At 63.4% G+C, this 56,453-nt stretch carries 54 protein-coding genes; 33 read left to right on the top strand and 21 right to left on the bottom strand.

The genetic code is table 11. The features are described from left to right. Nucleotides 1-302 precede the first annotated feature (302 nt). Both EN885_RS22615 and EN885_RS22610 read right to left on the bottom strand, forming a co-directional pair. Nucleotides 303-1,652 carry an FAD/NAD(P)-binding protein gene (locus EN885_RS22615; protein ID WP_126104243.1) on the bottom strand — a complete coding sequence of 450 codons (1,350 nt, stop codon included), beginning with the start codon at nt 1,650-1,652 and terminating at the stop codon, nt 303-305. Nucleotides 1,653-1,713: 61 nt separating this feature from the next. After that, nucleotides 1,714-2,166 (bottom strand): Rrf2 family transcriptional regulator, encoded by a 453-nt coding sequence (locus EN885_RS22610; RefSeq protein ID WP_128242768.1) that lies wholly within the window; start codon nt 2,164-2,166, stop codon nt 1,714-1,716. 635 nt (nt 2,167-2,801) lie between these two features. Here EN885_RS22610 and tauA point away from each other — a divergent pair. The 4 genes from tauA to EN885_RS22590 all read left to right on the top strand — a co-directional run bounded on the left by tauA (nt 2,802) and on the right by EN885_RS22590 (nt 5,795). Then, nucleotides 2,802-3,815 carry a taurine ABC transporter substrate-binding protein gene (gene tauA, locus EN885_RS22605; protein ID WP_128242767.1) on the top strand — a complete coding sequence of 338 codons (1,014 nt, stop codon included), beginning with the start codon at nt 2,802-2,804 and terminating at the stop codon, nt 3,813-3,815. Nucleotides 3,816-3,952: 137 nt separating this feature from the next. Further along, a complete protein-coding gene (locus EN885_RS22600) occupies nt 3,953-4,720 on the top strand; it encodes a taurine ABC transporter ATP-binding protein (RefSeq protein WP_128242766.1) in 768 nt (255 codons plus the stop codon). Continuing rightward, nucleotides 4,717-5,589: an ABC transporter permease subunit gene (locus EN885_RS22595; RefSeq protein WP_128242765.1), complete on the top strand. Its 873-nt coding sequence runs from the start codon at nt 4,717-4,719 to the stop codon at nt 5,587-5,589. Before EN885_RS22600 ends, EN885_RS22595 begins: the two co-directional genes overlap by 4 nt. Nucleotides 5,590-5,606: 17 nt before the next feature. Continuing rightward, nucleotides 5,607-5,795 carry a hypothetical protein gene (locus tag EN885_RS22590; protein ID WP_128242764.1) on the top strand — a complete coding sequence of 63 codons (189 nt, stop codon included), beginning with the start codon at nt 5,607-5,609 and terminating at the stop codon, nt 5,793-5,795. 95 nt (nt 5,796-5,890) lie between these two features. Here the strand turns inward: EN885_RS22590 and EN885_RS22585 are convergent, their stop codons facing one another. After that, nucleotides 5,891-6,928, bottom strand: coding sequence for a helix-turn-helix domain-containing protein (locus EN885_RS22585; protein ID WP_164897897.1), 1,038 nt, complete (start codon nt 6,926-6,928; stop codon nt 5,891-5,893). Between the two features lie 370 nt (nt 6,929-7,298). Between EN885_RS22585 and EN885_RS22580 the strand changes: the two genes are divergently transcribed. From EN885_RS22580 to EN885_RS22565, 5 genes are all read left to right on the top strand, one after another. Beyond that, nucleotides 7,299-7,769 (top strand): DUF202 domain-containing protein, encoded by a 471-nt coding sequence (locus EN885_RS22580; protein WP_245493126.1) that lies wholly within the window; start codon nt 7,299-7,301, stop codon nt 7,767-7,769. A 68-nt stretch (nt 7,770-7,837) separates the two neighbouring features. Next, the gene (locus tag EN885_RS22575; protein ID WP_128242762.1) at nt 7,838-9,367 is read left to right on the top strand and encodes an arylsulfatase; all 1,530 of its coding nucleotides are present in this window, start codon (nt 7,838-7,840) and stop codon (nt 9,365-9,367) included. Nucleotides 9,368-9,539: 172 nt separating this feature from the next. Beyond that, entirely contained in the window at nt 9,540-10,454 is a 915-nt protein-coding gene (locus EN885_RS22570; protein WP_128242761.1) for an HAD family hydrolase, read from the top strand. A gap of 87 nt (nt 10,455-10,541) precedes the next feature. Further along, nucleotides 10,542-10,691 (top strand): hypothetical protein, encoded by a 150-nt coding sequence (locus tag EN885_RS33660; RefSeq protein WP_164897896.1) that lies wholly within the window; start codon nt 10,542-10,544, stop codon nt 10,689-10,691. A 15-nt stretch (nt 10,692-10,706) separates the two neighbouring features. After that, the gene (locus tag EN885_RS22565; protein WP_128242760.1) at nt 10,707-11,663 is read left to right on the top strand and encodes a transporter; all 957 of its coding nucleotides are present in this window, start codon (nt 10,707-10,709) and stop codon (nt 11,661-11,663) included. A gap of 172 nt (nt 11,664-11,835) precedes the next feature. Here EN885_RS22565 and EN885_RS22555 read toward each other — a convergent pair whose 3' ends face one another. Beyond that, on the bottom strand, nt 11,836-12,021 hold the full coding sequence (locus EN885_RS22555; protein ID WP_128242758.1) for a hypothetical protein: 186 nt from the start codon (nt 12,019-12,021) through the stop codon (nt 11,836-11,838). Nucleotides 12,022-12,325: 304 nt separating this feature from the next. On the opposite strand from EN885_RS22555, the gene EN885_RS22550 reads away from it, so the two are divergent. From EN885_RS22550 to EN885_RS22540, 3 genes are all read left to right on the top strand, one after another. Beyond that, nucleotides 12,326-12,685, top strand: coding sequence for a septal ring lytic transglycosylase RlpA family protein (locus EN885_RS22550; protein WP_126104247.1), 360 nt, complete (start codon nt 12,326-12,328; stop codon nt 12,683-12,685). A 272-nt stretch (nt 12,686-12,957) separates the two neighbouring features. Further along, nucleotides 12,958-14,235, top strand: a complete 1,278-nt coding sequence (locus tag EN885_RS22545; RefSeq protein ID WP_128242757.1) for a polyhydroxyalkanoate depolymerase — start codon at nt 12,958-12,960, stop codon at nt 14,233-14,235. Nucleotides 14,236-14,406: 171 nt separating this feature from the next. Then, nucleotides 14,407-15,024 carry a transglutaminase-like cysteine peptidase gene (locus EN885_RS22540; protein WP_128242756.1) on the top strand — a complete coding sequence of 206 codons (618 nt, stop codon included), beginning with the start codon at nt 14,407-14,409 and terminating at the stop codon, nt 15,022-15,024. Between the two features lie 7 nt (nt 15,025-15,031). Here EN885_RS22540 and EN885_RS22535 read toward each other — a convergent pair whose 3' ends face one another. From EN885_RS22535 to EN885_RS22520, 4 genes are read right to left on the bottom strand one after another with little or no spacing between them, the layout of a single operon-like run. Further along, complete coding sequence (locus EN885_RS22535) at nt 15,032-15,400, bottom strand: helix-turn-helix transcriptional regulator (RefSeq protein ID WP_095485104.1); 369 nt, start codon at nt 15,398-15,400, stop codon at nt 15,032-15,034. 10 nt (nt 15,401-15,410) lie between these two features. Then, nucleotides 15,411-15,944, bottom strand: a complete 534-nt coding sequence (locus EN885_RS22530; protein WP_128242755.1) for a Smr/MutS family protein — start codon at nt 15,942-15,944, stop codon at nt 15,411-15,413. Then, nucleotides 15,941-17,092 (bottom strand): murein transglycosylase A, encoded by a 1,152-nt coding sequence (locus tag EN885_RS22525; RefSeq protein ID WP_128242754.1) that lies wholly within the window; start codon nt 17,090-17,092, stop codon nt 15,941-15,943. Before EN885_RS22525 ends, EN885_RS22530 begins: the two co-directional genes overlap by 4 nt. Before the next feature lie 24 nt (nt 17,093-17,116). Beyond that, nucleotides 17,117-17,821 carry a Tim44/TimA family putative adaptor protein gene (locus EN885_RS22520; RefSeq protein ID WP_126104251.1) on the bottom strand — a complete coding sequence of 235 codons (705 nt, stop codon included), beginning with the start codon at nt 17,819-17,821 and terminating at the stop codon, nt 17,117-17,119. A gap of 199 nt (nt 17,822-18,020) precedes the next feature. Here EN885_RS22520 and EN885_RS22515 point away from each other — a divergent pair, with 199 nt between their 5' ends. Continuing rightward, nucleotides 18,021-18,521 carry an FxsA family protein gene (locus tag EN885_RS22515; protein WP_095485105.1) on the top strand — a complete coding sequence of 167 codons (501 nt, stop codon included), beginning with the start codon at nt 18,021-18,023 and terminating at the stop codon, nt 18,519-18,521. A 139-nt stretch (nt 18,522-18,660) separates the two neighbouring features. Continuing rightward, nucleotides 18,661-19,161, top strand: coding sequence for a protein-export chaperone SecB (gene secB, locus EN885_RS22510; RefSeq protein WP_095484776.1), 501 nt, complete (start codon nt 18,661-18,663; stop codon nt 19,159-19,161). A 258-nt stretch (nt 19,162-19,419) separates the two neighbouring features. Here the strand turns inward: secB and EN885_RS22505 are convergent, their stop codons facing one another. The 6 genes from EN885_RS22505 to EN885_RS22475 all read right to left on the bottom strand — a co-directional run bounded on the left by EN885_RS22505 (nt 19,420) and on the right by EN885_RS22475 (nt 23,834). Next, the gene (locus EN885_RS22505; RefSeq protein ID WP_128242753.1) at nt 19,420-19,707 is read right to left on the bottom strand and encodes a GIY-YIG nuclease family protein; all 288 of its coding nucleotides are present in this window, start codon (nt 19,705-19,707) and stop codon (nt 19,420-19,422) included. A 231-nt stretch (nt 19,708-19,938) separates the two neighbouring features. Beyond that, nucleotides 19,939-20,658 carry a DNA polymerase III subunit epsilon gene (gene dnaQ, locus EN885_RS22500; protein WP_128242752.1) on the bottom strand — a complete coding sequence of 240 codons (720 nt, stop codon included), beginning with the start codon at nt 20,656-20,658 and terminating at the stop codon, nt 19,939-19,941. Nucleotides 20,659-20,744: 86 nt separating this feature from the next. After that, a complete protein-coding gene (gene coaE / locus EN885_RS22495; RefSeq protein ID WP_128242791.1) occupies nt 20,745-21,347 on the bottom strand; it encodes a dephospho-CoA kinase in 603 nt (200 codons plus the stop codon). Between the two features lie 32 nt (nt 21,348-21,379). Continuing rightward, on the bottom strand, nt 21,380-22,222 hold the full coding sequence (locus EN885_RS22490; protein ID WP_128242751.1) for a shikimate dehydrogenase: 843 nt from the start codon (nt 22,220-22,222) through the stop codon (nt 21,380-21,382). Further along, nucleotides 22,215-22,814: a Maf-like protein gene (locus EN885_RS22485; RefSeq protein WP_128242750.1), complete on the bottom strand. Its 600-nt coding sequence runs from the start codon at nt 22,812-22,814 to the stop codon at nt 22,215-22,217. The genes EN885_RS22490 and EN885_RS22485 overlap by 8 nt, the downstream gene beginning before the upstream one ends. Nucleotides 22,815-23,012: 198 nt before the next feature. Beyond that, complete coding sequence (locus EN885_RS22475) at nt 23,013-23,834, bottom strand: pyruvate, water dikinase regulatory protein (RefSeq protein ID WP_126104257.1); 822 nt, start codon at nt 23,832-23,834, stop codon at nt 23,013-23,015. A gap of 512 nt (nt 23,835-24,346) precedes the next feature. On the opposite strand from EN885_RS22475, the gene hemE reads away from it, so the two are divergent. The 3 genes from hemE (at nt 24,347) to rho (ending at nt 27,349) form a co-directional block, all read left to right on the top strand. Continuing rightward, complete coding sequence (hemE, locus tag EN885_RS22470; protein WP_128242748.1) at nt 24,347-25,375, top strand: uroporphyrinogen decarboxylase; 1,029 nt, start codon at nt 24,347-24,349, stop codon at nt 25,373-25,375. Further along, complete coding sequence (gene hemJ, locus EN885_RS22465; RefSeq protein WP_128242747.1) at nt 25,372-25,914, top strand: protoporphyrinogen oxidase HemJ; 543 nt, start codon at nt 25,372-25,374, stop codon at nt 25,912-25,914. The genes hemE and hemJ overlap by 4 nt, the downstream gene beginning before the upstream one ends. A 169-nt stretch (nt 25,915-26,083) precedes the next feature. Beyond that, nucleotides 26,084-27,349, top strand: a complete 1,266-nt coding sequence (rho, locus tag EN885_RS22460; protein ID WP_127293968.1) for a transcription termination factor Rho — start codon at nt 26,084-26,086, stop codon at nt 27,347-27,349. Nucleotides 27,350-27,555: 206 nt separating this feature from the next. Here rho and EN885_RS22455 read toward each other — a convergent pair whose 3' ends face one another. Then, on the bottom strand, nt 27,556-29,589 hold the full coding sequence (locus tag EN885_RS22455; protein WP_245493125.1) for a thioredoxin domain-containing protein: 2,034 nt from the start codon (nt 29,587-29,589) through the stop codon (nt 27,556-27,558). A 62-nt stretch (nt 29,590-29,651) separates the two neighbouring features. Here EN885_RS22455 and mnmE point away from each other — a divergent pair, with 62 nt between their 5' ends. From mnmE to EN885_RS22425, 5 genes are all read left to right on the top strand, one after another. Beyond that, nucleotides 29,652-30,974 (top strand): tRNA uridine-5-carboxymethylaminomethyl(34) synthesis GTPase MnmE, encoded by a 1,323-nt coding sequence (gene mnmE / locus EN885_RS22450; RefSeq protein WP_128242746.1) that lies wholly within the window; start codon nt 29,652-29,654, stop codon nt 30,972-30,974. A 441-nt stretch (nt 30,975-31,415) separates the two neighbouring features. Continuing rightward, complete coding sequence (mnmG, locus tag EN885_RS22440; RefSeq protein ID WP_128243816.1) at nt 31,416-33,290, top strand: tRNA uridine-5-carboxymethylaminomethyl(34) synthesis enzyme MnmG; 1,875 nt, start codon at nt 31,416-31,418, stop codon at nt 33,288-33,290. Beyond that, nucleotides 33,287-33,922 (top strand): 16S rRNA (guanine(527)-N(7))-methyltransferase RsmG, encoded by a 636-nt coding sequence (gene rsmG, locus EN885_RS22435; RefSeq protein ID WP_128243815.1) that lies wholly within the window; start codon nt 33,287-33,289, stop codon nt 33,920-33,922. The genes mnmG and rsmG overlap by 4 nt, the downstream gene beginning before the upstream one ends. A 36-nt stretch (nt 33,923-33,958) precedes the next feature. Then, entirely contained in the window at nt 33,959-34,759 is an 801-nt protein-coding gene (locus tag EN885_RS22430; RefSeq protein ID WP_095484788.1) for a ParA family protein, read from the top strand. A 58-nt stretch (nt 34,760-34,817) separates the two neighbouring features. Next, a complete protein-coding gene (locus EN885_RS22425; RefSeq protein WP_128243814.1) occupies nt 34,818-35,702 on the top strand; it encodes a ParB/RepB/Spo0J family partition protein in 885 nt (294 codons plus the stop codon). A 308-nt stretch (nt 35,703-36,010) separates the two neighbouring features. On the opposite strand, the gene holA is transcribed toward EN885_RS22425, so the two are convergent. Further along, complete coding sequence (gene holA / locus EN885_RS22420; RefSeq protein ID WP_095484790.1) at nt 36,011-37,057, bottom strand: DNA polymerase III subunit delta; 1,047 nt, start codon at nt 37,055-37,057, stop codon at nt 36,011-36,013. A 434-nt stretch (nt 37,058-37,491) separates the two neighbouring features. Here holA and EN885_RS22415 point away from each other — a divergent pair, with 434 nt between their 5' ends. The 4 genes from EN885_RS22415 (at nt 37,492) to lpdA (ending at nt 43,019) form a co-directional block, all read left to right on the top strand. Further along, entirely contained in the window at nt 37,492-38,724 is a 1,233-nt protein-coding gene (locus EN885_RS22415; RefSeq protein ID WP_128243813.1) for a 3-methyl-2-oxobutanoate dehydrogenase (2-methylpropanoyl-transferring) subunit alpha, read from the top strand. A 2-nt stretch (nt 38,725-38,726) separates the two neighbouring features. Then, nucleotides 38,727-39,740 (top strand): alpha-ketoacid dehydrogenase subunit beta, encoded by a 1,014-nt coding sequence (locus EN885_RS22410; protein WP_095484793.1) that lies wholly within the window; start codon nt 38,727-38,729, stop codon nt 39,738-39,740. A 229-nt stretch (nt 39,741-39,969) separates the two neighbouring features. Continuing rightward, nucleotides 39,970-41,376, top strand: coding sequence for a dihydrolipoamide acetyltransferase family protein (locus EN885_RS22405; protein WP_128243812.1), 1,407 nt, complete (start codon nt 39,970-39,972; stop codon nt 41,374-41,376). Nucleotides 41,377-41,621: 245 nt separating this feature from the next. Next, the gene (gene lpdA / locus EN885_RS22395) at nt 41,622-43,019 is read left to right on the top strand and encodes a dihydrolipoyl dehydrogenase (protein ID WP_128243819.1); all 1,398 of its coding nucleotides are present in this window, start codon (nt 41,622-41,624) and stop codon (nt 43,017-43,019) included. Nucleotides 43,020-43,204: 185 nt separating this feature from the next. Here lpdA and EN885_RS22390 read toward each other — a convergent pair whose 3' ends face one another. Then, the gene (locus EN885_RS22390; protein WP_128243811.1) at nt 43,205-44,308 is read right to left on the bottom strand and encodes a saccharopine dehydrogenase family protein; all 1,104 of its coding nucleotides are present in this window, start codon (nt 44,306-44,308) and stop codon (nt 43,205-43,207) included. Between the two features lie 125 nt (nt 44,309-44,433). Between EN885_RS22390 and EN885_RS22385 the strand changes: the two genes are divergently transcribed. Continuing rightward, nucleotides 44,434-44,862 carry an Lrp/AsnC family transcriptional regulator gene (locus tag EN885_RS22385; RefSeq protein WP_027153643.1) on the top strand — a complete coding sequence of 143 codons (429 nt, stop codon included), beginning with the start codon at nt 44,434-44,436 and terminating at the stop codon, nt 44,860-44,862. Nucleotides 44,863-45,109: 247 nt separating this feature from the next. Here EN885_RS22385 and EN885_RS22380 read toward each other — a convergent pair whose 3' ends face one another. Then, the gene (locus EN885_RS22380) at nt 45,110-45,595 is read right to left on the bottom strand and encodes a hypothetical protein (RefSeq protein ID WP_128243810.1); all 486 of its coding nucleotides are present in this window, start codon (nt 45,593-45,595) and stop codon (nt 45,110-45,112) included. A gap of 55 nt (nt 45,596-45,650) precedes the next feature. Beyond that, nucleotides 45,651-46,409 (bottom strand): SDR family oxidoreductase, encoded by a 759-nt coding sequence (locus tag EN885_RS22375; protein WP_128243809.1) that lies wholly within the window; start codon nt 46,407-46,409, stop codon nt 45,651-45,653. Between the two features lie 253 nt (nt 46,410-46,662). Here EN885_RS22375 and EN885_RS22370 point away from each other — a divergent pair, with 253 nt between their 5' ends. Further along, complete coding sequence (locus EN885_RS22370; protein WP_128243808.1) at nt 46,663-47,028, top strand: RidA family protein; 366 nt, start codon at nt 46,663-46,665, stop codon at nt 47,026-47,028. A 114-nt stretch (nt 47,029-47,142) separates the two neighbouring features. Next, on the top strand, nt 47,143-48,372 hold the full coding sequence (locus EN885_RS22365; protein WP_128243807.1) for an amidohydrolase/deacetylase family metallohydrolase: 1,230 nt from the start codon (nt 47,143-47,145) through the stop codon (nt 48,370-48,372). A gap of 147 nt (nt 48,373-48,519) precedes the next feature. Here the strand turns inward: EN885_RS22365 and EN885_RS22360 are convergent, their stop codons facing one another. Further along, nucleotides 48,520-50,307 (bottom strand): NAD(P)/FAD-dependent oxidoreductase, encoded by a 1,788-nt coding sequence (locus EN885_RS22360; protein WP_128243806.1) that lies wholly within the window; start codon nt 50,305-50,307, stop codon nt 48,520-48,522. Between the two features lie 196 nt (nt 50,308-50,503). Next, nucleotides 50,504-51,448: a MurR/RpiR family transcriptional regulator gene (locus EN885_RS22350; RefSeq protein WP_128244377.1), complete on the bottom strand. Its 945-nt coding sequence runs from the start codon at nt 51,446-51,448 to the stop codon at nt 50,504-50,506. Between the two features lie 274 nt (nt 51,449-51,722). Here EN885_RS22350 and EN885_RS22345 point away from each other — a divergent pair, with 274 nt between their 5' ends. The 4 genes from EN885_RS22345 (at nt 51,723) to EN885_RS22325 (ending at nt 56,049) form a co-directional block, all read left to right on the top strand. Then, complete coding sequence (locus EN885_RS22345; protein ID WP_126104280.1) at nt 51,723-52,550, top strand: ABC transporter ATP-binding protein; 828 nt, start codon at nt 51,723-51,725, stop codon at nt 52,548-52,550. Then, nucleotides 52,547-53,395 carry an ABC transporter permease gene (locus EN885_RS22340; protein WP_128244378.1) on the top strand — a complete coding sequence of 283 codons (849 nt, stop codon included), beginning with the start codon at nt 52,547-52,549 and terminating at the stop codon, nt 53,393-53,395. Before EN885_RS22345 ends, EN885_RS22340 begins: the two co-directional genes overlap by 4 nt. Before the next feature lie 68 nt (nt 53,396-53,463). After that, nucleotides 53,464-54,630 carry an ABC transporter substrate-binding protein gene (locus EN885_RS22335; RefSeq protein WP_128244379.1) on the top strand — a complete coding sequence of 389 codons (1,167 nt, stop codon included), beginning with the start codon at nt 53,464-53,466 and terminating at the stop codon, nt 54,628-54,630. Nucleotides 54,631-54,957: 327 nt separating this feature from the next. Then, nucleotides 54,958-56,049: a Gfo/Idh/MocA family oxidoreductase gene (locus EN885_RS22325; protein ID WP_128244380.1), complete on the top strand. Its 1,092-nt coding sequence runs from the start codon at nt 54,958-54,960 to the stop codon at nt 56,047-56,049. The last annotated feature ends 404 nt before the right edge of the window (nt 56,050-56,453 follow it).

Genomic DNA, 56,453 nt, shown 5'->3' with positions numbered 1-56,453 from the left:
CTATCCTCTTTTCCAGCCGTTTGCAGTCTGAAAGAAGATAGATCGTGCCAATCCATTGGCCAGACGAGGAATGGGATTCCACGGCTGGAGGTGTGGGCCGCTCGCAAAAGGCTCCAGGACAGCGCCCCCCTCTGGCCTGCCGGCCATCTCCCCCACGAGGGGGAGATTGGATGTCGCAATGGGTTTCGCCAATCTCAAACGTTGAAAGAATGGCGCGGTCGGCGAAGCTGCCGATCTCCCTCCTTGTGGGGGAGATGTCCGGCAGGCCAGAGGGGGGCGCCGTAGAGCGCCGACCCACAGCCCTAACCCAGCAACCGCTTCCCCAGCCGCGCGCATTGGACGCGAATATCTGGAATGGCGTCGATCTCGAAGAAGGTGCCGCGTGTCAGTGGCCCGACCGCCAGTATCTTGGCCGATACAGTGCCGTCGCCGGCGATGACCTCGCAATTGTCTGATACGTCGAGGCCAAGGCGCAGCGGATCCGGCCGGGCCAGCCCGCGGTCGACCAGCGACCGCACCACGCTGTTCGAGGTGGTCGAGATGTCCCTGGCGATGCCGCTGCAATCGTAGATGCGGGCGATTTCGAACGTTTCGAGACGCTGCGTGTGGCGGGACTGGACCTGCACTGTGAATTCGTCGCCCGCCGTGATGTCGACGACGCGCCCGGCGACAAGCCGGATGCGTCCCTTTTGAACCGCCTCGGTGACACGGCCGTAGACTTCCGGCGCCATGCGATGGCGGTGGATGTCCCACCATGCCTTGGTGTGCTCGACAAAGCGGCGCTTGGCCGAGGACGGCCAGTTCTGCCAGATTTTCTGGTTGAAGGGCCTCAGACCATCGACGACATCGCGCCAGTCGATGCCGGCTTTCTGGTTTTCCCGGATCAGGTCGCGGAACCACCCGACGAAATAGGAGAGCTGGGTGCCGAGCGGAATATCGGCAACGTCGAGCTTGATCGGGTTGCCCTTGCGGTGCGGCGAAGGCAGCAGGCCGCGCCGTGACACCGCGACGATATCGCCGCGATGGCCGCGCTGTTCGAGCGACAGGAACGCATCGACCATGCTCAAGCCAGTGCCCAGCACCAGGACTCGGGCCTCGGGGTCCAGCGCGGTGTCGGCTTCCGATCCCATCCTGATCGCGTGGCCCTGGCCGGCGCCCGGCTCCTCGTCATGTCCGGTCGCCAGCACGGCAAGGTGGGCGACGACGCTGGTGCCGTTGGCCAGCGCCACCTCGACCCCGGATGCGGTCGGCGAGATCGACAGGCTCTCCTCGCGGATCAGGCGAAGGCGCCCCGTCTCGCGGGCCTCAAGCTCGTCCAGCAGCTCCTTCAGATAGCGGGCATAGACACTGCGCGGCGCGTAGACCGGCGCCTGCTCCGGGGTTGCCAGGCCGCGTTCGAGCAGCCAGCGCCAGAAATTGCCGGGGTCGTCGGCATAGGCGCTCATGCCGGCCGCGCTGACATTCAGCACATGCGCCGACAGCAGCGTGGAATAGGCGATGCCCTGGCCGAAATGCGGGCGCTTTTCGATCAGCGTGACGCGGAGATCGGGATTGGGCGACTTCAACAGATGCGCGGCAAGGACGACGCCGCTGGCGCCGCCACCGACGATAATGATCGAATTTGGGACGATCGAATTTGCGCGACTGGTCATGCGCGCACCAATTGCCTCAGGAGCCAATGGTTCCAGCGTTGCTGGTTCAGGCTTTGTTGGCTCAGGCCTGGATTTCCAACACAACCGAAAGGTCTTCGTCGCTGGCGATATCGCGCATCTCGGCGAGGCTGCGCTGATCCAGCACCTCGGCGATCGCTTGCCGGACCTCCAGCATCAGGTGTCGGACTTGGCATGTCGCCTCGTTACAGTCTTCACAGCGCTGATACCGGGTGCGGCTGGCGCAGGGAATGGGGGCCAGCGGCCCGTCGAGCACGCGCACGACATGGCCGATCTTGATTTCATCCGCCGGCCGCGCCAAGCGATAGCCACCCTCCTTGCCCTTGCGGCTCTGGACGAAACCGGCATTGCGCAATTCGCCGAGGATGGCGTCGAGAAACTTCTTCGGAATGTTGTTTCCGGTGGCGATATCGCCAACGAAGGCGAGCTGTCCAACCGGCAGCCGCGCAAGATGCACGAGCGCCTTGAGGCCGTACTTGCCCTTTTTTGTGAGCATAGACCGAACGTTTCTCTGTCGTGCGATGGCGCAGGGCCACCGGTTGTGAAACGCCTGGCGTAGGTCCCCACCGCGGCCAAGCTTGTATGACACATAATTTCTAGTGACATGATATACAAGCCAGTTGCTGTTGATTTTGCTTGGTTTTCAAGCCGTGGCAGCGATTTTGGGCCAGGCTTGTGACGCCGAGGACACAGAAACACGGCTCGCATGCATCGGAGCATGTGGGCCGATGCCACGAGCGATCGCCGGAGCACGGTGGGTATGGTCGCTCATCTCGTCAACTCCCTAAGTCGATAAGAATACTATAGTTATACGCGAAGACAGGGAATGAGGTTCCAATTTATCGCTTGTTTGAAGTATGGATTTACCGGACTGGCGCTGGATCGGGAATCGAAGTTCACCCGATTACGGCCGGTCGCAACCAGCAGCGTAATGTCTTCGACCAAGCTCCAAGGTTTTAGTGCCACCTGTAGCAACCGGCCCGCCGCAGCCGCTCTATCCGCTCGCCAGCCCGTCGCCGACAGCTTTTTTCCATCAAAACCGCCGCCGTTGGAAGGATTTTACTCTACAAGAACGATAGAATTAGATGACTATGCAGGGCAGTCCGGTTTTCTCTTTTCAAGGAGCCTTTCATGTCCACCATTTCACGGCGCATCGTTCTCCTGACGTCGGCAGCCCTTGCGGGCGCCGCCTTCCTCGGCCCTGCCCAGGCGCAAGACCTCAAGATCACCATCGGCTACCAGACGGTGGTCGAACCCTCGAAGGTGCCGCAGGCAGACGGCGTCTATGAGAGCACGACCAAGGCGGCCATAGACTGGCGGAAATTCGACTCCGGCGCCGATGTGATCGCCGCTGTCGCCTCCGGTTCGCTCGACATCGGCTATGTCGGGTCGAGCCCGCTGGCGGCGGCCGCCAGCCGCGAGCTTCCGATCCAGACCATTTTCATCGTCGGCCTGATCGGTGAATCCGAAGCCCTTGTCGCCCGCAACGGCGCCGGTATCGAAAAGGTCGCCGACCTCGCCGGCAAGAAAGTGGCCGTGCCCTTCGTCTCGACGACGCATTACAGCCTGCTTGCCGCGCTGAAGCATGAGGGCGTCGATCCGAAGTCGGTCGAAATCCTCAATCTCAGGCCGCCGGAGATCGCGGCGGCCTGGGCGCGCGGCGACATCGACGCGGCCTATGTCTGGGATCCGGCGCTCGGCCAGATCAAGACGTCCGGCAAGGTCGTGGTGGACTCCTCACAGGTCGCCGCCTGGGGCGCGCCGACCTTCGACGCCTGGATCGTGCGCACCGATTTCGCCGAGAAGAATCCGGAAGCGGTGCGCGACTTCGTCAAGGTGACGGGTGCGGCCTATGCCGAGTTCCTGGCCAAGCCGGATGCCTGGTCGGTGTCGTCGCCACAAGCGGCAAAGATTGCCAAGCTCACCGGCGCCAAGCTGGACGACGTGCCGCTGCTGCTCAAGGGCTATGTCTTCCCGACGCTCGGAGAGCAGGCCTCGGACAAGTTCCTCGGCGGCGGCACGGTCAAGGCTGTGGAGGCGACATCGGCCTTTCTCAAGGAGCAGGGCAAGGTCGACGCCGTGCTGCCGGATTACTCGAAATACGTATCGTCGAAATACGTCAGCGAGGCGCTGGCTTCGAATTGACGCATGACCCCGGAACCGTTGGTTCCGGAAAAGAACGCGCGCGGTTCTCCTCCCTGACGCCGCGTGCTGCCTGCCTCGGAGCCACTTAAAGCAGCTCCGGGGCAGGCGGATTCTCTTCAAAGGTTCAGCGAGGCCACATGACGCATCTCGTGCTCGACAAAGTCTCGGTCCACTATGACGGCCAGCCGGCCGTCGAACGCGTGTCGATCGATGTCGCCAAGCACGACTTCGTCGTTCTGGTCGGCCGCTCCGGCTGCGGCAAGACCTCGCTGCTCAACGTCGCCGCCGGCCTGGTCGAGCCGGTGCGCGGCAGCGCCACGATCGGCGGCAGGCCGATCACCGCGCCCGGCTCGGACCGGGCCGTGGTGTTCCAGAACGATGCGCTGTTTCCGTGGCTGAGCGCACGGGAAAATGTCGCCTTTGCTCTCAGGCTGCGCGGCGCACTGCCAGCTGAGCGGGCGCGGCGCGCCGACGAGCTGCTCAGGCTGGTGAAGCTCGACGGCGCCGGCGACAAGCATATCTGGGAGCTTTCCGGCGGCATGCGCCAGCGCGTCGGGCTGGCCCGCGCTCTCGCCGCCGAACCGCAATTCCTGCTGCTCGACGAGCCGCTCGGCGCGCTCGACGCGCTGACGCGCGAGCGCATGCAGACGACGCTGCTCGATCTGTGGACCGCAAGCCATGTCGGCGTGCTGATGGTCACGCATGGCATAGAGGAAGCGCTGGTGCTCGCCACCCGCATCGTGGTGCTGGCGCCCGGGCCGGGCCGGGTGGTGCGGACGTTCGAAACCGGCTTCAGCCGGCGCTATGCGGCCGGCGAGCCCATCCGCGCCATCAAGGCCGATCCGGCCTTCGCGGCGTCCCGCGGCGAGCTGACCGACGCCATCTTCGAGGGAGAGGCGGCATGACCGTCTCCTCCTACACGGAACGGCCAATTGCCAATACCGGCGCCAAGGCCGACGAGACCGACGCCTTGTCGGTGCCGTGGTCGCGGCCGCGGCCAAAACGAGCCCGGGTTTCGGCGCGCGTGGTCAGCACTGTCACCATTCTGGCCGTGCTGGCGGCATGGGCGCTGTCGGCTCGCCTGCAACTTGTGTCGCCGGTCTTTCTTCCGTCGCCTGCCGCTGTCTGGACCAAGTTCATTGCCGTCGCCCGCGACGGTTTTGTGGACGCGACGCTCGTCCAGCATATCGTCGCCAGCCTGGGCCGCGTGTTCGCGGCGCTGGTCGCGGCCGTCATCGTCGGCGTCCCCGTCGGGTTGGCCATCGGCACCAGCGTGATAGGTCGCGGTATCTTCGATCCGCTGCTGGAATTCCTGCGGCCGATCCCGCCGCTCGCCTATCTGCCGCTGGTCATCATCTGGTTCGGCATCGGCGAGCCGTCGAAGATCCTGGTGATCGCCATCGCCATGCTGGCGCCGGTCGCGCTGTCGACGGCCTCGGGCGTTCGCGGCGTCTCGCAGGAACGCGTCAACGCGGCCCGTTCGCTTGGCGCGACGCAGGCGCAGGTCATACGGCATGTGATCCTGCCCAGCGCCCTGCCCTCGATCCTGACCGGCCTGCGCATCGCGCTTGGCGCCGGCTGGTCGACCTTGGTCGCCGCCGAGCTGGTGGCGGCAACGCGCGGGCTTGGCTTCATGATCCAGTCGGCCGCCCAGTTCCTCGTCACCGACGTGGTGGTGATGGGCATCCTGGTGATCGCTGCCATCGCCTTCGTGCTCGAATTCATCATTCGAAGGCTCGAGCGCGCGCTCGTTCCATGGGCAGGACGGGAGTGAACAAAGGAGAGACAGTGATGGACCATTCCACCGCAACGCTGTTTGCCTTTCTTGGCAGCCGGCTTCGCCTGATCCAGGCCAGGGACAGTCAGGCGGCCGAGGAAGAGCCCAGATCGCCAGTCCCCGTCCAATTGGACGCCAGGCGCAGCCGCCTGCCGCCGCGCGACGAAGGCTTCTACTGGGCCTGGCAGTATTGGTCACAGTGAGTGGCGCCAGGCGTGCTTCGTTCGGCCGAGCCCAGCCGGCATATCATGGCGATCGCGACTTGCGACCGAGCCGGGCGCCGGCCAAGCGTATCTCTTCAGCCGCCCCATCGCTGAAATTTCTGGGTCTGCGACGGCACCTCTCCGTACAGCCTGCGGTAATAGGCGGCAAAACGGCCAAGGTCCGAGAATCCGGCTTCGAGCGCGGCCTGTGAAACGTTGACCGTGCCGGACCGCGCGGACGTCAGCCGTCGCCGCACCTGGGCCAGACGCGCGAGCCGCAAATATTCAACAGGACCCAACCCGAGTGTCTCACGAAATGCACGATGCAGCGTTCGCCTCGACACATTGAGAGCAAGGCACAGTTCCGAAATATGGATAGGGTCGAGCCGGTCCAGACCTTCGATGTAATCCTCGACTGCCCGGACAAGCCTGGAACCGGAGCGCTGCCGATCCTCATTTTCCGTGGCCTGTTGGTCCAGGACGCTTACAATGAAGGCCTCGACAAGCGAGCGCCTTAGATAGGCGATTGCAGCCGGGGTTTCCGGCACCAGGCCTCGACGGAGTTGCGCGACCTTGTTCGCGATCTCCCACCGTATGAATTCGCGAACGAGGGGAGACGCCCGGAAACGATAGATCCTGGTCCAGAAGTCGGGCTCGCTGATGGCGCCTTCTCCGGCCGAATGCAGGGCCAAATCCTCTTCGCTCAACGTGAGCGTTACATAGCGCGAGCGCCCGGTAAACCTGCCCTCCTGCTCGACGCCCCCTGGAAACACCACGACATCGCCGGGGACTATATCGTAGTCCCACTGCTTCACTTCGCCATTGCTCCCGACCATCATGCCGATGGTCACGAGATTGGGATTCATCACGCCGCGTGCCCGTATGTCCGGCTCGAAATCTCCGGCGCTGAGACCGAGCGTGCCAATTTGCGCGTGGGTCAACTGTCCTTCAAACGGCCCTGGCGCAAGTTGCACTATCCTGAGGTCAGCGCCTTGCACCGCCTCGCGCAGGTCGTCGGCATTGGCCAGCCTGATCGTGTTGACTGCGAATAGCCCGGAAGTCCTGGAACTCTCGCGGTCTGGTTTGTTTTCAGAACACTCCTCCTGCTCTGCGGAGCGATGATTTCCCTCCATCAGATGATCCTCCCGATCATCCCTCGGCCCGGCTCGATTATAGCAAACCATGGCACAGATCGCATAGCACGAAATGCTCAATCGGTTAATCTGAGCTACGATGCGGCAATTCTGTGGCTGTTTGCTGGCGGAGCAAGCAGTGCTTTGAGTATTGCTCGGCGAAAGGTAGGTAGGCCGGCCATGCGTTTGTTTTTAGGCATTATTGTTTTTCCCGATGCCGCGATGTTCTTTAAACGCGTTGGGTCCGCCAACTATTTTAAATCAATAAAACCTGAAGGGGATGGAGGAGACGCAGCGGTTGTATCGCCGCGAGCCTTCCCGAACAAGGTTGTCGGGCTCCCGCAAATCCCCATGTGATCTGGAGCCCCCAATGGAACATGTCGATTCAAAATCGGGTTCCGACCAGATCTCGGTTGAACTGTCCGCGCGGCGAACGGGCATGTCGTTCCAGCGAACGCGCATGAGCGCCGACCGCACGCTGATGTCGGTTATCCGCACCGCGCTGTCGCTCATCAGCTTCGGCTTCACCATCTTCCAGGTGTTCCAGAAGTTGCGGGACGCCGGGACGCTGGCCCACGCCGCCGCACCGCGCAATTTCGGCATCACGCTGGTTCTGCTTGGCATCCTGATGCTGATCGTCGGCATCATCTACCACGTGCTTTTCATGGCCGGCCTACGCCAGGAGCGGAACGCCATGCGCCAAGCCGACCTCGTCCACGCCGAGAGCGGCTATCCGGTTTCCTTCACGCTTATCACTGCCGTGATCCTGCTTTTGATCGGCCTCGTGGCGATCAGCAGCATGGTTTTCAACGTTGGCCCGTTCACCGATCCCGGAGGGTAAGCCAACGGGCACGTTCGAATCCTTTTGTCGCACGAATATTGATCTCAAAAAAACCGAGGAGTGACAGGATGGCCAAGGCACCAAGTTCGGGCAAACCCAATGTCCTGCTGATATTTGCGGACGACATCGGCTGGTTCGATGTCGGAGCTTACAATCGTGGCATCATGGGAGCACCAACACCGAACATCGATCGCATCGCGAAGGAGGGTGCGCTCCTTACCGACTTCTACGGCCAGGCAAGTTGCACGGCCGGCCGCGCGGCGTTCATAACGGGGCAGATTCCGTTGCGCACTGGCCTCACAACCGTCGGCATGCCAGGCGCCCCGCAGGGGCTGCAACCCGAAGATCCCACCATCGCCGACTTGCTCAAGCCGCTTGGATACATGACGGCGCAGACCGGCAAGAACCACCTCGGCGACCGTAACGAATTCCTGCCGACCGTGCATGGCTTCGACGAGTTCTACGGCAATCTCTATCACCTCAATGCCGAAGAAGAGCCGGAGCAAGCGGATTACCCGAAGGACAACGCGCTTTTCGAGAAGCTCTTCAAGCCGCGCGGCGTGCTCGAATGCAAGGCGACCAATACCGACGATGCTACTGTTGATGAGCGTTTCGGACGTGTCGGCAAGCAGACGATCAAGGACCACGGGCCCCTGAACACCAAACTCATGCAGACGATCGAGGATGATCTTCTGGCCCGATCTTTGAATTTCATCGACCGGGCCAACGATGCCGGCAAGCCGTTCCTGCTGTGGCACAATACGACCCGCATGCACGTCTGGACGCATTTGTCCGAACGCTGGGAAGGCAAGACCAAGCTCGGACGGTACGCTGATGGCATGCAGGAGCTGGACTGGGTGGTTGGCCAACTTCTGAAGAAGCTGGATGATCTCGGCATCGCCGATAACACCATCATTGTCTTCTCGACCGACAACGGAGCTGAAAAATTCACTTGGCCGGATGGCGGCACGTCCCCTTTCCGCGGCGAGAAAGGTCTCGGCTGGGAGGGTGGTTTTCGTGTGCCATTCCTTATCCGTTGGCCAGGTGGTGGCATAACGGGAAACCAGGTTTTGAATGGCATCGGTTCCCTTGAGGATGTGCTGCCGACCGTTCTTGCTGCGGCTGGAGTTCCTGACGTGAAGGAGAAGCTGCTCAACGGCTACGATGCCGGCAGCAAGCACTTCAAAGTGCATCTCGACGGCTACAATCTGCTGCCGTACCTCAAGGGCGAAGTCGATGAGTCACCGAGGCACGAATTTATGTACTTCGGGGAGCGCAATCTGTTTGCCATTCGCTACAACAATTGGAAGGTCCATTTCGAAACGAAAGACGATTGGTTCGGCGGAGCAATGCTGAAGACGACGGTGCCAAGACCCGTTAATCTCCGAAACGATCCGTTCGAGCAGCATATGGAGGCGCCGTTCTATCCCAACTATGCGGTCGCGAAACTTTGGACCGTTCTGCCGATAGCAGCGATCGTTCAAAAGAAAATGGCTACATTCAAGGATTTCCCGGCACGGCAGGCTCCGCCTGACGTGGATATGGATCAGTTCACGCGAGCGGTGCTGAAAGCCGCAGCGGAAGGAATCGGCAATTAGGTCATTCCGGTTGGTGCGGGGCGGCATCTGATGTCGCCCCGCAGCTATTAGGTGTCCGCTTGCAATGCAGAAATCCACGCCTGATGACGATTGCACAACTCATCCCCATGGCGATCAACCTCAGCATATGGCGCTCGCGGCTGCACAACCCCACGCCGGGAAGGGCAGCCTGATGTCGACCGTACTGCCTTCCTGGAACGATGGCACCGCCAAGCGGGTGATCATCGATTTCGTCGATCGCGTGACCGAGAATGGCGGCAACGATTTTGTGCCGCCGGAAGACCGCATCGCGACCTTCGACAATGACGGCACGCTGTGGTGCGAACAGCCGATGCCGGTGCAGCTTTTCTTTGCCTTCGAGCGCCTGGCCGAACTGGCGAAGACCGACCCGTCGATGAGGGAGCGCCAGCCGTTCAAGGCATTCCTGGATCGCGATATGAAAGCCATCGCGGCGTTGGGCAAGGAAGGCGCATTCACTTTCGGGATGGCCACCCATGCCGGCACGACCGCCGACGAATTCGATGCGATCGCGAAGTCGTGGCTGGCCAAGGCGAAGCATCCCACGCTCGGACGGCTGTTCAAGGACAATGTCTATCAGCCGCAAGTGGAATTGCTCGACTACCTCCGTGCCAACGGTTTCCGCACTTTCATCGTCTCAGGCGGCGGTATCGACCTGATCCGCGCATTCGCAGAGGAAAAATACGGCATCTCGCGTGACCAGATTGTCGGTTCGAGCTTGAAGTCGCGTTTCGAAATGAAGGGGGGCCGGGCCGAGATCGTCAAGCTGGCCGAGATCGACAGCTTCGATGACCGGGAGGTCAAGCCCGCAAACATCTATCTGCATGTCGGGCGCCGTCCGATCTTGGCCTTCGGCAATTCCGACGGTGATCTCGCGATGATGCGTTATGCCCGCACGGGCAGCGGGCCAAGCCTGGCGCTGCTTCTCCACCATGACGACACCGAGCGCGAGTTCGCCTACGACCGCGAGTTCCGGCTCAGCCCGTTGGCTGAAGCCCTGGACAGGGCAGATGAGTACGGCTTCACGGTCGTGAGCATGAAGCAGGACTGGTCGAGAATCTTCAGTTGAAATCCGTTGCAGGCTTCGAGGGGGAAACGGTGGTGGCTGACGTCCGATCTCACCGTAAGCCACGATTTCGAGGCGGATGCGACGCCGATGTCGTGGGAGATCCAGTTGGGATGGAATATGGCGCGGCTAAAGAACGGGGCCGCGGTCAATGCCTATGTGAGGCCGGGCGTCGGGATCGGCCCGGACCGGCCTTATGACGCAAACATCGAGGTCGGCATCTCGCTGGTGAATTTTTAAGCAGGAGGACAAGGGATGATCTCTGCAGCAATGCCGCGCTGGTTGGTCATAATGGCCGCAGCCGCCACAGCCATGGCCTGGGCCGACGACGCGGGCGCCACCGAAGCCGTGGCGGGCCGCTACATACCTGGCCTTTACGCCGCACCCGGAGCCGGCATCGTGCCGCCCGTGCCCGGCGTCTATTGGGGCATCTCCAACGTCTATTATCATGGCAAGGCAGGCACCGAAGTGCCGATCGGCGACAACGCCGTCGCCTTCGGGCTGGAAGCCGACATGTGGACAACCGCCTTGGCGGCGGTCTACGTGCCCGAGCTGCATCTTCCCGGCAACTGGACCTATGCGGTTCAGGCCGTGGTGCCGATCGGTTGGACTAGGGCGCAGGCGACGCTCGGTTCGCTCGGGACCGAGCAGGACGTCACGGGTCTCGGCGACGTCGCGATCTCGCCCCTCGTGTTCGGCTGGCACAACGATGCGCTGAACACCTTTTTCTCCGCCTCGCTGACGGTTACCGCGCCAACCGGCGAATGGAAGAATGGCGACATCGCTTTCATAGGCCTCAATTATTGGACGTTCACGCCGGCTATCGGCTTCACCCGGCTGGTGCCTGAATATGGGCTGGACCTCTCGGCCAAGTTCGGCATCGACATCAACACCAAGAATGAAGATACCGACTATTACAGCGGCGCCATGGCTCATCTGGACCTGGCGGTGACCAAAAGCCTGACCGAGAATTTCTCGGTCGGCGGTCTCGCCGGCTTTCTCTACCAGATCGAAGACGACCGCGGCACCTTCGCGGACACCCATGACGGGTTCAGGGGTCGTTCCATCGCGATCGGACCCTTCGTGAAATACAAGGCCAAGTTCGGCAAGGCGACCGAGATCGATTTCGACCTGCGCTGGGCGCATGAGGTCGAGGTCGAGAACCGGATGAAGGGCAACGCCGTCTTCTTCGACATCAGCGGCAAGTTCTAGCCGAACTCGACGTGCGATCTCCTCATCGAGGTCTACGAAGCACTGATGCAAGACGTGACGCAACCCAGGCATGTTGCCAGCTCGGCGGCGTGCCTCGCGAGTATCTGGCGTTCCGCAACCCGGACACCGACCGGCAGATCTGGATCAAGGAGGGCCCTGAGCCTGTGGAGCGTCAAATTCGCGAACGGTTCGCCCACACCAGCCCGGCCAGGCCGACCAGCATGGCGACGATGCCGATATAGAGCCATTGCGACTGGCCGGTCATGAAGCTGCCGCCGACGAGGCCGATGCCTTGCAGCGACCAGAGCGCACCAATGGCGAGCACCAACAACGCCAGCAGGTTCTTGATCAATCTCATCGCCGGAATTTCCTTCTCAAGTCGATCGTCAATTCAGCCATGGCCGCGAATGACAAAGCGAAAGGAAGCGATCCAATGGCGCTCACCCTACCTTGCATCTTAACGTCTGATCTTGCTGAAGACATCTCGAAGATCAGCGCGAAGATCATCGAAGACTCGCAACCAGCCAGCAGAAAACTCTGACAGACTGTTTCGCGCCGACTCCAAACGTGTGCCGCGGCCACGGAACTGCCGGACCTTTGCCGCATTTCCTGCCTTATTCGCCTCCAACGACTTGGGTCTGTCAACGGAGACATTCCCAAACATGAAGAAAAGCAACCAGACCGCGCTTGTCGCGGCGACGATCGCGGCTGGCCTGATGGTCGGCGCATCCACCTCCCCTGCCGCCGCTCAATGCGGCCGCGCCTCCTGGTACGCGCTGCACTCGAAGACCGCTTCCGGCGAGCGGATGAACCCGTCGGCACTGACCGCCGCGCACCGCACTTTGCCATTCGGTACGAAGCTGAAGGTCACCAACCGCAACAACGGCCGCAGCGTCGTCGTGCGCATCAATGACCGCGGCCCGTTCATCAAGGGGCGCGTGATCGACCTGTCGAAGGGCGCCGCCAGCCGGCTCGGCTTCATCAGCTCGGGCCATACCTCCGTGTGCACGGCCCGCGTGTGACGCCGCGCGTCTGAGATATGCTGTCCGGCCTCAAGGCCGGATGGCCACAAACCTGAAGCGATTGCCCATGCTCTCCCCGGCGGCTTTCGCAGTCGCACAATAAGCCGGCTCTCGCCGTTCAAAGCCGATTTTCAAGGCCTTGGACGAAAGGATGAGCATAAATCAGGCCACTTGACGTATTGCATCGCAGCAATTTGTTGCTAACGTCCGCGCGAGACATCTAAGGCTCGGCGCTGCCCGTCGTCCCTTTGGTCGCAGCAGCGGGGTTCTCGATGTTCTACCAGTTCTACGAATTGAACCACGCCGCCCTGCAGCCGGCCCGCCTCTATGCCGATGCGGTGCGGATGCTCTACACCAATCCGCTCAATCCATTAACGCACACGTCCTGGGGCCGCTCCGTCGCGGCAACGGCCGAATTGTTCGAGCGCACGACGCGCCGCTACAGCAAGCCGCAATTCGGCCTGACCAAGACCGTGGTCGACTGGAAAAGCGTCGACGTCACCGAAAAGACGGTGTGGTCGCGGCCGTTCTGCAATCTGCTCCGTTTCGAGCGGGCGGTTCCCGCCGGCCGCCGGCCTGATCCGAAGCTGCTGATCGTGGCGCCGATGTCGGGCCATTATGCGACGCTGCTGCGCGGCACGGTCGAGGCGATGCTGCCCCATGCCGACGTGCACATCACCGACTGGGTGGACGCCCGCATGGTGCCGCTCAGCGACGGCAGCTTCGACCTCGACGACTATATCGACTACATCGTCGACATGCTGCATGCGCTGGGGCCCGACACCCATGTCATGGCGGTCTGCCAGCCGTCGGTGCCGGTGCTGGCGGCGGTGGCGCTGATGGAAACGCGCGGCGATCCGTTCGTTCCCTCGACGATGACGCTGATGGGCGGGCCGATCGACACCCGCCGCAATCCGACCGCGGTCAATCTTCTGGCCGAGGAAAAGGGCATCGACTGGTTCCGCGACAACGTCGTCATGCAGGCGCCGTGGCCGGTGCCGGGCTTCGGCCGTGAGGTCTATCCCGGCTTCCTGCAGCTTTCGGGCTTCATGAGCATGAACCTCGACCGCCACATCATCGCCCACAAGGACTTCTTCATGCATCTGGTGAAGCATGACGGCGACAATGCCGAGAAGCACCGCGACTTCTACGACGAATATATGGCGGTGATGGATCTGACGGCGGAGTTCTACCTGCAGACGGTCGACACCGTGTTTGTCCGCCACGCTTTGCCCAAGGGCGAAATGACGCATCGCGGCGTGGCCATCGATCCCTCAGCGATCCGCAATGTCGCCCTGTTCACCGTCGAGGGCGAGAACGACGACATTTCCGGCCTCGGCCAGACCCAGGCCGCACACGACCTCTGCGTCAACATCCCCGCGGACAGGCACGCTCACTACATGCAGCCGGCGGTCGGCCATTACGGCGTCTTCAACGGCTCGCGCTTCCGCTCCGAAATCGTGCCGCGCATCGTCGACTTCATCACCAGCTATGGCCGCCAGACCCGCGTTGCAGTGAAGCCGAAGCTGGTCCGCACCGCCAAAAAGTAAGAATGCACCTTATGAGGCCCGGATGGTAGCAGCCGCTCAAATCGACCTGTTGCACAATAGCCGCGTTTTCGGCCGTGCCGGTAACCATGTCGCAAATCTGGCCGTTCGTATAATTGACGGGACTGTGAATCGCCCTTAACGTTTCGTTAACAACAAGGGACGAGGGGGACAATGATTTCCTCACCAATGGCGAGAAAGGTGCGCGTGTGCGCATTCGCAGGGCTGGCACTTGCGACAGGCTGGTCGACGGCGGCTTCGGCGGCCGGACCAATGGCAACCGGCGGCCCGACATCGCAGCCGATCGGCCATTACGATTTCTGCAAGACCAATCCGGCCGAATGCTCGATCCGCCCGGGCAATCTCGCCCCCGCCACCATGACCGGCTCGCTCTGGCGCAAGATGCTCAGCGTCAACGCCAGGGTCAACGCCGCCGTCAAGCCGATAAGCGACTTCGACATCTACGGCAAGGACGAGGTCTGGGCCTATCCGGCCAAGGGTGTCGGCGACTGTGAGGACTATGTCCTGGAGAAGCGCCGCGAATTGAACCGCATGGGCGTGTCCTACGCCGATCTTCTGATGACCGTGGTGCGCAAGCCCGACGGCGAGGGCCATGCAGTGCTGACGGTGCGCACGAGCAAGGGCGACTACATCCTCGACAATCTGGACGGAAAGGTCCGCGCGTGGGACCGGACCGGCTACCGCTTCCTCAAGCGGCAGGCGATCGACAATACCGGCCGCTGGGTCTCGATCCGTGATGGCCAGCAGGTTCTGGTCGGCGCGGTTCAGTAGCAGGCGATCACTTCGGCTGCTTCAAAGCCGCCCTGATTGATGCGGTGATGCGGCGAAGCTCGGCTTCGTCGAGTTTCTCGATGTTTTCGGCCAGCAGATTGGCAAGCTCGGTGGCGGCGGGGCTTAGGCCCGACGTATCGAGCTTCACTCGCGGGTGCGAGGTCTCGGCCAGCCGCGCGAGTTCTTCCGCATCGTCCCATATGACATTGAAATAGCCGATGATCTTCTGGATCAGCGTCCAGGTCGGCGCGCCGCGACGGCCATGCTCCAGCGCCGACAAATAGGCGGCGCTGACGCCGATCGCCTCGGCCATGGCCTTTTGACTGACGCCGCGCTCGCTTCGCAACGCGCGAAGCTTTTCGCCGAACGGGGTCACAAGTTCATCCTCAAGGGCGCGCCCGCCGCAGGCGGACATAGAGCGCGCCCGAGCCGCCATGGTTGCGGGCGGCATGGTCGTGGCTGGAGACGAGCGGCCTGAATGCGGGTGTCGACAGCCAGGCCGGCACGGCGCGCCGCAAGACGCCGTCGCCGCCCGACGAGGAGCCTTTGCCGGTGATGACCAGCACATAGCGGATGCCGCCGGCATGCGCCCGGTGCAGGAAGGAAAACAATAGCGAATAGGCCTCGTCCTGGGTCAGGCCATGCAGATCGACGCGGCCTTCGATCGGCAGCCGGCCCTTCGACAGTTTTTCCAGCGTCGGTTCGTCGAGCGCATGTGAAACGTGCTGCGTCTTTGCTTTCGCCGCCGCGGCCGGAGCCATGGCCTGGGCACGCGGCGGTGGCTTCGTGTCATCACCGTTGTCCGGGCCGATGTCGGGACTGTCGATGGTGGACTTGCCCTTCAGCGGCTTGGCCGTGTGCGCCACCAGGTTCCACAGCACCCGGTCGTCCTCGCTCAGCCTGTCGATGCGTCGGGTCATCGCCCCGCCTCCCGAACAAGCGGACGCGGTATCAGCGCGTAGAAATCGGCAGGATTGCGGACGACACCGGCGATCTCGCCGGCCGCGTCGCCCGTTCCGGCGAACAGGTCGCCACGGGCCGGCCCGGTGATGGCCGAGCCGGTGTCCTGCGCGATCATCAGCCGCCGGAACGGCTTTTTATCGAAGGCGGTCAGCGACGGCGCGTCGATGTAGAACGGCGTGCCGAACGTATGGAGCAGCCGGTCGACGGCGACGGAGCGGCCCGGCGTCAGCGGCACCTTTGCGGCAGCGATCGGCCCGAGTTCCGGGTCGTCGACCCCCGCCTCGCTGAGGGAAATCTCGCGGAAAAAAATATAGGAGCGGTTGCGCCACAGGATCTCGTCGATGCGATCCGGATGCGCCTTGAACCAGGCGCGGATCGACTGCATGGTCACCGCTTGCAGCGGGATTTCGCCTAGCTCACTCAGGATCTTGCCCGGTCCGGTAAAGCGCCGGCCGGATTTGGCGGCATAGGTGACGCGGCAAAGCCGGCCGTCGGTCATGGTGAGCCGCGCAGAACCCTGCACATGGATGAAGAAGGCGTCGACCTTGTCGGCGAGCCAGGCGATTTCCAACCCCTTGCCGGCCAGGCTTTTGCCGGCCAAACCTTCGCCGGCAAGCACGCCGCGCTCGATCTCGCCGCGGTCGAAGTACTCGACCGGTCCGTTCGGCGTCTCGCGGCCGAAGGCGAGATAAAGGTCCATGCCGGGCGGCCGGTTGGCGTCGTCGATGTCGACGAGGTCGGCCGGGCGCGACAGCAGCGGCACCGTAAAGCGCTCGGTTCGCACCGGTGAGGCGTCGACCACGGGTTCATAGAAGCCGGTGACGAGGCCGGCGCCGCCGCTTTCAGCCCTTATGTGCGCCGGGATGAAATGTCGCTCGAAGAAGGCGCGGGCTTGCGCCCGGTCGGTTGGCGGAACGGTGCGGGCCGCAGCGTAGGCGTCGGTGAAGGCGTTGAAGTCGACGCCGAGCCCGCCGGAGCGATAGGGTTTTGTCAGGACATGAAAAGCCGAACGCCGGAAAGCCGCGAACGCAGCCGGATGGTCGTCCTCGTCCCAACCGGGCAGATCGTCAAAGGATTTTTCGCGGAACGCCTGAGAAAGCGACACGACAGACCCCGCCGTGGTCCGGGCTCAGTCTTCTTCTTCGGTGGCGACCAGCTTCCAGTTCGGGTCGCGCGAGCGCGTGTCGCGGGCGAATGTCCAGACGTCCTTGACCTCGGCGACGGTCTCGGGATCGCCGTCGATGACGGCGCCGGCCTTGTCGCGCGTCGCCGAAATCAGCTCGCTGACGATGCGCAGCGTGATATGCGCCTCGCCGCCCTTCATCTCGGCGGAGACGATGTCGGCCTTGTCGATGCCGACGAAAGACGACTGGATCTTTTCCGATTTCGCCTCACGGTCGCCGATGGCCGCGACAAAGCCGTCATAGACCTCGCGCGACAACAAGTTCTTCAGCGTCTTGCGGTCGCCATCGGCGTAGGCCATGACGATCATCTCATAGGCCATCTTGGCGCCGTCGACGAAGGTCTTGGGGTCGAATGCCGGATCATTGTCCTTGATCGTGCGCAGGCCCCTGTTGAGATCGGTGTCAGGCTTGGCGAAGGCGTCGATCGCCGCGTAGGCGTCGATGGCCGGCTCTCCCGGCGCCCGCTTGCGCGGCAGCGAGACCACATTTTCGGGTTTCTGGGCGGCGTCCTCGCGCGTCCGGCTCGCCGTATAGGGATCGAAGGGCGGGCGTTCGCTGCCGGTGCGGCGGCCGAGCACGTTGCGCAGCTGGAAAAAGATCACAACCGCCGCAACCAGAAAGAAAATCGTGCCGAAGTCGAAGAATCCCATATCTTCCGCCAATCAATCCCTACTCCGGCCGGACCGCCCGGCCTAGCAATGGCTGCGGTCGCATAGCGTTCAACATTCAAAGCATATAGAACGCAAGGTGCCATCATTCAAATTAAAGGCAGGCATACCTATCTACAAGCTCCAGTGCCAGCGGCGATTGCTCACCGGCCGGCAAAACATGGAAACGATCGGTCAAGATTTGCGTATTTCGCTGCTTCCCCTGTTCATTCTCGCGCTTCCGCTGCTGGAGATCGCCGGTTTCGTCGTTGTCGGCCGCCAGGTCGGCGCATTGGCGACGGTCGGCCTGGTGCTGGCCTCGAGCATCGCCGGCGCGCTGTTGTTGCGATACCAGGGTTTCGGCGTCATGAGCCGGGTCCGTGCCGAGATGGACGCCGGACGTGATCCAAGCCGCCAGCTCGCGCACGGCGCGATGATCGTGCTGGCGGCGATCCTGCTCATCATTCCCGGCTTCATAACAGACATTTTCGGCATTCTGCTGTTCCTGCCGCCGGTCCGCGACCTTGCCTGGCGCCTGCTGAAAGGCCGCATCGTGCTGGCGACCAATTTCGGCACCGGCGGATTCCGCGCCCGGCAACGCGACAAGACCATCGATCTCGACGACGGCGACTATTCGCGCGGTGACGATCACGGGCGTGGACCGGATCACACTTCTCCCTGGCGCCGCCTCAAGGACGACTAGGTCACCTCAGGGGCGACTGGTCGGCAAACGCCTCCGGAACGAATGCCCGGCAAACCTTGTCTTGTCATGCCGACCATGGTAGCGAACGCCCGATTTCAATCCGGTCAGCAACGCTGCCCAGGCAAAAGGACAACAGCTTATGGCCAGCAAAGACGACGCGCCGACCGGCGCGGCCAATGGCAACGGTGACGTGACGCAGCCTTCGCTCAACGTGCTCGCCCAATATGTGAAGGACCTTTCCTTCGAAAGCCCCGGCGCGCCGAACTCGCTGCGCGGCCGCGACAAGGCCCCCGGCATCGCCATCAACGTCAATGTCAACGCCAACCCGCTTTCGGACAAGCAGTTCGACGTCAATTTGACGCTGAACGCCAAGGCGTCCTTCGATCAGGAAGTGCTGTTCAACGTCGAGCTGGTCTATGGCGGCGTGTTCGCCATCAGCGGCTTCCCGCAGGAGCACATGCTGCCGCTGCTGTTCATCGAATGCCCGCGGCTCTTGTTCCCGTTCGCCAGGCAGATCATTGCCGAGGCGACGCGCAATGGCGGCTTCCCGCCCTTGATGCTCGACCCGATCGATTTTGCGCAGATGTTCCAGCAAAAGCTGGCCGAGGACCAGGCCGCCGGCAAGGTCAAGGCGAGCTGAAGGCTATTATAGAGCAGCCTCTGAAAGCCCGGCTTCGCGCCGGGCTTTTTGTTTGGGACGAGCTCCTCGATCCTGACAGGTTGGAAGCCGACCGACAGTAACCGTCGATAGTTCCGTCAGCGCAAAACCTTGGAGATTGGCTGAAACATCCCTGCCTTCGTCATCCCAGGGCGGAGCAAGGAGCGAAGCGACGCGGCGCAGACCCTGGGATCCATGCCGTTACCTCGCGGCAGTGCTCCAGCGGACCAGAACGGAACGCTACCACCCCGTTCCGCGAAAGAGCTCGAACCACTCCGGATTGGTCTTCTCGATCAGGTCGATCTTCCATTGGCGCGGCCAGCGTTTCAGCGACTTCTCGCGCTGGATGGCGTCACGAATGTCGAAATGTTCTTCGTACCAGACCAGACGCTGCACGCCGTAGCGGCTGGTGAAGCGCGAGCCTTGGCCGGATTTGTGCTCCGGCATGCGGCGGCCAAGATCGTTGGTGACGCCGATGTAGATCGTGCCGCGCTTCTGGCTCGCGGTCATGTAGGCATAGCCGGTCATGACTGAAGGGTAACGAGCGCCGTTGCGGAAACAAGCGCCGTTCTGAGCCGCTGCACCCTTCGGCGGATGTAACGGCATGGATCCCAGGGTCTGCGCGCGTCGCTTCGCTCCTTGCTCCGCCCTGGGATGACGACGGGAGGGGATGTTTCTGCCAATCTCCAACGTTGGCGATCCGCCGCTGACCAGAACTATCGACGTTCGCTGCCGATCAGCGGCAACCCGTCAAAATCACTATGCCGCGGAGCTCGCTTCCGGCGTAACGCGCAGCCAGAGCGCCTTTTCGCCTAATGTGCCGACCATGCTCGCGTGCGCGGTGCGCTCTGCGTCGGTCAGGCGAGATGGCAGCGCTATCGGCCGCGCGCCGATGCTGATGTCGATATCGTCGACATTTCTCCTGCCGCCGGCGGGCGCCGTGGCACTGTCGAGGATCAGCGCCGCCTGCTTGCCGCCGATGAGCTCGATATAGACCTCGGCCAGCAACTCCGAATCGAGCAGCGCGCCGTGCTTGGTGCGACGGGTATTGTCTATGCCATAGCGCCGGCAGAGCGCGTCCAGCGAATTCGGTCCCATCGGATGCTTGCGGCGCGCCAACGCCAGCGTGTCGACGACAAGCCCGGGGTCGACGACCGGGTGGCCGAGCCGGCCGAATTCGACATTGAGGAAGGCGATGTCGAAAGTGGCATTGTGGGCGACCAGCTTGGCGCCGTCGATGAAGGCAAGAAACTCCTCGGCGATGTCGCTGAAGGCTGGCTTGCCTATGAGGTCGGCGGCGCTGATGCCATGAACGGCCTGCGCCTCCGCATGAATCGGTCGTCCCTGCGGGTTGATGTAATGGTGGAAGGTGCGGCCGGTCGGGAACCGATTGACCAGCTCGATGCAGCCAAGCTCGATGACGCGGTCGTCGCGGAAATCGAGACCGGTGGTTTCCGTATCGAAGATGATCTCGCGCATCAAAACAATCCGTTGGCTCCGGCGTCACTCCAGCCGAATCATGATGGGAACAAATTGGCAACATATTACGCCGGATGCAAGCGTCGTTAAGCAGGCTTGCCGACCTTATCCCCGGCCAGTTCGGCGACGATCGCATCGACCGCCGCGCGCGCCGCATCAAAACCCTGTCCGGTGTCGATGACGAAATCGGCTTGGCTGCGCTTTTCGGCGTCGGGAACCTGCCTGGCCAGGATCGACGCGAGCTTCTCTTCGCTCATCCCCGGCCGCGCCAGCACCCGGGCGCGCTGGATTTCGGCCGAGGCGGTGACGACCACGACCTTGTCGACGCGGTCTCGGCCGCCGGTTTCGAACAGCAGCGGGATATCGAGAACGACAAGCGGGGCGCCGGCGGCACGGTTCCTGGCCAGGAAGGCGTCGGCGTCGGCGCGGACCAGCGGATGGATGATCGCTTCCAGCCGTTTCAGCGCAGCCGCATCGCCAAGCACCCGCTCGGCCAGCTTTGTGCGATCGACCGACCCTGATCCGGTGGTTCCGGGAAAAGCCGCCTCCACCAGCGGAGCCGCCTTGCCGGCGTAGAGGCGATGCACCGCTTCGTCCGAATCGTGGACTGGCACGCCGGCCTCGGCAAACATCTTCGCCGTGGTCGACTTGCCCATGCCGATCGATCCGGTGAGGCCGAGCACGATCATGCTTTTCATTCCCTGGTCATTCTTGGCCTTGGTCATTCCTTGGCACCGAGATCGGCGACGATCATCCGGCGCAATTCGGCGGTGACCTCCGGCCTGATTCCGAACCAGCGCTCGAAGCCGGGCACTGCCTGGTGCAGCAGCATGCCGAGCCCGTCGACGGTTTTGAGGCCCCGCGCTTTGGCTGCGGCCAGCAACGGCGTTGCCAGCGGCACATAGACAATGTCGGTGACGATGGCATGGTCCGGCAGCCTGGCCGGATCGGCGGACAGGCCTTCATTGCCATGCATGCCGAGCGCTGACGTGTTGACCAGCAGGCCGGCATCGGCAAGCAGCTCGCCGGTCGCAGCCATGCCATGGGCCGAGACCCTGGCGCCGAAACGGTGGCGCAGTTCCTCGGCTCGAGCGAGCGTCCGGTTGACGACGCGGATGTCACTGATGCCGCGCTCAATCAGCGCGTGGATGACCGCGCGGGAGGCGCCGCCGGCGCCGAGCACCACGGCCGGGCCATTATTTGCCCAGCCGGGCGCATGCTCGTCCAGATTGGCGGCAAAGCCATGGGCGTCGGTGTTGCCGCCCCAAAGATCTCCGCCCTCGAACCACAGCGTGTTGACCGCGCCGATTTGCTCGGCCGCATCGTCGCGGCGCGCCGCCAGCGCGAAGGCGGCCTCCTTGTGCGGGATGGTGACGTTGCCGCCGCGGTAGCCATTCGTCTCGAGCGTTTTGACGAATTCGGCAAAATCGTCCGGCGCGACGTCGATGGCCCGGTAGCTGCCGTCGATGCCGTATTTCGCCAGCCAGTAGCCATGGATCTTCGGCGACCGCGAATGCGCCACCGGGTGGCCGGTGACGAAGGCCTTTTTCGCGGCCTCAGCCATCGATGGCTCCGAGGTCACGCAGCTTGGCCAGAACGGGCAGAAGCGGCAGGCCGACAATGGTGAAATAGTCGCCCTCTATTCTCTCGAACAGCTGGATGCCCTCGCCTTCGATCTGGTAGGCGCCGACGCTGGACAGCGCCTTGGCGCCGACGCGCGCCAGATGGCGGCCGATGAAGGCCGGATCGAGCTTTCGCATGGTCAGGCTGGCGATGCCGACATGCCGCCACAGAACTGCGCCGTCGCGGGCCAGCACCACGGCGCTGTTGAGCTGATGGGTCTTGCCCGATAACGCCAAGAGATGGCGGCGCGCGCCTTCCATGTCGGCCGGCTTGTGGAACACTTCGTCGCCGAGCGACAACGTCTGGTCGCAGCCAAGCACCATGGCGCCGGGCCTTCGCTCGCTGACTTCGGTGGCCTTGGCCTCGGCGAGCACCAGGGCAACGTCCTCGGGCGAGACGCCGCTGTCTTTTAGCGGAGCCTCAAGCGCGCGCTCATCGACTTCCGCCGGAACCGCCTCGACCGCCACGCCGGCATGGACGAGCATCGCCTTGCGGAACGGGCTGCCTGAGGCAAGAATGATTTTTTCGGTCATGGTTTTTCGTCCGGTCTTGCCCTTCTCCCCTTGTGGGAGAAGGTGGATTGGCGCGCAGCGCCAAGACGGTTGAGGGGTGTTGGAAGGATTGCTGTCGGTGCCAAGCTGGAACACCCCTCATCCGACCGAGCTTCGCTCGGCCACCTTCTCCCACAAGGGAAGAAGGAAAGGACCGCCCACAGCACAAGCGCCCGAACCCTACCGTGTCTTACCCCGCAGGGCAACGATAGCCGCCGCCGTCTCCTCGATCGAGCGGCGGCTGACGTCGATCATCGGCCAGCCATGCCGGGTGCAGATCTGGCGGGCGTAGGCGAGTTCCTCGGAGATCGCGGCGCGGTCGACATAGTCGGTCGGCTCATAGGCGCTGGTGTTGCCGAGGATGCGGTTCTGGCGGACCTGCGAGATTCGCTCGGCGGTGGCAATCAACCCGACGATCAGCGGCTTCGTGGCGCTGACCAGGCTTTCCGGTACCGGCACGCCGAGCACGATCGGGATGTTGGCGGTCTTGATGCCGCGATTGGCGAGGTAGATGCTGGTCGGCGTCTTTGACGTGCGCGAAATGCCGACGAGCACGATGTCGGCGTCATCCATATTGGCTGGCAGCTGGCCGTCATCATGCTCCATGGTGAAGTTGAGCGCGTCGATGCGGCGAAAATATTCGGCGTCCAGCACATGCTGGGCGCCGACGCGGCGGCCGGCCGGCGTGCCGAGATAGGACTGGAACACGGTCAGCACCGGTTCCAGCACGGAGACGCAAGGCAGGCCCATGGCGGCGCAGCGTTCGTCGATGCCGCGGGCGAGTTTCTGGTCGACAACCGTATAGAGGATGATGCCCGGCTCCTCCTCGATGTCCTCGAACACTTTCGTCACCTGCTTTTCGGTGCGGATGAGTGGGTAGATATGCTCGATGGCGCGCGCATCCTTGTATTGCGCGGAAGCCGCCCGCCCGGCCGCCAGCAGCGTTTCACCGGTGGCATCGGAAATCAGGTGAAGGTGAAAGAAGCTCTGGGGTTTGTTCACAGGCGTTCGTTCCAAGCTGTGGGCCGATGTGGATAAGGTCGGTCGGAAAGATCGGTCGGTTTGGGGCGACTGTATCAGATGCCAGTTTGTCCACAATTCGATGCGCTGTCGGCTTCGTCGGGCGGCTGGGGACAAGTCCGGGGACGGGCTTTTTTGACTCAGCCCCATCCACAGGCCCATTTTCTTTGCGCGGGCGGCAACGCATTGTTCCCAGTCGGAAATTTCCAACTGTCCCCAATCCCCTCCTATCCGGCAGAAGAAGCACGCGACAATATGCTGGCTGGCCTTTTCCGGGGCAAAACGGGACAGGAGACAACCACCGATACCAACAGACTCTTAGAATCATAAGATTCCTAGAAATAGAATATTTAATTATAGAGAAGCCTGGAGAGGCAGAGGATTTGACTCTTTGACTGGGCCTAAGAGAGATCATGAACGGTCGCTGCCGATCGGCCTTCAGCCGCCAATCTCCAACATCTGCGATCGGCCGCAGGCCACCATGCGAGCGCTGAATGCCTGAAAACCGGATCATGCTGGACGTGTTGAAGGGCGAAGCGGTGTTCCCGCCGCCGCTCTGGATGATGCGCCAGGCCGGGCGCTATCTGCCGGAATATCGGGAGACACGCAGGCGGGCCGGGTCGTTCCTCGATCTCTGCTATAATCCCGACTTCGCTGTGGAGGTGACGCTGCAGCCGATCGAGCGCTTCGGCTTCGACGCATCGATCCTGTTTTCCGATATCCTTGTCGTGCCGCATGCGCTGGGCCGCGACGTGCGCTTCGAGGAAGGACGCGGGCCGCTGTTGACGCCGATCTCGGCCACGGAGATTGCGGCTCTGGACGGCGAAACGTTTCACGTGAATCTCGAACCGGTCTATGAGACGGTCAGACGGCTGCGGGCAAAACTGCCCGATGAAACGACGCTGATCGGCTTCTGCGGCGCGCCCTGGACGGTGGCGACCTATATGATTGCCGGCCATGGCACCCCAGACCAGGCGCCGGCGCGGCTGTTCGCCTATCGTGAGCCGGCAGCTTTCTTGCAGCTGCTGAATGTGCTTGCCGATCATTCGGCCGCCTATCTGATCCGGCAGATTGAGGCCGGCGCCGATGTGGTGCAGATCTTTGACTCGTGGTCCGGCGTTCTCGATGAAGTTTCTTTCGAGGCGTTTTGCGTCAGGCCGGTGGCGGAGATCGTCAGGCAGGTGCGAGCAGTCCATCCCGACGTTCCGATCATCGGCTTTCCCAAGGGTGCCGGCGCTCACTACACGAGCTATCGGCAGAAGACCGGCGTGACGGGGCTGGGGCTCGACTGGACCGTGCCGCTATCGACAGCAAAGGAATTGCAACACGGTGGCGCCGTGCAGGGCAATCTCGATCCGTTGCGGCTGGTGGCCGGGGGCAAGGCTCTAGCCGACGGCGTCGACGCTATCCTGAAGGCACTCGGCGATGGGCCGCTGATCTTCAATCTCGGCCACGGTATCACGCCGGAGACGCCGATCGCGCATGTCGAGGCGATGGTGAAGCTGGTGCGGAGCGCATCATGACGATGATGGGGAAAGGCCCTGCGGAAGGTGGTGTTGGCGCAATGCGCCGCGCAGCGATCGCGATTGCGGTTTTCCTCGTGTTGGCCGGGCTTCTGTTCCGGTTCGGACCGGATGATTTCTATCCCTGGGCAAAGGCGATCCACGTCATCGCCGTCATCTCGTGGATGGCGGGCATGCTCTATCTGCCGCGGCTGCTGGTCTATCATGCCGATGCGGAGAAAGGCTCGGTCCAGTCCGAAACCTTCAAGGTGATGGAGCGCCGCCTGCTGCGCGGCATCATCAATCCGGCGATGATCATCACCTGGGCGTTCGGCCTCTGGCTGGCCTGGAAGGGCTTCGGTTTTCAGGGCGGCTGGCTGCATGCCAAGATCGCCGCGGTGCTCGGGCTCTCCGCCGTTCATGGCTATCTCGCCGGCGCGGTGCGCAAATTCGCCGAGGACCGCAACGAAAAGCCCGCGAGGCACTGGCGGATCGTCAACGAGATCCCCACATTGCTGATGATCGTCATCGTCGTGCTGGTCATAGTGAAGCCTTTCTGAGGCTTCGATGACCTGCAAAAGGCGGCTTGCTCTTTCAGTCGACCGACGATAAAAGACGGGTCTTCCTTCCCGTCATGCGCCGCCCCATTCATCGCTTCGGCCGCGCCCGGCATTTGTCGCATCCCGCCGATATTTTCCCAATGCTTACTCACTCAGAGTCCGTCTAATGATGCAAGAAATGAAACTCGCAGAGTTCAAGAACAAGAAACCGCCAGAGCTGATCGCCTATGCCGAATCGCTCGAGGTCGAGAACGCCAGCGTCATGCGCAAGCAGGAGCTGATGTTCGCGATCCTGAAGAGGCTGGCAACGCAGGATATCGAGATCATCGGTGACGGCGTCGTCGAGGTGCTGCAGGACGGTTTTGGCTTCCTGCGCTCGGCCAATGCCAATTATCTGCCGGGTCCGGACGACATCTATATCTCGCCGTCGCAGATCCGCCGGTTCTCGCTGAAGACCGGCGACACGGTCGAAGGCCCGATCCGCAGCCCGAAAGAGGGCGAGCGCTATTTCGCGCTGCTCAAGGTCAACACGATTAATTTCGACGACCCGGAAAAGATCCGCCACAAGATCCATTTCGACAATCTGACGCCGCTTTACCCGACCTCGCGGCTGAAGATGGAAATGGAGGTTCCGACCTCGAAGGACATCTCGGCCCGCGTCATCGACCTGGTGGCGCCGCTCGGCAAAGGCCAGCGCGCCCTGATCGTGGCGCAGCCGCGCACCGGCAAGACGGTGCTGTTGCAGAACATCGCCCACTCGATCACCACCAATCATCCGGAATGCTATCTGATCGTGCTCTTGATCGACGAGCGGCCGGAGGAAGTCACCGACATGCAGCGCTCGGTGAAGGGCGAGGTCGTGTCCTCGACCTTCGACGAGCCGGCGGTGCGCCACGTCCAGGTCGCCGAAATGGTGATCGAGAAGGCCAAGCGCCTGGTCGAGCACGGGCGTGACGTCGTCATCCTGCTGGATTCGATCACCCGCCTCGGCCGCGCCTATAACACCGTGGTGCCGTCATCCGGCAAGGTGCTGACCGGCGGTGTCGACGCCAATGCGCTGCAGCGGCCGAAGCGCTTCTTCGGCGCCGCCCGCAACATTGAGGAAGGCGGCTCGCTGACCATCATCGCCACCGCGCTGATCGATACCGGCAGCCGCATGGACGAGGTCATCTTCGAAGAGTTCAAGGGCACCGGCAATTCGGAAATTGTGCTCGACCGCAAGGTGGCGGACAAGCGCATCTACCCGGCGATGGACATCCTCAAGTCCGGCACCCGCAAGGAAGATCTTCTGGTCGCCCGCCAGGACTTGCAGAAGATCTTCGTGCTGCGCCGCATCCTGGCGCCGATGGGCACGACCGACGCCATCGAGTTCCTCATCGACAAGCTCAAGCAGACCAAGACCAATGCGGATTTCTTCGATTCGATGAATACGTAAGAGGGCTGAGGCGCGGCGATCCCCCCCTCTGTCCTGCCGGACATCTCCCCCACAAGGAGGGAGATTGGCCGTCATGACTGATTTCACCAACCACCAACTTTGCAAAAGGGACGCTGTCGGGCGAAGCTGCCGATCTCCCCCCGAGTGGGGGAGATGTCCGGCAGGACCGAGGGGGGCGCTGTTCCCGGTTCTGCGCACCTTTGCGCCTACTGACGATGTAACAGGCGTTCGAGCTCCTCGGCGCTCGTTACGGCCGGCAGGCAGACCTGCCCGGTGCACAGCCAGGCGCCGGGCTTGTCGGTTGGCGGCAGCATGCCCCCCGGCAAAGCCGGCACGTTCCCCACCGAACCGACTGGCACGATAGTGTCGATCCGGCGCGGGTCGGGATTTCGATTCGCAACCGGAACAAGCCGGGGATTCTCCGGGTCATCAACCAGCACCAGTTTCAATGGCTCGATCGCCAGGGCACAGGCGTTGACGATGCCCGCCTGGCCATAGGCCTGATGCGCCGCACGGCCGGCCGCGTGTTCGGCGACCTTCCAGGTCTTTTCCTGCAATTCGAGATCGCCTGAAAGCGAGGACAATCGGACCATGGCCTCGATGATCTGGCCGGTGGCTGACGGGATGGCCTCGTCGACATCGCCCCTGATGCGGATCGGCACATCGCTGCTGTCCGAAGCGGTGAGATAGTAGCCGGTGTCGTCACCGTCGCGATGCCATCGGTCGAGCTGCGCGATGAATTGGCCGGCTAGCTCGGCATAGCTCGATGTGCCGGTAGCCTCGAACAATGAGAGCGCGGCGTTGGCCATGGCGGCGTAGTCGCTCGACAGCGCCGGGAACAGCTTCTTTGCGCCAAGCATCGAATGCGGCAAGCGGCCGTCTCGGCTGGCGCTGGCAATGGCAGCGAAGGCCTGTTCCGCCGCCTCGATCCAGTCGATCCGTTTCAGGGCGCGCCCGGCTTCGGCGAGAGCCGCGATGACCAAGCCGTTCCAGTCGGTCAAGATTTTCCCGTCCCGCCCGGGCCTGACGCGCTGCTCGCGGGCTGCCAGCAATTTTTCTTTTAACGGAGTGAGCCGGTCGCGATCGACCACGCTTTGCGTTTGCTGCGCTCCGGTCTGGTGGATGATTGGCTTGCCCTCCCAGCCATGTGGGCCGGAAAGCGTGAAGTGTTTGAAAAACAACGCTGATTCATCGCCAAGAGCGGTTTCGATCTCATCCCTGCTCCAGGTGTAGAACAACCCCTCCTCGCCCTCACTGTCGGCGTCGAGGCTGGCGGCGAAAGCGCTGCCATCGACGCGCATCTCGCGCAAGAGCCAGTCGATCGTCTCTTCGATTCGTACCCGGAACAAATCATTGCCCGATGCCGCATAGGCCCAATTGCACAGCCGGATGAGCTGGGCGTTGTCGTAGAGCATCTTTTCGAAATGCGGCACCAGCCACTCGGCATCGGTCGAATAGCGGCTCAGCCCGCCGCCGATATGGTCGTAGATCCCGCCCGCCAGCATCTTTTCGAGGCTGAGCAGCACGGCGTCGCGATGCGATGTGCTACCGTCGCGCAGCCACGACAGCCAAAGCGTCTGCATGAAAGGCGCGTTGGGGAATTTGGGCGCGCCGCGCAGGCCGCCGAGATCCCTGTCGATCATGCCGTCGATGCCTTGGGCAAGGTTCGCGAGCGTGTCGCGGTCGAGCACAGCCTTGGCATGCGTGCCGGCCAGCCGCGTCTCGACATGCGTGGTTAGGCCGTTGGCGCTTTGGTTAACGCTTTCTTTCTTCTCCCGCCACGCCTTGTCGACCGCCTCTAGCACCTGGACGAAGCCCGGACGGCCGTAACGCGCCTCGCGCGGAAAATAGGTGCCGCCCCAAAATGGCTTTCCGTCCGGCGTCAGGAACATGGTCAGCGGCCATCCGCCCTGCTCGCCCATCGAGGACAGCGCGGCCATATAGATCTGGTCGATGTCCGGCCGCTCCTCGCGATCCACCTTGATATTGACGAAGAGACGGTTCATGACGGCGGCGACGTCGTCATTCTCGAAGCTTTCGTGCGCCATGACATGGCACCAGTGGCAGGCGGCGTAGCCGACCGAGAGCAGGATTGGCCGCTGCAGCGTCCTTGCTTCGGCGAGCGACGCCGGCGACCATGCCCGCCAATGCACCGGGTTGCCGCTATGCTGCTGCAGATAGGGGCTGGCCTCTTCGGCAAGTAGATTTTGCGCGGGCAGATTTTGCGCGGGTGATGTCACGGGTCGGGCACTCGGCGAATTGTCGATGAAGCGAAGCTAGGGCGGTTGTGCTGGGTCGGCAAATGATTTCGGTTGGTTCCATTGTTGCCCTGTCGAGCGGCCGCCTGCCCGCCGGCGTTGCCGTGATCCGCATTTCGGGTCCGCAAAGTCGATTCGTCGTCGAAACGATTGCCGGTCCAATGGTTAAGAACCGTGTTGCGGCCTATCGGAAGTTCAGGGCGCCGGACGGATCGGTGCTCGACAGCGGCCTGGTCGTTTTCTTCGCAGGACCGAACAGCTTTACTGGTGAGGATATCGCGGAATTCCATGTCCATGGCGGCCGCGCCGTGGTGGCGAAGATGCTGGAGACGATCGCCGGCTTCGATGGCGTCAGGCATGCCGAGCCGGGCGAGTTTACACGCCGCGCCTTTCTTAACGGCAAGGTCGACCTGGTCGAGACCGAGGCGCTGGCCGATCTCGTTAACGCCGAGACGGAGGCGCAGCGACGCTTTGCCGTGCAGAATGCCGAGGGTGTGCAGAGCGAGCTCTATCTGGGCTGGCGGCGTCGGCTCATCCATGCGCGGGCGATGATCGAAGCCGAGATCGATTTTGCCGACGAAGACGATGTGCCCGGTTCCGTTGCAGAGACGGTCTGGTCGGACGTCCGGGCGATGATCGACGAGATCGAGCGTCATGTCGAAGGTTTCCGAGCCGCAGAGATCATCCGCGACGGGTTCGAGGTCGTCATCCTCGGCGCGCCGAATGCCGGCAAGTCCAGTCTGTTCAATGCGCTGGCCCGGCGCGAGGCGGCGATCGTCACGGAAGAGCCCGGCACGACCCGCGATCTGCTCGAGGTGGTGCTGGACCTGGAGGGGATGCGCGTCAGAGTGACCGATACCGCCGGCCTGCGCGAGACGCCCGGCAGGATCGAGGCGATTGGCATCGAAAGGGCAAGGAGCAAGGCCGGAACCGCCGATCTGTTGCTCGTGTTGGAGGATATGGTGGACCCGGTCCCGATCGGCGCAATACCGGCCGATATCCCGACATTGAGGATCGGGACAAAGGTCGATTTGCTGCGAGATGAATCGCTTGCAACGCGCTACGACGCGGTCATCTCGACCAGGGACGGAACAGGGCTGGCGGAGCTGCTGGCGGAGATCGGCCAACGCGCCGCGGCGCAAATCGGCCAGGCCGGCGATGTCCTGCCGTCGCGGCTGCGGCACGTCGAGCTTCTCAATGAGGCGAAACGCTTTCTGCTTGCGGCGGTGGCAGGGGATGAGCGCGGGCAAGAGCTGCGGGCCGAGGAATTGCGGCTGGCAGCTGATAGGCTTGGCCGGATCGTTGGGGCGGTCGATGTCGAGGATTTGCTGGACGTAATCTTCTCGCAGTTCTGCATCGGCAAATGACTCACGTGAAACACTGGGCGGAAAGACTCACGATGATTCACGTGAAACGCTGAGCGACCAACGTCGAAGGCATTGTTTCACGTGAAACGGTTCGCCGGGCAATCGCTTTAGGTTGAGTCCGCTCCTCACTGATTCCGGGGCGAGCCGTGGCGCGCCGGCGCTAGAGCTTTGTGCGGTTCTCCCTTCTCCCCTTGTGGGAGAAGGTGTCGCCGAAGGCGATGGATGAGGGGTGCTCCAGCTTGGCTGCGACGGCACTCCGTCCAGCACCCCTCAACCGTCTTGGCGCTGCGCGCCAATCCACCTTCTCCCACAAGGGGAGAAGGGAAGACGGCGCCGGCTTCGCCACTTCTTCGAAGAGATTTGCCCGCCAAGCTCCACCTATTCTTGACACCACGTTCTGACGGGCACATGTGTCGGTCGACTTGAATGCGGGATTCTGAAATGACCGATCACTATGATGTGGTTGTGGTGGGCGGCGGCCATGCTGGTTGCGAGGCGGCCAGCGCTGCCGCGCGCGCCGGTGCCAAAACCGCTCTGGTGACGCTGCGCTTCGAGACGATCGGCGTCATGTCCTGCAATCCGGCGATCGGCGGGCTCGGCAAGGGCCATTTGGTTCGCGAGATCGACGCCATGGACGGGCTGATGGGGCGCGTCGCCGACGCGGCCGGCATCCAGTTCCGTCTGCTCAACCGCCGCAAGGGGCCTGCGGTGCGCGGGCCGCGCACCCAGGCCGACAGAAAGCTCTATCGGCTCGCCATGCAGGCGGCGATTCGCGAGCAGGCCCGTCTCGACGTGGTCGAGGGCGAGGTCCTGGATTTCGAAATCGACAATGAGCGCATAGCCGCGGTGCTGCTGGCGGATGGCCGCCGGCTTCCCTGCGGCGCCGTGGTGCTGACGACCGGCACTTTCCTGCGCGGGCTGATCCATATCGGCGAGAAGAAGATCGTTGCCGGCCGCATGAACGAGCAGGCCAGCCTTGGCCTGTCGGCGACGATGAGCAGAGCGGGTTTCAAGCTCGGGCGGCTGAAGACCGGCACGCCGCCGCGGTTGGACGGGCGCACGATCGATTGGGCGTCGCTGGAGAGCCAGGCGGCGGACGAGGATCCGGTGCCGTTCTCGCTGATGACCGACCGCATCGACAATCCGCAGATCCATTGCGGCATCACGCGCACGACGGCGGCGACGCACGAGCTGATCCGCGCCAATCTGAGCCGTTCCGCCATGTATTCCGGCTCGATCGAAGGGGTCGGGCCGCGTTACTGTCCGTCCATCGAAGACAAGATCGTCAAGTTCGGCGACCGCGAAGGCCACCAGATTTTTCTGGAGCCGGAAGGGCTGGACGATGACACCGTTTACCCCAACGGTATTTCGACCTCGCTGCCCGAGGACGTTCAGATCGACATTCTGAAGACCATTCCTGGCCTTGAGCGTGCCATCATGCTGCAGCCCGGCTATGCCATCGAGTATGATCACGTCGATCCGCGCGAGCTTAAACCGACGCTGGAAACCAAGCGGATTGGCGCTCTTTTCCTGGCCGGGCAGATCAACGGCACCACCGGGTATGAGGAGGCCGCCGCGCAAGGGCTGCTTGCCGGCCTCAACGCTGCGCGGCAGGCTTCGGCAAGCGACCAGATCGTGCTCAGCCGCACGGAGGCCTATATCGGGGTGATGGTCGACGACCTGACCAGCCGCGGCATTGCCGAACCCTATCGCATGTTCACTTCGCGGGCCGAGTTCCGGCTGTCGCTGCGGGCCGACAATGCCGATGAGCGGCTGACGCCGCTGGCGACGAAGCTCGGGATCGCTTCACCGGAGCGGATGCAGCGCTTCAACGATGTCGTGCAGGAGCTTGAAAAGGCGAGGGACCTTGCGCTTGGAACGACCATGACCCCCAACGAAGCGGCGCGCCATGGGCTGGAGATCAACAGGGACGGAGTGCGTCGCTCCGCCTATGAGTTGCTGGCTTATCCCGGTGTCGATATCGCCTGGTTGGCCCGAATCGCTCCCGAATTTGGCGCCATCGACGCCAAAACGGCAGAGCGCCTCGAAACGGAGGCGAAATATTCGGTTTATCTCGATCGGCAACAGGCTGATGTCTCGCAGATCAGGCATGAGGAAAGCCGGCTGATCCCGGCTTCGCTCGACTTTGCTTCTGTGCCGGGCCTGTCCAATGAGCTGAAGCAGAAGATGCTGGCACGCCAGCCGCGTTCCGTCGCCGACGCACAGCGGATGGAAGGCATGACGCCGGCGGCACTGGCAATCATTGTCGCGCATGTTCGCAACGCCGAGGCTGCCGCGCGAAGGAATGTTGCGTGAGCGCTGCCTCCTGGGCGAGCCTGCAAGCGGCTGCAGGTCCGGTTTCACGTGAAACATTCGAACGCCTGGTCGAGTTCGAGGTGGTTTTCCAGAAATGGAACCGCCGGATAAACCTGGCGGCGCAATCGACGCAGGACGATGTCTGGCGCCGCCACATCCTCGACAGCACGCAGCTTGCGCGAATCAAGCCGGATGCGAAGCGCTGGGTCGATCTCGGCTCTGGCGGCGGTTTTCCCGGCCTGGTGCTTGCCTTCCTGCTTGCCGAGCGTGACGGCGCCAGCATCGATCTGGTTGAGAGCAATCGGAAAAAGGCGTCGTTCCTGCAGGCGGTCGTCGGGCAATTCAATCTGCCCGCGAGAGTCATCGCGCGGCGCATCGATGATGCCTATCCGCTTGTTTCGACACCTCAAATCGTCACGGCAAGAGCGCTGGCGTCGCTTCCGACGTTGCTTGACCTATCGGCGCCGTGGCTGACGGCGGGCGCGCGCGGCCTGTTCCACAAAGGCCGGGATTACCGCGCCGAAGTGGCAGAAAGCGCTCAACGATGGTCGTTCGATCTGGTAGAACATGCCAGCGCGACCGACGCTCATGGTGTCATCCTCGAACTGTCTGATTTGCGCCAACTGACTTAGATCGGCGACCTCGGAATGAATTTCTGGCATAGACCCATGATGAAGAATGGCCCCCGAATCATCACCGTAGCCAACCAGAAGGGCGGCGTCGGCAAGACGACGACGGCCATCAATCTGGCCACGGCGCTGGCGGCGATCGGCGAAAAGGTGCTGATCGTCGACCTCGATCCGCAAGGCAATGCCTCGACAGGCCTTGGCATCGACCGCAAGGACCGGACCGTCTCGTCCTATGACGTGCTGACCGGCGAGCTGGATCTGGAAGCAGCGGCGATCCCGACGGCGGTACCCGGGCTGTCGATCGTGCCGTCGACGCTTGATCTGCTCGGCATCGAGATGGAGATCGCTTCCGCACCCGACCGGGTGCTCAAGCTGCGCAATGCTCTCCGTGCCGCGAGCGAGCGTGGCGCGCCGTTCGGCTATGTGCTGATCGATTGTCCGCCATCGCTCAATCTGCTGACGCTGAACTCGATGGCGGCGGCCGATTCGGTCCTGGTGCCGCTGCAATGCGAATTCTTCGCGCTTGAAGGCTTGAGCCAGTTGCTGGAGACGGTCGAGCAGGTGCGCCGCTCGATCAATCCCGATCTGATCATTCAGGGCATCGTGCTGACCATGTATGACGGCCGCAACAACCTCGCCAACCAGGTGGTGCAGGATGTGCGGGCGCATATGGGCGACAAGGTCTACGAAACCGTCATCCCGCGCAATGTGCGTGTCTCCGAGGCGCCGTCCTATGGCAAGCCGGCGATCCTGTACGACCTCAAATGCTCCGGCAGCCAGGCCTATCTGCAGCTTGCCTCCGAGGTGATCCGCCGCGAGCGCAAACTGCGCGCCGCCTAATGCATCGGGATTGCGACTTGCAGAAGATAATTCGATACCGAAACGATCTGGACAGACGATGAGCGAAGACCTTTCAAGAAAAAGACTGGGGCGGGGACTGGCCGCGCTGATCGGCGAAATCGATCGTCCGGCAGCAGTGGAAAAGCAAGGCATGAATGCCGACGGCAAGGTGCCGATCGAGTTCCTGAGCCCGAACCCTAAAAATCCGCGCCGGCATTTTGGCGACGCCGACCTGACCGATCTTGCCCAGTCGATCCGCGAGCACGGCGTGGTGCAGCCGGTGGTGGCGCGGCCGTCGCCGACGCAAGCTGGCCGCTACGAGATCATCGCCGGCGAGCGGCGCTGGCGCGCGGCGCAGCGCGCCGGGCTGAGCGAGATTCCGATCATCGTGCGCGACGTCAACGATCGCACCGCACTCGAGCTGGCGATCATCGAAAACGTCCAGCGCACCGACCTCAATCCGGTCGAGGAGGCGATGGGCTACCAGCAGTTGATCGACGATCACGGCTACACCCAGGCCGATCTCGGCCAGGTGATCGGCAAGAGCCGCAGCCATGTCGCCAACACGCTGAGGCTGCTGAAGCTGCCGGACGTGATCCGCGACATGCTGGTCGACGGCGCGCTGTCGGCCGGCCACGCCCGCACATTGGTGACGGCAGAGGATCCGGCGGGCCTGGCCAAGCGGATCGTCGAGGAGGGGCTTTCGGTGCGCCAGGCCGAAGCGCTGGCGCAGATGCCGGCGGGCGCTCCAACCGTAAAGCGACAGCCTGCGGAACCGGCGCAAAAAGATGCCGATACGCTGGCGCTGGAAAAGCTGATGACCGACACGATAGGCATGATCATCACGATCGAGCACAAGGAACGCGGCGGCGTGCTGCGCGTCGCCTATCGGACATTGGACCAGCTCGATGAGCTCTGCCGAAGGCTGAAGCAGGAGCGGTAGGTGCTGAGGTACGCCTGTTTTTAGCCGGCAAATAATCTTCGGCTTAGGAGCAACCCGGCGGACATCTTCGCCCTGGTAATACAACGAGGGTTGGCGAATGCCGGCCCTTCCTTTTTCCGTGCGCTGGTGATTGGCGAAATCGCCGAGGCTGCTGATCTCCCCCCTCGAGGGGGAGATGGCCGGCAGGCCAGAAGGGGTCGGCTCACATAAAGCGCCTACGTCGTCTGTCGTCGCGAAAGGCGTCGGCATTCCACGCGCTGGGACCCCCTCTGTCGCCTTCGGCGACATCTCCCCCTCAAGGGGGGAGATCATCCGCGCTGAGCCAGCCTTGCACTCTCCACGGCAATGCCGAGCAGCGCTTGCCGTGCCAGCGCGACCGACAGGTCCGGCCGTCGGCGCGTCTGCAGGACCGCCGTCTGCAGCCTGGTCAAAGCGCGGCCAAGCGCCTCGCTGTTCCAGCGTTCGAGGGCCTTCTCCACCAGCTTGCGCCTGGTAAAAAAAACCGGCGGGCGCGCCGCGGCAACGACCGAAGCGGCGTTGCGGCCGCCGGTGTCCATCTGGCCGCGCATCGCCTGGATCGCCTGCAGCTGCCGCATCGCCGACGACAGCACCAGAAAAGCCTGGCCGCCGGACTGGCAGTGGCGGGTGAAGGCCATGTCGAAGTCGCCGACCTTGCCTTCGAGCAAAGCATCGACGGCGTCGTCGAAGGAGAGACCGGAGACGTCGCCCGATGTCGCCTTGACGTCGTCGAGGCCGATCTCGGTCTGGCCGTGGGCGTAAAGCACCAGCTTCTCGATCTCGCCGCGCGAGGCCAGCCGGTCACCGCCGAGGTTCCGGCGCAGCGCCTGGCGCGCCTCCAGCGTCATCGACATGCCGGCCTTGCGCAATTCGTCGTCGATGACCGTGTCGATGTCGCGGGCCTCGTCGGCGTAGCACGGCAGCGCCATGGCAATGTCGGCCGCCTCGACGATGGCGCGCAGGCCGACGCCTTTCTTCAAGTCGCCGGCTTCAATGAGTATGATCGCATCCTGCGCGGGCTCTGATGTCAGCGCCTTGACGTCGTCGGCAAGCGCCTTCTGGCCGCTGGCGTTGCGCACCCAGAGCAGGCGCCGGTCTGAAAACATCGGCACGGTGCGGGCTTCGTCGAGCAGGCGGCCCTCGTCGCGATCGACTTCCGAACCGTCCAGCCTGACCACCGAGAACGGATCGTCGAGCGGCAGGCCGGTTTTGCCGGCAAAGGCCTTCGCCCGCTCGGCGACGAGCCCGCGATCGGGCCCGTAAAGCAGGACGATCGAGATGCGCGGATCCGGCCGCGCCAACCACGAATCGACCTCGTAACCTTTCTTCTGTGCCATGCGGGGATGGTTAGCATGATGCGGGCGCGGGGTGAACGGCGGGGCTCCTTCTTCCTTCTCCCCTTGTGGGAGAAGGTGGATTGGCGCGCAGCGCCAAGGCGGTTGAGGGGTGCTGGACGGAGCGCCGTCCTTGCCAGGCTGGAACACCCCTCATCCGACCGAGCTTCGCTCGGCCACCTTCTCCCACAAGGGGAGAAGGAGACGCCGCGCGAAGCCCCTAATCCGCTCCGAATTGCTCATCTGGCGGGAAACCTGGCGCAATCATACGCCAAATTGCGCGTGGCGGCGGAAGATCGACAAGAAATTTCGCCGACATATCTTCATCTTGGCGAGTGCCGGCCGGTGCGTCGCTGGCCTGAAGCCTTGCCCGACGAATTGGCACTGGTCCGGCGGTGTGCAACTATCGCGCCAGGCAACATTGGAGGATCTTGGTCATGGCCGATACAGGAATGTTGCGCTTCCATGTGCCGGAGCCGGAGGTGCGGCCGGGCGGGACGCCGGATTTCTCTGACGTGACCATCCCCAAGGCCGGCTCGGTGCCGCGTCCCGAGATCGATGTCGATCCGCGCACCATCCGCGATCTGGCGTTTTCGATCATCCGGGTGCTCAACCGCTCCGGCGAAGCCGTCGGGCCATGGGCCGGGCTGCTTTCCGACGACGAATTGCTGGAAGGGCTGCGCCACATGATGACGCTGCGCAGCTTTGACGCCCGCATGCAGATGGCGCAGCGGCAGGGCAAGACCTCCTTTTACATGCAGCATCTCGGCGAAGAGGCGGTGAGCTGCGCCTTCCGCAAGGCGCTGGCGCCGGGCGACATGAACTTTCCGACCTATCGGCAGGCAGGGCTGCTCATCGCCGACGGCTATCCGATGGTCACGATGATGAACCAGATCTATTCGAACGAGGCCGACCCGCTGAAGGGGCGGCAATTGCCGATCATGTATTCGTCGAAGGAGCATGGCTTCTTCTCGATCTCCGGCAATCTGGCGACGCAATATATCCAGGCGGTCGGCTGGGCGATGGCTTCGGCGATCAGCAATGATTCTAAGATCGCCGCCGCCTGGATCGGCGACGGCTCGACCGCCGAGTCCGACTTCCATTCGGCGCTGGTCTTCGCCTCGACCTACAAGGCGCCGGTCGTGCTCAACGTCGTCAACAACCAGTGGGCGATCTCGACTTTTCAGGGCATCGCCCGGGGCGGCTCCGGCACTTTCGCCGCGCGCGGTCTCGGCTTCGGCATTCCTTCGCTGCGGGTCGACGGCAACGATTATCTCGCCGTCCATGCGGTGGCGAAATGGGCCGCCGAGCGGGCGCGGAAAAATCTCGGGCCGACGCTGGTCGAATACGTCACCTACCGCGTCGGCGCGCATTCGAGCTCCGACGATCCGTCCGCCTACCGGCCGAAGGCCGAGTCCGACGCATGGCCGCTCGGCGACCCGATCGTCAGGCTGAAAAACCATCTCATCCAGCGCGGCGTCTGGTCGGCCGAACGCCACACCCAGGCCGAGGCAGAAATCCTCGAAACGGTGATCGCGGCGCAAAGGGAGGCCGAGCGGCACGGCACGCTGCATGCCGGCGGCAAGCCCTCGGCGCGCGACATGTTCGAGGGTGTCTATGCCGAGATGCCGCCGCATCTCCGGCGTCAGCGCCAGCAGGCAGGGGTCTGACCATGCCAAGGCGGACCATGATCGAGGCGATCCGCGACGCCATGGACGTGTCGATGGCGCGCGACGAACGCGTCATCGTGTATGGCGAGGATGTCGGCTTTTTCGGCGGCGTCTTCCGCTGCACGCAGGGCTTGCAGGCGAAGTACGGCAAGAGCCGCTGCTTCGATGCGCCGATCAGCGAAGCCGGCATCGTCGGCTCGGCCATCGGCATGGCCGCCTACGGCCTAAAACCTTGCGTCGAGGTGCAGTTTGCCGACTATGTCTATCCGGCCTACGACCAGATCGTCTCGGAGGCGGCGCGGCTGCGTTACCGGTCGAACGGCGATTTCACCTGTCCGATCGTGGTCAGGATGCCGACCGGTGGCGGCATCTTCGGCGGCCAGACCCACAGCCAGAGCCCGGAGGCGCTGTTCACCCACGTTTCCGGCCTGAAGGTCGTCGTGCCGTCCAATCCGCACGATGCCAAAGGCCTGCTGATCGCGGCGATCGAGGATCCCGATCCGGTGATCTTCCTGGAGCCGAAGCGGCTCTACAACGGCCCGTTCGACGGTCATCACGAGCGCCCGGTGACGCCGTGGTCGAAACATGACCTCGGCGAGGTCGCCGACGGCCATTACACGGTCCCGCTCGGCAAGGCGGTGATCCGGCGGCCGGGTGCCGCTGTCACCGTGCTCGCCTATGGCACGATGGTCTATGTCGCGCAGGCGGCGGCCGAGGAGACCGGCATCGACGCCGAGATCATTGATCTGAGAACCCTGCTGCCGCTCGATCTCGAGACGATTGTCGCCTCGGTGAGAAAAACGGGCCGCTGCGTGGTCGTGCACGAGGCGACGCTGACATCGGGGTTTGGCGCCGAGCTGTCGGCGCTGGTGCAGGAAAATTGTTTCTATCATCTGGAAGCGCCGGTGGCGCGGGTCGCCGGCTGGGACACGCCCTATCCGCACGCGCAGGAGTGGGATTATTTTCCAGGTCCCGCCCGGCTTGGCCGGGCCTTGCTTGAGACGATGGAGGCCTGATGATGGGAGGCAGAGCAATCGCTTCGGACCAATTGCCAACCATGGTGCCGCCCCTCATCTGCCTGCCGGCATCTTCTCCGCGTGAGGGACGGGGAGTAGGTGCTGGCCGCCACGCAGGCGATCCCCCTCTCCCCGTTCTTCACGGGGGTCCCAAGCGAGACAAGCGGCTCGCCCCGGAATGGGCAGGGGCGAGGGGCAGCGCAAACGCCTCGGTAGGGGAGGCCTGACGATGGGCGAATATGTAATCAAGCTGCCCGATGTCGGCGAAGGCGTCGCCGAGGCCGAGTTGGTCGAATGGCAGGTCAAGGTCGGGGATCTCGTGCGCGAGGACGCGGTGCTTGCCGCTGTGATGACCGACAAGGCGACGGTCGAAATTCCGTCGCCTGTCGACGGCGAGATTCTGTGGCTTGGCGCCGAGATCGGCGACACGGTGGCGATCGGCTCGCCCATCGTCAGGTTGAAAGTGGCGGGAGAGGGTAATGTGAAGGCAGGCGCTGCGGAGTCAGGAAGTGAGGCGGGCGCCAAGAGTACCCCCACCCCTAGCCTTGCCGGGGCGCGCCACGGGTCTCGCCCGTCCTTCGGACCCCCACAAGGGGGAGGGGGACGCGCTTCGGCTGCCGAGGCCGACGTCAAACCAGCCCTACCTTCGTCAGGAAGCGCTTCTGTGCGCGGAAGTGAAACGGCGACGGAATCCCCCTCCCCCTTGTGGGGAGGGGTTAGGGGTGGGGGTACTGCGCCCGTCGGCGCGCCGCGCCCCGAAGGTGAAAAGCCGCTGGCGTCGCCCGCTATCCGCCTGAGAGCGAAAGAGGCCGGCGTCGATCTTCGGCAGGTCGCGGGAACGGGCCCGGCCGGCCGCATCCAGCATGAGGACATCGAGGCGTTTCTGGCGCGTGGACCGCAGCTCGCGAAAGTCTCCGGCCTCGCCCGCAACGAGGCGGTCGAGGACATCAAGATCATCGGGCTCAGGCGCAAGATCGCCGAGAAAATGGCGCTAGCCAAGTCGCGCATCCCGCACATCACCTATGTCGAGGAGATCGACGTCACCGCGCTCGAGGATCTGCGCGCCGCGCTCAACAAGGAGAAGCGCGGCGGCGCGGAACGGGCGAAGCTGACGCTGCTGCCGTTCCTGATGCGGGCGATAGTCAAGGCGATTGCCGACCAGCCCAATATCAACGCGCTGTTCGACGACGAGGCCGGCATCATCCACCAGCATGGCGGCGTCCATATCGGCATCGCCGCGCAGACGCCTTCGGGGCTGGTGGTGCCGGTGGTCAAGCACGCCGAGGCGCGCGACATCTGGGATTGCGCCGCCGAGGTCATCAGGCTGGCCGAGGCCGCCAAATCAGGCACGGCGATGCGCGACGAGCTTTCGGGATCGACCATCACCATCACCTCGCTCGGCGCCATGGGCGGCGTCGCGACGACGCCGGTGATCAATCACCCGGAAGTGGCGATCATCGGCGTCAACAAGATGATGGTGCGGCCGGTATGGGACGGAACCCAGTTCATTCCGCGCAAGATGATGAACCTGTCCTCCAGCTTCGACCATCGCGTCATCGACGGCTGGGACGCCGCGGTATTTATTCAACGGATCAAGACGCTGCTGGAGACCCCGGCGCTGATTTTTGTGGAGTAGTGCCATGAACAGAGGATCGCAGTGGCGCAGAATGAGAGCGGTAGCGATCCTTCGCGCCCCCCTCTGTCCTGCCGGACATCTCCCCCTCAAGGGGGGAGATCGGCTCTCATCCCGACTTTCGACAATCTCCAGCGTTACAAGACTAAGCGGAGCGCCAAAGCTGCCAATCTCCCCCTTGAGGGGGAGATGCCCGGCAGGGCAGAGGGGGGCGCTGTCCCGCCGGCTCGACGAACCAAGGTGCCATGATGAAGGAAATCTCCTGTAAGCTGCTCGTTATCGGCGCCGGGCCCGGCGGCTATGTCTGTGCCATCCGCGCCGGCCAGCTCGGCATCGACACGGTGATCGTCGAGTTCGGCAAACCGGGCGGCACTTGTCTCAATGTCGGCTGCATTCCGTCCAAGGCGCTGATCCATGCGGCCGAGGAGTTCGAGAAGATCTCCCACATGGCCGGCGGCAAGAGCCCGCTCGGCATTTCAATCGCAGCACCATCCATTGATCTCGAAGCCACCATCGCCTGGAAGGACGGAATTGTTAGCCGACTGAATAGTGGCGTCGCCGGCCTGCTCAAGAAGGCCGGGGTCAAGACCGTGCACGGCTGGGCGAAATTCCGCGACGGCAAGACCGTCGAAGTCCAGACCGAGACCGGGATGCAGGTGGTCCGCGCCGAGACGGTGGTGATCGCGACCGGCTCGGCGCCGGTCGAGCTGCCGTCGCTGCCGTTTGGTGGACCGGTGATTTCATCGACCGAAGCGCTGGAGCTGAGCGAAGTGCCGGAAAGGCTTGCCGTCGTCGGTGGCGGCTATATCGGGCTCGAGCTCGGCATCGCCTTCGCCAAGATGGGCGCCAGGGTGACCGTGGTCGAGGCTTTGCCGCGCGTGCTGGCGCAGTATGATGCAGAGCTGACCCGGCCGGTCGTGAAGCGGCTCACCGAGCTCGGCATCGAGGTGCTTGTGGGCGCCAAGGCCAAGGGGTTGTCGACCAAGGGCGATGCGCTGCTGGTCGAGACGAAGGACGGCAAGAATGCCAAGATCGCCGCCGACAGGATACTGGTCACCGTCGGGCGCAAGCCGGTGATCGAAGACTGGGGGCTCGACCAGATCGACCTCGATATGGCGGGGAAATTCATCCGCATAGACGACCAGTGCCGCACCTCGATGCGCGGCATCTTCGCTATTGGCGACGTCACCGGTGAGCCGATGCTGGCGCACCGGGCGATGGCGCAAGGCGAAATGGTCGCCGAGATCGTCGCCGGTCACAAGCGCAGCTGGGACAAGCGCTGCATTCCCGCCATCTGCTTCACCGATCCGGAACTGGTCACCGCAGGTCTGTCGCCGGATGAGGCCAAGGTGCTCGGCGGCGAGATCAAGGTCGGCCTGTTTCCCTTCGCCGCCAACGGCCGCGCCATGACCAAGCTTGGCGAGGAGGGCTTTGTCCGGGTCGTTGCCCGGGCGGACAATCATCTGGTGCTCGGCATCCAGGCGGTCGGCCAGGGCGTATCGGAACTGTCGACGGCCTTCGGCCTGGCGCTCGAAATGGGCGCAAGGCTGGAGGACATCGCCGGCACAATCCATGCGCATCCGACCCAAGGTGAGGGTTTTCAGGAAGCGGCGCTGAAGGCGATGGGGCGGGCGCTGCATGTTTGAAGCCAGCCGGCCTCGCGCGCTCTCCCTTCTCCCCCTGTGGGAGAAGGTGGCCGAGCGAAGCTCGGTCGGATGAGGGGTGTTCCAGCCGGCACCAACAGCGCCCCAAGCAGCACCCCTCAACCGTCTTGGCGCTACGCGCCAATCCACCTTCTCCCACAAGGGGAGAAGGAAAGAGGTGCAAAACCTCACCCCGCCAGCCGGCTAACCATCTCGTGCTGCGCATAGGCGCGACCGAAGCGGTTGGCGAGGAAGGCGTCGAGCGCGATGTCCTCCTGCTTGATAAAACCCTTCGCCGGCAAGGTGCCGTCGGCCAGCATGTCAAGCACCGCGCAGATTGCGGAGGCCGTGGTGATCTGGATGGCGCTGCGCACCATTTCGCCGACGCGCTTGGCGTAGATCTTGTTGGCGTAGGTCTCCTGCAGCAGGCGGCCGTTCTTGCGGCCGCTGACCGTAACGAAGACGATGACCACGTCCTGCAGCGTCGCCGGCAGGGCGCTCTCAAAAATGTCCTTCAGCACGTCGCGACGGTGGCGCAGGCCGAGATCGTTGAGCAGCGCCTTCATGATCGCGGCATGGCCGGGATAGCGGATGGTGCGGTAGTTCAGCGTGCCCACCTTGCCCTTCAGCGTTTCGGCCAGCGTGCCGAGCCCACCCGAGGTGTTGAACGCCTCGTAGGTGACGCCGTCGAGCGAGAATTCCTCGCGCTCCTCCAGCGGCGGCACCTCGATCAGCTCGCCTTCGACGATCGCCTCGCAAGGCTCGCAATATTCGTTGATGACGCCGTCCGTGCTCCAGGTCAGATTGTAGTTCAGCGCATTCGAGGGGTATTGCGGCAGCGCGCCGACCCGCATGCGCACGCTCTCCAGCGTGTCGAAGCGGCTGGCGAGATCATTGGCGACGATCGAGATGAAGCCCGGCGCCAGCCCGCACTGCGGAATGAAGGCGCTGTTGGCGGAGCGCGCCAGCTCCTTGACGCGCCTGGTGCTGACGACGTCCTCGGTCAGGTCGAGATAGTGGACGCCGGCGCTGGCTGCCGCTTCGGCGATGCGCGTGGTCAGGTGGAAGGGTGCAGCACTCAGCACCGCGAACTTGCCGGCCAGGGCCGCTTCGAGCGTGCCTGATGCTTCGATGTCGAGTTCCAGCGTCTCGACCGTGGCCGGCAGTTCGGCCGCGCCGAGCTGTACGGCCGAGCGGTCGACGAGGGTGACATGATAGTCGCCGGTGGAAGCCAGCATCTCGGCAATGGTCGAGCCGATCTTGCCGGCGCCGACAACAATGATTTTCTTCATGACAGTTCCCTCGCCCGAACATTGATTGCGAAGCACAGAATCGCAGCTTGCCTGTCGAAAGGAAGCGTGGAACTGTGCGAAACGAAGCGCCTTGTTGATCAAAATGCCGATGGGGTTCGTCGAAAGTGCTTAGCAATGCCGAACAGGCCCTGCTCTCCCTGCTACGCGCGAATGCGCGCGCCTCGACGGCCGAGCTGGCGCGGCGGCTCGGCGTGTCGCGGACGACGGTGCAGAGCCGGATCGAGCGACTGGAACAGCGCGGCATCATCACCGGCTATGGCGTCAGGCTTTCGCCCGACTACGAACAGGGCCTGGTGCGGGCGCATGTCCTGCTCACCGTCACGCCCAAGCTTGCCGACAAGGTCGTGCGCAGCCTGCAGGCGCTGCCACCGGTTCGGACACTGCATTCGGTGAGCGGCAATTTCGACATGATCGTCATCGTCGACGCGCCGTCGATCAAGGATCTCGACACACTCCTCGACGAGATCGGCGCGATGGACGGGGTCGAGCGGACGTCGTCCTCGATCATCCTGTCGACGCGGATCGACCGCTGAGCGGGTGGGCAGAGCATTGCCTCGCCCTGCGGAATCTTTCGGGACGTCGGCGGGACAGCGCCCCCCTCTGTCCTGCCGGACATCTCCCCCACTTGGGGGAGATCGGCAGCTTCGCCGACAGCGCCCTCTTGCAAGGTTGGTGGTTGGCGAAATCAGTGATGACGGCCAATCTCCCTCCTTGTGGGGGAGATGTCCGGCAGGACAGAGGGGGGCGCGAAGGATCGCCGGCCTTCGAGTTGGCCGGTGCCTAGCCACAAAGCGGATGCGGCATGTAGCCGACGAAGCCTGATATTTTCCAGCTTCCCTGCACCTTGGTGCAAAAATAGAGGGTCTGCCATTTCAGCCTCTCGACGCTGCCGTCGGGCTTGGCGATCGAGCCGTTGAACTTCTTGTGCAGCACGGCGCGGTCGCCGTCGACGTCGATGTCGCGCATGTTGGTGATGCGGAACAGCGCCTCGCGCAACGGTTCGGCGAATTTCGTCGCCGCGGTTTCCTTGGCTTGGCGCAGCCACTCGTCGCGGTAGCTGCGAAGCGTCGGGAATTGCAGCCGCCAGGCATCCGCATCGCTGAGGAAATGGGCGTGCATGCCGAAGAAGCTCGAGGCCACGAAATCATCCTCGACCATCGCCCAATCCTGGCCGAGGAAGGCGTCGATGTCGCGCCGCACCAGCATCTCCCAGAGCGCATGGCGGTCAGCGTCGCCGAGCGGAAACGGGTTCTTGTCGAAGGTCACTTTTGCTCCCCTGTGTTGCGACGTTTCGGTCGATAGAAGGCTCGACTTGATCCGATCAACCGCCGATCTGGTCCAGAAACGGCAGATTGCCGGCCATCAGGCCGGCGTCGACATTCAAGGTCGTGCCGGTGATGCCGCTGGCAAAGGGCGACGCCAGGAAGACTGCGGCGCGGGCGACCTCGATCGGCTCGACCAGCCTTCCCAGCGGATAGAGCTTGCCGACGGCTGCGAGGATCTCCGGCTTGTTCGCAAGGCGATGCTCCCAGGCGCCGGTCCTGATCGAGCCGGGAATGACGGCGTTGGCGCGGATGCCGTTGCGGCCTTCCTCGGTGGCGATGGCGCGCATCCAGGCGTTGAGTGCTGCCTTGGCGGCGGCATAGGCGGGATTGCCGAAATGGGCTTGCGCGTTGACCGAGGAGATGAACACGAAGGCGGCGCCTTGCGGCTGGTTGCGCATGACGGGAAGCAGTGCCTGCGACAGCAGTGCGGCGCTGCGAAAATTCAGATCCATTTCGTGATCGAGGGCTGCCGTCGAGACATCGGCGAGCGTTTCTGCCCGCGTCCAGCCGGCGTTCGAGATGACCGCCGCCGGTGCAGCGCCTTCGCCAAGGCGCTTGGCAAATGCCGCGACGGCGTCGTCATCGAGCAGGTCGAAATGATGCGCGTCTTCTATTCCGGCGCTGGTCAGGTCGGTGCCCTCGCGATCGCAGGCGACCACCCTTGCCGCGCAGGCGGACAGGACGGCGACCAACGTGCTACCGACGCCGCCGGCTGCCCCTGTCACGACCACGCTGCGACCACCGAAATCGATCATGCGGCTCCTCGTTTTTTCCTCGCCAATCCTCGCCTGCCGGACGCATCGACGCAATCGCTGATCAAGCAGGATGCTGATGCTCTTGTAATAAAGCAACATGAATTCCAAAAAATGTTGCTTTCCAACACAGCCTGTATGAGAATCGCTCGGACAGGCGTAGACCTTCCGGCGGGAAACGGGCAAACCGGCGCAGCGAAAGAGCCCGCGCGGACTCTGCGGCGATTGCCGCCAATGTTTGAACAGGAGACTTTCCTTGCCCAAACAGTGCTTTGGAACATCCCATGTGCCGCTGTCGCCGGCGGTCCGGGCCGGCGATACGGTCTATGTCTCCGGCCAGGTGCCGGTCGGCAGCGACGGCGTGGTGGTCAAGGGCGGCATAGCCGAGCAGACCGAGCAGGTGCTTTTGAATGTGAAGGCAGCGCTGGCGCTGGCCGGCTGCACCATGGACGACGTGGTCAAGACGACGGTCTGGCTCGAGAACGCCAGCGACTTCGGCGCCTTCAACGCCGTCTACGCCAGGCATTTCCCAAAGGATCCGCCGGCGCGCACCACCGTCGAATCGCGCCTGATGATCGACATCAAGATCGAGGTCGAGGCCGTCGCCCACAGGCCGGTCTGAGAGCATTTTGCAGCCAAATGGAATCATTTGGCGTCCGCATAAATGCGGCAAACAATAGCTAGAGCGAGTTACGGTTCCCAGGAACAGTAACTCGCGGAACGGAGGCGGACGCCGATGCAATTTGATCTCCTGCTGAAGGGCGGCCGCATCATCGACCCGGCGTCCGGCCTCGACGCGCAACGAGATCTGGCCATTGCCGATGGCCGCATCGCCGCGATCGATGCCGACATTCCGTTCGAGCGCGCCGCGCGCGTTATCGATGCGACGGGCTCCATCGTCGCGCCCGGCCTCATCGACCTGCACAGCCACGTCTATTGGGGCGGCACCTCGCTCGGCGTCGATGCCGACCGCCTCGCCGCCAAAAGCGGCACCACCACATTCATCGACGCGGGAAGTGCCGGCGCCGGCAACTTCCTCGGCTTTCGCCGCCACGTCATCGAGCGCTCGAAAGTGCGCATCCTGGCTTATGTCAACATTTCCTTTGCCGGCATTTTCGGCTTCTCGCAGACCGTTTCGGTTGGCGAGTGCAGCGATCTGAGGCTCTGCGAACCGCGTGAGACGGTGGCGGCGGTGCGCGAGCACGCAGACGTGGTTGTCGGCGTCAAAGTCCGCTCGGGTCGCCATGCCGGCGGCACCAGCGGCATTGCCCCGGTCGATCTGGCGCTCGAGGCCGCCGACCAGGCGGGCCTGCCGCTGATGGCGCATATCGACGAGCCGCCGCCCGGCCGCTCGGAAGTGCTGCCGCGGCTGCGCAAGGGCGACATTCTCACCCACTGCTTCCGGCCGTTTCCCAACGCGCCGATCTTCGCCTCGGGCGCGGTGCGGCCCGACATGCGGCTGGCGCGCGAACGCGGCGTCATCTTCGATATCGGCCACGGCATGGGCTCGTTCGACTTCGAGGTTGCCAAGGCGATGCTCAGCGAGGGGCTGGCCCCTGACGTGATCAGCAGCGACGTGCATCTCTACTGCGTCGACGGGCCGGCCTTCGACATTTTGGTCTGCATGTCGAAGCTGCTGGCGCTAGGCATGCCGCTTGTCGAGGTGTTGCGCGCGGCGACACAGCGCCCGGCCGAGGCGATCGGGCGGACCGATCTTGGCGCGCTTACGGTCGGCGCCGTCGGCGATATCGCCGTGCTGCGGCTGCGCCCGGGCAGTTTCACCTTTGTCGATGCGGTCGGCGCGTCGCTGGTCGCCGAGCAGAGGCTGGTGTCCGACGGCATCGTGATCGGCGGCACCTGGTGGCCGAACGAGGCGGCAAACGATTTTGGCGATACCGAGCGCTTCGAAGCGCATGCGCATGACACGCATATCGATGTGGTAGCCCGGCATTTCGGGCGTGGGTGATCTCCCCCCTGGAGGGGGAGATGTCGCCGAAGGCGACAGAGGGGGTCGGTTCGACCGGGCTCGCCTTCCTGCAACGGATGGAGGTTGGCGCTCGGCGCGCGGCGACCCCCTCTGGCCTGCCGGCCATCTCCCCCTCAAGGAGGGAGATTACGGCTTCACCCCTGGCGCCCCATAAACCGGCGTGGCCACCCCTTCCATCCTCGCCTTGATCTGTAGCGCAACGAATTTCGAATAAAAGCGCGACAGCGCGAGGTTGCCGCCGTGGAACCATAGCGCCTCCTGCGCCGTCGGCTTCCACATGTTGCGCAATTCGCCCTGCCACGGACCCGGGTCGCCTTTCACGCCCGAGCCAATTCCCCAGCACGGGCCGACCTTGTCGGCGACGTCACGCGAGACGATCGTCGCCACCGTCTCGTTCATCGACTGATAGCCGGTGCAGGAGATGACCACGTCGGCCGCCAGCTCGGTGCCGTCGTCGAAGAGGATCCCTGTCGGCGTCAGCGACTTGATTCCGACGCCGCTGCGGACGCCGATCTCGCCGTTGATAATCAGATCCGAAGCGCCGACGTCGATGTAGTAGCCCGAGCCGGTGCGGTAGGCCTTCATCAGCAGTCCGGTCTCGTCGTCACCGAAATCGATGGCGAAGCCGGCGCCGCGCAAGCGGTCGTAGAAGGCCGCGTCACGCGCCTTGATGATGTCGTAGAGCGCCCGCTGGCTTTGCGGCAGCAGCGCGAACGGCGTCGAGGCGACGATCATGTCGGCCTTCTCGGTGGTGATGCCGCGCGCCAGCGCATCTTCCGAAAAGATCTCGAAGCCGACCTCCATCAGCGTGTCCGATTTGACCACCGTCGTCGGCGAGCGTTGGATCATGGTCACCTCAGCGCCGCTCTCCCAGAGGTCGACGCTGACATCGTGCCCCGAACTTGCCGCGCCGATGACCGCGACGCGTCTGCCGCGGAATTTCTCGCCGCTGGAATATTGGCTGGAATGCAGGATCTCGCCCTGGAACGCCTCGGCGCCGAGCAGGTCGATCCGCCTCGGCGGCCCATAGGCGCCGGTCGCAAAGACGATGTGCCTCGGCTTCAGCGTGATGCGCTCGCCGGCGCGATCGACCTCGACCGTCCAGATTTTTTCGGCCGCATCATAGGACGCGCCGATGCATCTCGTGGAGGTCCAGTAATTGAGCTCCATGACGCGCGTGTACATTTCCAGCCAGTCGCCCATCTTGTCCTTGGGCGTGAACACCGGCCAGTTTTCCGGAAACGGGATGTAAGGCAGATGGTCGTACCAGACCGGGTCGTGCAGCACGAGCGAGCGATAGCGGTTGCGCCAGGAATCGCCGGCCTGCGCATTCTTCTCGATGACTATGGCCGGCACGCCGAGCTGCCGCAGCCTTGCGCCCAGCATGATGCCGCCCTGGCCGCCGCCAATGACCAGGCAATAAGGCTGCTGGCCGGCGCCGAGTTCACGCGTCTCGCGCGCTCTCGCCTCCGACCAGGTCTCTCGGTCCGGGTCGGCCTTGTGGCGAACACCCAAGGGGCGCGCCGGTCCCTTGCGCTCCTCATAGCCCTTGAGGTCGGTCATCGTCGTGAACAGCGTCCGGCATCGGCCGTCCTGCAGGCGCAGGATGCCCTGGCCCCATGCCGATGACGTCTCGAAAGTGAACCAGGCTTCGACGATGCCTTCGTCCGCGCTTGCTTCGCCACTGAGCTGCCAGGCAGTCGGCCTTGTCGTCGCCAGTGTGGCTTCCAGCATGTCGCGGATCGCCGCGCGGCCTTCCATCGTCTTGATGTTCCAGGTGAAGGTCAGCAGGTCGCGCCAGTAGCAGTCCTCGGCGAACAGATTGGTCGCGGCCTCGGCGTCGCCCGCCTCGAGCGCGCGGGCGAGGGAGGAAAGCCAGGTGGCCGCCTGTTTCGATGGTGCCATGTCGAGCATCTGTGGTCCTTCTACCTTTTCAAGTCGGCGCCGCCCCGTCTTTCCTTCTCCCCTTGTGGGAGAAGGTGTCGCCGAAGGCGACGGATGAGGGGTGTTCCAGCTTGGCCCGCCGGCACTCCGTCCAACACCCCTCATCCGTCTTGGCGCTGCGCGCCAATCCACCTTCTCCCACAAGGGGAGAAGGAAAAAGGACCGCTCAATCCCCGAGCGGTTCCATTTCCTTGCCCGTCCTGTGGATCTGGGCGTTGTATTTGATGCGGCGAACCGTCTCGCGGGCGGAGCCGTCGAGCTTGTAGGCAGCCGCCACGGCCATCAGATCGATCGCGGCCAGGAAGGCGAACCGCGAGGCGGTCGGCTTCAGCGTGTCGGGATATTCGGGCACCGCGACCGTCAGCCTGACGTCACAGGCGCGCGCCAAGTCGGTGTCGGGCGCGGTCACGCCGATCGCGTTTGCGCGGTAATGCTTGGCGAGCTCGACGGCCTCGATCACTTCGCGCGTGCGTCCCGTCGCCGAAATGGCGATCACCAGATCGCTGGGCTTCAAGGTCGAGGCGGTCATCCGCATCAGATAGGGGTCGCATTGGGCGCTGACGGTGATGCCGTAACGGAACAGCCGGTACTGGGTTTCCTGTGCCAGCGCCGAAGAGCTGCCGCCGAGGCCGAACACCGTGACCTGGCGCGCCTTGGCGATGAGCTCGGCCGCCTTCACCAGCTGCGCCGGATCGAGCTGCCGTTCGGCTTCCTGCAGCGCCCGGCGCGCTTCGCCGAACACGGCATTCCAGAACGGCATGCCATTGTCGCTGCTGGTGGGCGGCGGCTTGCTCAGATAGAGCGCGCCGACGACGAGGCTCTGCGCCAGCTTCAGCTTGAAATCGCGCACGCCCTCGCAGCCGATGGCGCGGCAGAACCGGGTCACGGTCGGTTCGCTGACCCCGGCGCGCTGGGCGAGTACGGCATTGGAAGCGTCGACCGCGAACCTGACGTCGTCGAGCACGACATCGGCGACGCGGCGTTCCGCCGGGCGCAGTTCACCGTAAGAGTCCTTGACCAGCGAGATGATGTCGGGGATGCGCCTGACATGATCGCGTGTATCCGGCTCGCCATCCGAAGTCAGTCGTGCATGGCCTTCAGCTTCGGTCATGAGTCATTCCCCTGACGTTCGTGGAACTCGACCTCTACCATGTTTGCGCACCGCTTGCCTGCTCCGCTTCACGCGACGTGTTTCCGAAGTATGTAGGAAAGCAACAAGCTTTTCAAGAAATAGAAAATGTAATTTAAACAAACAGATATGGCTAGCCCTAGCGATCTTGCCAGCGATAGCGACGGTCGCCGCTTGACAGTAAAGTAGGATAGTTACAGACTGATTTCTGCGACCGTATGACCCACTGGATCATCGCGCAATCTCCGAGGGGCGCATGAACCCGGGCAGTGCAAAAACCCCGAAGCTTGGCGTGCAGGACGCGACCAAGATCTACCACACGGCTTCCGGCGACCTTCTGGCGCTGGACCGCTGCAGCCTCGACGTTCACGGCAATGAGATCGTCTCGATCGTCGGCCCCTCAGGCTGCGGCAAGACCACCCTTTTGTGGTCGATGTCCGGGCTGCATCGCCTGTCCAGCGGGACAATCCGGCTCGACGGAAGAGAGATCACCGGGCCGCACCCCGATATCGGCATCGTCTTCCAGGAGGCGAACCTGCTGCCCTGGCGCAATCTCGACGCCAACATCCATTTTCCCTTCGAGATCAAGGGCGAGAAGCCGGATCGCGCCTGGATCGCGCATCTCGTCAACCGCGTCGGGCTCGACGGTTTCGGCGGCAAGTTCCCGCGCGAGCTCTCGGGCGGCATGCAGCAACGCGCGGCGATCGTGCGGGCGCTGGCGCTGAAGCCATCGGTGCTTTTGATGGACGAGCCGTTCGGCGCGCTCGACAGTTTCACCCGAGAGGAGATGAACCGTCTCGTCGAGGAGATCTGGCTCGATACCAAGACCACCATCGTCTTCATCACCCACAGCATCGAGGAGGCGATCTTCCTCTCCGACAGGGTGGTGGTGCTGAGCGCGCGGCCGGGCCGGGTGGCCAAGGAATATCGAGTGCCATTCCCGCGCCCGCGCTCGCTGGAGATCATGGCGACGAAGGAAGTCTTCGACCTCACCAACACGATCAAGATGGACATTGTCGGCGAGCGCGTACGGCCGAAGGCGCGAGAGCGCGGCACCGCCGAAATTGTGAGGATCAGACCGTGAGCGGAGGCGACACTATCCCGGAATTCTCCAAGACCAAGGCGGGCGACGGTCATGAGGTCAGCCTGACCAATCTTTCGGCCTTCGCCAGCGGCCCCGGCATCAGGTCGGGCGCCGAGGTCGCCGCCATCATCGCGGTCGCGGTGATCATCATCGGCGGCATCGAGCTGGCGCTGCGGCTCTTCAATGTGCCGCACTACATCATGCCGGCGCCAAGCGCGATCGCCTACGCGCTGTTCGACGAATTCCCTCTGATTGCGCCGCATCTCGGATACACGCTGGTGGAGCTTGTTTCCGGCTTCTCGATCGGCGCCATCATCGGCCTGGTGATGGCGGCGGTGATCACGCAATTCCCTTTCGCCGAGAAGATCGTGGCGCCTTACATCCTGCTCTTGGTCACCACGCCGATGCTGGCGCTGGTGCCGCTTCTGATCCTGCGCTTCGGCTTTGGCTACACGCCGCGCATCATCGCGGTGGCGCTCGCCGCCGGCCCAATGGTGATGATCAATGCGGCGACCGGGTTTCGCCGCGTCGACAGCGCCAAGATCGCGCTGGCGCGCTCCTATGGCGCCAGCACCTTGCAGATCTTCTGGAGGATCCGGGCGCCGATGGCGCTGCCGATGATCCTTGTCGGCCTGATGATCGGCGCGATCTTCGGGCTTCTGACCGCGGTCGGCGCCGAGATGGTCGGTGGCGGCTTCGGCCTTGGCAACCGGTTGACCACCTATTCGTCGATGATCCAGATGCCGCAGTTCTTCGCGGTGGTTCTGATCCTCTCGATCCTCGGCATCCTGATCTACGTGCTGTTCTTCCTGATCGGCAAGAAATGGGCGAGCTGGGAGGCGTGAGCGCAAAGGTGATAATGGCGCCCGGGAGGCGGGCGCCAGGGCAAGCAATCAACAAAAAGGGGAATGTCATGACCAACGAAAGTCACATCGGTTCAAAAGCGGGTATCAACCGCCGCTACTTCCTGCAAGTCACCGGCGCCGGTTTGGTGACGGCCACGGCGCTCGGCGCCTCGGGTTTGAGGGCGCAGGCCGAGGCCTATGAAAAATTCACCTGGATCTCGCCGCGCGGCACGCTCGAAGTGCTCGACGATTATCCCTATTGGGCGGCCAAGAAGGCCGGCTATTTCGGCGACCTCGACACTGACATGCAGCCGGGTCCGTCGGACGGCACCGCAACGGTGAAATTCGTCGATGTCGGCCAGGCCGACATGGGCTTCCCTTCGCCCGGCGTTTTCTCCTTCGCCATCCAGAACGGCATGAAGCTCAAATCCGTGTTCCACATGGGCGCGCGCGACACGTTCAGCTTCGCCTTCCGCAAGGGCGAGGGAACAAACGACCTGAAGCAGCTAGAAGGAAAGACCATCCTGCTCGGCTCCGCCGCATGGCAGTCGATCACCGACCCGCTGCTGGCGGCGCAAGGCGTCGACATCAAGAAGGTGAAGTATGTCGAGGCCGGCTGGCCGACCTGGGGCACCGCACTTGCCGGCGGCCAGGGCGACGCCGCGCTGTCATGGGAAGGGCTGCGGGCCGAATGGATCGCCAAGAACCTCGACTTCGAATACTGGCTCGGCGTGCAGAATTCGAAGCTGCCGGCGAACACTTTCGTCGTGCGCGCAGCAGATCTCGAGGACCCCGACCGCAAGGCGTTCCTGGAAAAGTATTTGCGCGGCTGGGCGATGGGGTTGGAGTTCGGCTACCAGAATCCACGCGCCGCCGTCGAAGCGGTGTTCGAGCAGTTCCCGACGCTAGCCAAGAACCTTGGGCCGGAGCTCGGTACAACCTCGATCCTGCAGCAGATCAACGTCTTCCGCGGCGACATGGACAAGCGCGAAGGCTGGGGCTCGCACGACATGGCGAGCTGGCAGGGCTTCTTCGACGAGATCCACAAGATCGGCCAGATCACCAGCCCGGTGAAAGCCGAGGACGTCTGCACCAACGAGCTGATCGGCCCCGCCAACAGCTTCGACAAGGCCAAGGTCAAGGCCGATGCCGATGGCTACAAGCTGTCAGAGGGCTTTGCCGCGCTCGATGTTGATAACATCAAGGCGCATCTGTTCGACTCGGCGGTCAAGTAAAGGCTGCAATTGTCTATGTCGGCGCTGCCCTTGGCCTGCCTTGGCTCCTTTCCTCTCCCTCCGGAGGGGGGAGAGGTGGCGCCGCGAAGCGGCGACGGAGTGGGGGAAGGCGTTCGCCAAACGCTGCAAGACAGGCACAATCTGGCGAGCAAGTACCTCAGGGCGGGCGCGAAGGTCGACCCCCACTCCGTCGAGCTTCGCTCGACACCTCTCCCCCGATCGACGGGGGAGAGGAAAGGGCCAGGCAATGAGCGGCGACGACTGATCTGAGGTGATTGTCCCAACCGATCGCCGCGCACAACTCAATGAAGAATTTGGGAGGCTGAGATGACCAACAAGGTCAAAATACTGGTGATTGGGCTGGGCAATATGGGCGCGTCGCATGCCAGCGCCTACCACCGGCTGGATGGCTTCGAGATCGTCGGCATCATGAGCCGGACGATCAAGAGCAACACAAAGATCCCGGCGGAATTAGCCGGCTATCCGCTCTACGAGGATTTCGATCAGGCGCTGAAAGAGACCAGGCCGGAAGCCGTTTCCATCAACAGCTGGCCCAACACGCATGCCGAATATGCGCTGAAGGCGATTGCCGCCGGTTGCCATGTGTTCATGGAAAAGCCGCTCGCCACCAATATCGAGGATGCCGAAAAGGTCGTCGCCGCGGCGCGTGCCAAGAACCGCAAGCTGGTGCTCGGCTATATCCTGCGCGTCCACCCGTCATGGATCAAGTTCATCGAGGTCGGCAAGACGCTCGGCAAGCCGCTGGTCATGCGCCTCAACCTCAACCAGCAGAGCAGCGGCAGCGCCTGGCACTGGCACAAGAACCTGATCGATTCGCTGATCCCGATCGTCGATTGCGGCGTGCACTATGTCGACGTGATGTGCCAGCTGACCGGCGCCAAGCCGGTGCGCGTGCACGGCATCGGCGCCAAATTGTGGGCGGAAGCCGACAAGCAGAATTACGGCCATCTGCATGTCACCTTCGATGACGGCTCGGTCGGCTGGTACGAGGCGGGCTGGGGTCCGATGATGAGCGAGACGGCCTATTTCGTGAAGGATGTGGTTGGGCCGAGGGGCGCGGTCTCCATAGTCGCCGGCCAGCAGGCGAGCAGTGCGGCCGAACTGGCTGAGGTATCGAACTCCGCCGACATCGATCGCCACACCAAGACCGATGCGCTCAAGATCCACTACGCACAGGTCGACGGCGACAAGAATTTCAGCAAGCCGGACGAGATCGTCAGCATGGAGGACGAACCCGGCCACCAGGAGCTTTGCGACCGCGAGCAGGCATTCTTCCTGCGCGCCATCCGCGAGGATCTCGACTTGTCGGAGCAGATGGACGCCGCAGTCAACAGCCTGCGCATCGTGCTTGCCGCCGAGCAAAGCATCGCGGAAGGGCGGACTGTCGAGCTGGCCTGAGGCCCAGCTCCGCCTTCTCCCCTTCTTGTGGGAGAAGGTGGCCGCCCACGGGTCTTGCCTCCGGCAAGCCCGAGGACAGGCTCCGCGGCCGGATGAGGGGTGGTCCAGCTTGGCACCGACTGCACTCCGTCCAGCACCCCTCAACCGTCTTGGCGCTGCGCGCCAATCCACCTTCTCCCACAAGGAGGGCTTTGCACGGGGAGCGAAGTGGATTTCGGTGGTCAGTGAGGGCCTTTTTGAAGGCCGGCAGAGCGGTTTTCCGCGGCCCTTGCGGGGCCTTTGTCGGTTTAGGCAGCCATCCTGCCGGATTGTGGACGCACTCCTCCCTCATGTCCGCCTCTCATCGGGTGGATAGAGGACGCCAATCATGGTGCGCAGATTGTAAGCGCAGGCGGCCAGTATGC

The sequence above is a fragment of the Mesorhizobium sp. M6A.T.Cr.TU.014.01.1.1 genome (genome assembly GCF_004022765.1).
GTDB classification, from domain to species: domain Bacteria; phylum Pseudomonadota; class Alphaproteobacteria; order Rhizobiales; family Rhizobiaceae; genus Mesorhizobium; species Mesorhizobium mediterraneum.
Note: the sequence above shows the minus strand (reverse complement) of the source record. Positions and strands in the feature narration are given on the sequence as shown.

Coding starts and splice junctions, on each gene's coding strand:
- EN885_RS22615 (WP_126104243.1), bottom strand. CDS start 1,652: ATGACCAGTCGCGCAAATTCGATCGTCCCAAATTCGATCATTATCGTC.
- EN885_RS22610 (WP_128242768.1), bottom strand. CDS start 2,166: ATGCTCACAAAAAAGGGCAAGTACGGCCTCAAGGCGCTCGTGCATCTT.
- tauA (WP_128242767.1), top strand. CDS start 2,802: ATGTCCACCATTTCACGGCGCATCGTTCTCCTGACGTCGGCAGCCCTT.
- EN885_RS22600 (WP_128242766.1), top strand. CDS start 3,953: ATGACGCATCTCGTGCTCGACAAAGTCTCGGTCCACTATGACGGCCAG.
- EN885_RS22595 (WP_128242765.1), top strand. CDS start 4,717: ATGACCGTCTCCTCCTACACGGAACGGCCAATTGCCAATACCGGCGCC.
- EN885_RS22590 (WP_128242764.1), top strand. CDS start 5,607: ATGGACCATTCCACCGCAACGCTGTTTGCCTTTCTTGGCAGCCGGCTT.
- EN885_RS22585 (WP_164897897.1), bottom strand. CDS start 6,928: ATGGAGGGAAATCATCGCTCCGCAGAGCAGGAGGAGTGTTCTGAAAAC.
- EN885_RS22580 (WP_245493126.1), top strand. CDS start 7,299: ATGGAACATGTCGATTCAAAATCGGGTTCCGACCAGATCTCGGTTGAA.
- EN885_RS22575 (WP_128242762.1), top strand. CDS start 7,838: ATGGCCAAGGCACCAAGTTCGGGCAAACCCAATGTCCTGCTGATATTT.
- EN885_RS22570 (WP_128242761.1), top strand. CDS start 9,540: ATGTCGACCGTACTGCCTTCCTGGAACGATGGCACCGCCAAGCGGGTG.
- EN885_RS33660 (WP_164897896.1), top strand. CDS start 10,542: ATGTCGTGGGAGATCCAGTTGGGATGGAATATGGCGCGGCTAAAGAAC.
- EN885_RS22565 (WP_128242760.1), top strand. CDS start 10,707: ATGATCTCTGCAGCAATGCCGCGCTGGTTGGTCATAATGGCCGCAGCC.
- EN885_RS22555 (WP_128242758.1), bottom strand. CDS start 12,021: ATGAGATTGATCAAGAACCTGCTGGCGTTGTTGGTGCTCGCCATTGGT.
- EN885_RS22550 (WP_126104247.1), top strand. CDS start 12,326: ATGAAGAAAAGCAACCAGACCGCGCTTGTCGCGGCGACGATCGCGGCT.
- EN885_RS22545 (WP_128242757.1), top strand. CDS start 12,958: ATGTTCTACCAGTTCTACGAATTGAACCACGCCGCCCTGCAGCCGGCC.
- EN885_RS22540 (WP_128242756.1), top strand. CDS start 14,407: ATGATTTCCTCACCAATGGCGAGAAAGGTGCGCGTGTGCGCATTCGCA.
- EN885_RS22530 (WP_128242755.1), bottom strand. CDS start 15,944: ATGACCCGACGCATCGACAGGCTGAGCGAGGACGACCGGGTGCTGTGG.
- EN885_RS22520 (WP_126104251.1), bottom strand. CDS start 17,821: ATGGGATTCTTCGACTTCGGCACGATTTTCTTTCTGGTTGCGGCGGTT.
- secB (WP_095484776.1), top strand. CDS start 18,661: ATGGCCAGCAAAGACGACGCGCCGACCGGCGCGGCCAATGGCAACGGT.
- EN885_RS22505 (WP_128242753.1), bottom strand. CDS start 19,707: ATGACCGGCTATGCCTACATGACCGCGAGCCAGAAGCGCGGCACGATC.
- dnaQ (WP_128242752.1), bottom strand. CDS start 20,658: ATGCGCGAGATCATCTTCGATACGGAAACCACCGGTCTCGATTTCCGC.
- coaE (WP_128242791.1), bottom strand. CDS start 21,347: ATGATCGTGCTCGGCCTCACCGGATCGATCGGCATGGGCAAGTCGACC.
- EN885_RS22490 (WP_128242751.1), bottom strand. CDS start 22,222: ATGGCTGAGGCCGCGAAAAAGGCCTTCGTCACCGGCCACCCGGTGGCG.
- EN885_RS22485 (WP_128242750.1), bottom strand. CDS start 22,814: ATGACCGAAAAAATCATTCTTGCCTCAGGCAGCCCGTTCCGCAAGGCG.
- hemE (WP_128242748.1), top strand. CDS start 24,347: ATGCCTGAAAACCGGATCATGCTGGACGTGTTGAAGGGCGAAGCGGTG.
- hemJ (WP_128242747.1), top strand. CDS start 25,372: ATGACGATGATGGGGAAAGGCCCTGCGGAAGGTGGTGTTGGCGCAATG.
- rho (WP_127293968.1), top strand. CDS start 26,084: ATGCAAGAAATGAAACTCGCAGAGTTCAAGAACAAGAAACCGCCAGAG.
- mnmE (WP_128242746.1), top strand. CDS start 29,652: ATGATTTCGGTTGGTTCCATTGTTGCCCTGTCGAGCGGCCGCCTGCCC.
- mnmG (WP_128243816.1), top strand. CDS start 31,416: ATGACCGATCACTATGATGTGGTTGTGGTGGGCGGCGGCCATGCTGGT.
- EN885_RS22430 (WP_095484788.1), top strand. CDS start 33,959: ATGATGAAGAATGGCCCCCGAATCATCACCGTAGCCAACCAGAAGGGC.
- EN885_RS22425 (WP_128243814.1), top strand. CDS start 34,818: ATGAGCGAAGACCTTTCAAGAAAAAGACTGGGGCGGGGACTGGCCGCG.
- holA (WP_095484790.1), bottom strand. CDS start 37,057: ATGGCACAGAAGAAAGGTTACGAGGTCGATTCGTGGTTGGCGCGGCCG.
- EN885_RS22415 (WP_128243813.1), top strand. CDS start 37,492: ATGGCCGATACAGGAATGTTGCGCTTCCATGTGCCGGAGCCGGAGGTG.
- EN885_RS22410 (WP_095484793.1), top strand. CDS start 38,727: ATGCCAAGGCGGACCATGATCGAGGCGATCCGCGACGCCATGGACGTG.
- EN885_RS22405 (WP_128243812.1), top strand. CDS start 39,970: ATGGGCGAATATGTAATCAAGCTGCCCGATGTCGGCGAAGGCGTCGCC.
- lpdA (WP_128243819.1), top strand. CDS start 41,622: ATGAAGGAAATCTCCTGTAAGCTGCTCGTTATCGGCGCCGGGCCCGGC.
- EN885_RS22390 (WP_128243811.1), bottom strand. CDS start 44,308: ATGAAGAAAATCATTGTTGTCGGCGCCGGCAAGATCGGCTCGACCATT.
- EN885_RS22375 (WP_128243809.1), bottom strand. CDS start 46,409: ATGATCGATTTCGGTGGTCGCAGCGTGGTCGTGACAGGGGCAGCCGGC.
- EN885_RS22365 (WP_128243807.1), top strand. CDS start 47,143: ATGCAATTTGATCTCCTGCTGAAGGGCGGCCGCATCATCGACCCGGCG.
- EN885_RS22360 (WP_128243806.1), bottom strand. CDS start 50,307: ATGCTCGACATGGCACCATCGAAACAGGCGGCCACCTGGCTTTCCTCC.
- EN885_RS22350 (WP_128244377.1), bottom strand. CDS start 51,448: ATGACCGAAGCTGAAGGCCATGCACGACTGACTTCGGATGGCGAGCCG.
- EN885_RS22345 (WP_126104280.1), top strand. CDS start 51,723: ATGAACCCGGGCAGTGCAAAAACCCCGAAGCTTGGCGTGCAGGACGCG.
- EN885_RS22335 (WP_128244379.1), top strand. CDS start 53,464: ATGACCAACGAAAGTCACATCGGTTCAAAAGCGGGTATCAACCGCCGC.
- EN885_RS22325 (WP_128244380.1), top strand. CDS start 54,958: ATGACCAACAAGGTCAAAATACTGGTGATTGGGCTGGGCAATATGGGC.